The 57671-nt window shown below is 53.0% G+C and carries 48 protein-coding genes and 6 tRNA genes (1 of these 54 running past the window's edge); 42 read left to right on the forward strand and 12 right to left on the reverse strand.

Features of this window, described 5'->3' with window-relative positions; genetic code table 11:
- The first annotated feature begins 43 nt into the window (after positions 1–43).
- From R9X49_RS18415 to yjfF, 6 genes are all read left to right on the forward strand, one after another.
- Positions 44–120, forward strand: a tRNA-Asp gene (locus R9X49_RS18415).
- 54 nt (positions 121–174) lie between these two features.
- Positions 175–250 (forward strand) — tRNA-Trp (locus R9X49_RS18420).
- 441 nt (positions 251–691) lie between these two features.
- On the forward strand, positions 692–1648 hold the full coding sequence (gene ytfQ, locus R9X49_RS18425; RefSeq protein ID WP_319849793.1) for a galactofuranose ABC transporter, galactofuranose-binding protein YtfQ: 957 nt from the start codon (positions 692–694) through the stop codon (positions 1646–1648).
- Between the two features lie 191 nt (positions 1649–1839).
- A complete protein-coding gene (gene ytfR / locus R9X49_RS18430) occupies positions 1840–3360 on the forward strand; it encodes a galactofuranose ABC transporter, ATP-binding protein YtfR (protein ID WP_319849794.1) in 1521 nt (506 codons plus the stop codon).
- Positions 3347–4357, forward strand: coding sequence for a galactofuranose ABC transporter, ATP-binding protein YtfT (ytfT, locus tag R9X49_RS18435; protein WP_319849795.1), 1011 nt, complete (start codon positions 3347–3349; stop codon positions 4355–4357). The genes ytfR and ytfT overlap by 14 nt, the downstream gene beginning before the upstream one ends.
- Positions 4357–5319: a galactofuranose ABC transporter, permease protein YjfF gene (gene yjfF, locus R9X49_RS18440; protein WP_319849796.1), complete on the forward strand. Its 963-nt coding sequence runs from the start codon at positions 4357–4359 to the stop codon at positions 5317–5319. The genes ytfT and yjfF overlap by 1 nt, the downstream gene beginning before the upstream one ends.
- Positions 5320–5339: 20 nt before the next feature.
- Here yjfF and hdfR read toward each other — a convergent pair whose 3' ends face one another.
- A complete protein-coding gene (gene hdfR / locus R9X49_RS18445; protein WP_319849797.1) occupies positions 5340–6167 on the reverse strand; it encodes an HTH-type transcriptional regulator HdfR in 828 nt (275 codons plus the stop codon).
- Between the two features lie 120 nt (positions 6168–6287).
- On the opposite strand from hdfR, the gene R9X49_RS18450 reads away from it, so the two are divergent.
- Positions 6288–6626 (forward strand): DUF413 domain-containing protein, encoded by a 339-nt coding sequence (locus R9X49_RS18450; RefSeq protein ID WP_014701822.1) that lies wholly within the window; start codon positions 6288–6290, stop codon positions 6624–6626.
- A gap of 57 nt (positions 6627–6683) precedes the next feature.
- Here R9X49_RS18450 and R9X49_RS18455 read toward each other — a convergent pair whose 3' ends face one another.
- Positions 6684–8210, reverse strand: coding sequence for a YifB family Mg chelatase-like AAA ATPase (locus R9X49_RS18455; protein ID WP_319849798.1), 1527 nt, complete (start codon positions 8208–8210; stop codon positions 6684–6686).
- Positions 8211–8617: 407 nt separating this feature from the next.
- Here R9X49_RS18455 and ilvL point away from each other — a divergent pair, with 407 nt between their 5' ends.
- The 7 genes from ilvL (at position 8618) to R9X49_RS18490 (ending at position 16092) form a co-directional block, all read left to right on the forward strand.
- Entirely contained in the window at positions 8618–8716 is a 99-nt protein-coding gene (ilvL, locus tag R9X49_RS18460; protein WP_071531109.1) for an ilv operon leader peptide, read from the forward strand.
- A 140-nt stretch (positions 8717–8856) separates the two neighbouring features.
- Positions 8857–10503: an acetolactate synthase 2 catalytic subunit gene (gene ilvG / locus R9X49_RS18465; protein ID WP_319849799.1), complete on the forward strand. Its 1647-nt coding sequence runs from the start codon at positions 8857–8859 to the stop codon at positions 10501–10503.
- Positions 10504–10560: 57 nt separating this feature from the next.
- A complete protein-coding gene (ilvM, locus tag R9X49_RS18470) occupies positions 10561–10821 on the forward strand; it encodes an acetolactate synthase 2 small subunit (RefSeq protein ID WP_005969103.1) in 261 nt (86 codons plus the stop codon).
- A 25-nt stretch (positions 10822–10846) separates the two neighbouring features.
- On the forward strand, positions 10847–11773 hold the full coding sequence (locus R9X49_RS18475) for a branched-chain amino acid transaminase (RefSeq protein WP_225086140.1): 927 nt from the start codon (positions 10847–10849) through the stop codon (positions 11771–11773).
- A gap of 69 nt (positions 11774–11842) precedes the next feature.
- Positions 11843–13693 carry a dihydroxy-acid dehydratase gene (gene ilvD / locus R9X49_RS18480; protein ID WP_319849800.1) on the forward strand — a complete coding sequence of 617 codons (1851 nt, stop codon included), beginning with the start codon at positions 11843–11845 and terminating at the stop codon, positions 13691–13693.
- Between the two features lie 5 nt (positions 13694–13698).
- A complete protein-coding gene (ilvA, locus tag R9X49_RS18485) occupies positions 13699–15243 on the forward strand; it encodes a threonine ammonia-lyase, biosynthetic (protein ID WP_319849801.1) in 1545 nt (514 codons plus the stop codon).
- Positions 15244–15348: 105 nt separating this feature from the next.
- Positions 15349–16092, forward strand: coding sequence for a DUF2461 domain-containing protein (locus R9X49_RS18490; protein WP_319849802.1), 744 nt, complete (start codon positions 15349–15351; stop codon positions 16090–16092).
- Between the two features lie 18 nt (positions 16093–16110).
- Here R9X49_RS18490 and R9X49_RS18495 read toward each other — a convergent pair whose 3' ends face one another.
- A complete protein-coding gene (locus R9X49_RS18495; protein ID WP_319849803.1) occupies positions 16111–16911 on the reverse strand; it encodes a lysozyme inhibitor LprI family protein in 801 nt (266 codons plus the stop codon).
- Positions 16908–17798, reverse strand: a complete 891-nt coding sequence (ilvY, locus tag R9X49_RS18500) for an HTH-type transcriptional activator IlvY (RefSeq protein ID WP_319849804.1) — start codon at positions 17796–17798, stop codon at positions 16908–16910. Before ilvY ends, R9X49_RS18495 begins: the two co-directional genes overlap by 4 nt.
- A 203-nt stretch (positions 17799–18001) precedes the next feature.
- On the opposite strand from ilvY, the gene ilvC reads away from it, so the two are divergent.
- On the forward strand, positions 18002–19480 hold the full coding sequence (ilvC, locus tag R9X49_RS18505) for a ketol-acid reductoisomerase (protein WP_010283900.1): 1479 nt from the start codon (positions 18002–18004) through the stop codon (positions 19478–19480).
- Between the two features lie 88 nt (positions 19481–19568).
- On the opposite strand, the gene R9X49_RS18510 is transcribed toward ilvC, so the two are convergent.
- Entirely contained in the window at positions 19569–20216 is a 648-nt protein-coding gene (locus R9X49_RS18510; protein WP_319849805.1) for an NADPH-dependent F420 reductase, read from the reverse strand.
- 101 nt (positions 20217–20317) lie between these two features.
- On the opposite strand from R9X49_RS18510, the gene R9X49_RS18515 reads away from it, so the two are divergent.
- Positions 20318–21205, forward strand: a complete 888-nt coding sequence (locus R9X49_RS18515; RefSeq protein ID WP_319849806.1) for a LysR family transcriptional regulator — start codon at positions 20318–20320, stop codon at positions 21203–21205.
- Positions 21206–21433: 228 nt separating this feature from the next.
- On the opposite strand, the gene putP is transcribed toward R9X49_RS18515, so the two are convergent.
- On the reverse strand, positions 21434–22921 hold the full coding sequence (putP, locus tag R9X49_RS18520; protein ID WP_319849807.1) for a sodium/proline symporter PutP: 1488 nt from the start codon (positions 22919–22921) through the stop codon (positions 21434–21436).
- 196 nt (positions 22922–23117) lie between these two features.
- Here putP and putA point away from each other — a divergent pair, with 196 nt between their 5' ends.
- Positions 23118–27086 (forward strand): trifunctional transcriptional regulator/proline dehydrogenase/L-glutamate gamma-semialdehyde dehydrogenase, encoded by a 3969-nt coding sequence (putA, locus tag R9X49_RS18525; protein ID WP_319849808.1) that lies wholly within the window; start codon positions 23118–23120, stop codon positions 27084–27086.
- A 66-nt stretch (positions 27087–27152) separates the two neighbouring features.
- Here putA and ppiC read toward each other — a convergent pair whose 3' ends face one another.
- On the reverse strand, positions 27153–27434 hold the full coding sequence (ppiC, locus tag R9X49_RS18530) for a peptidylprolyl isomerase PpiC (RefSeq protein ID WP_015842110.1): 282 nt from the start codon (positions 27432–27434) through the stop codon (positions 27153–27155).
- 160 nt (positions 27435–27594) lie between these two features.
- On the opposite strand from ppiC, the gene rep reads away from it, so the two are divergent.
- On the forward strand, positions 27595–29622 hold the full coding sequence (gene rep / locus R9X49_RS18535; protein WP_319849809.1) for a DNA helicase Rep: 2028 nt from the start codon (positions 27595–27597) through the stop codon (positions 29620–29622).
- 11 nt (positions 29623–29633) lie between these two features.
- On the opposite strand, the gene ppx is transcribed toward rep, so the two are convergent.
- Both ppx and rhlB read right to left on the reverse strand, forming a co-directional pair.
- Complete coding sequence (ppx, locus tag R9X49_RS18540) at positions 29634–31130, reverse strand: exopolyphosphatase (protein ID WP_319849810.1); 1497 nt, start codon at positions 31128–31130, stop codon at positions 29634–29636.
- Between the two features lie 6 nt (positions 31131–31136).
- Positions 31137–32429: an ATP-dependent RNA helicase RhlB gene (gene rhlB / locus R9X49_RS18545; RefSeq protein ID WP_319849811.1), complete on the reverse strand. Its 1293-nt coding sequence runs from the start codon at positions 32427–32429 to the stop codon at positions 31137–31139.
- Positions 32430–32547: 118 nt separating this feature from the next.
- On the opposite strand from rhlB, the gene trxA reads away from it, so the two are divergent.
- The 18 genes from trxA to R9X49_RS18635 all read left to right on the forward strand — a co-directional run bounded on the left by trxA (position 32548) and on the right by R9X49_RS18635 (position 49405).
- On the forward strand, positions 32548–32874 hold the full coding sequence (trxA, locus tag R9X49_RS18550; RefSeq protein WP_010283883.1) for a thioredoxin TrxA: 327 nt from the start codon (positions 32548–32550) through the stop codon (positions 32872–32874).
- A gap of 494 nt (positions 32875–33368) precedes the next feature.
- Entirely contained in the window at positions 33369–34628 is a 1260-nt protein-coding gene (rho, locus tag R9X49_RS18555; RefSeq protein ID WP_096617845.1) for a transcription termination factor Rho, read from the forward strand.
- Between the two features lie 334 nt (positions 34629–34962).
- Positions 34963–36060 (forward strand): UDP-N-acetylglucosamine--undecaprenyl-phosphate N-acetylglucosaminephosphotransferase, encoded by a 1098-nt coding sequence (gene wecA / locus R9X49_RS18560; protein WP_319849812.1) that lies wholly within the window; start codon positions 34963–34965, stop codon positions 36058–36060.
- A gap of 21 nt (positions 36061–36081) precedes the next feature.
- Positions 36082–37128, forward strand: a complete 1047-nt coding sequence (gene wzzE, locus R9X49_RS18565; RefSeq protein WP_319849813.1) for an ECA polysaccharide chain length modulation protein — start codon at positions 36082–36084, stop codon at positions 37126–37128.
- 67 nt (positions 37129–37195) lie between these two features.
- Complete coding sequence (gene wecB, locus R9X49_RS18570; RefSeq protein ID WP_319849814.1) at positions 37196–38326, forward strand: non-hydrolyzing UDP-N-acetylglucosamine 2-epimerase; 1131 nt, start codon at positions 37196–37198, stop codon at positions 38324–38326.
- Positions 38327–38371: 45 nt separating this feature from the next.
- Entirely contained in the window at positions 38372–39634 is a 1263-nt protein-coding gene (gene wecC, locus R9X49_RS18575) for a UDP-N-acetyl-D-mannosamine dehydrogenase (protein WP_319849815.1), read from the forward strand.
- Entirely contained in the window at positions 39625–40698 is a 1074-nt protein-coding gene (gene rffG, locus R9X49_RS18580; protein ID WP_319849816.1) for a dTDP-glucose 4,6-dehydratase, read from the forward strand. The genes wecC and rffG overlap by 10 nt, the downstream gene beginning before the upstream one ends.
- A 42-nt stretch (positions 40699–40740) precedes the next feature.
- Positions 40741–41472, forward strand: coding sequence for a dTDP-4-amino-4,6-dideoxy-D-galactose acyltransferase (gene wecD / locus R9X49_RS18585; protein WP_319849817.1), 732 nt, complete (start codon positions 40741–40743; stop codon positions 41470–41472).
- Between the two features lie 4 nt (positions 41473–41476).
- Positions 41477–42607 (forward strand): dTDP-4-amino-4,6-dideoxygalactose transaminase, encoded by a 1131-nt coding sequence (rffA, locus tag R9X49_RS18590; protein WP_182100864.1) that lies wholly within the window; start codon positions 41477–41479, stop codon positions 42605–42607.
- A gap of 1 nt (position 42608) precedes the next feature.
- Positions 42609–43859, forward strand: coding sequence for a lipid III flippase WzxE (wzxE, locus tag R9X49_RS18595; protein ID WP_319849818.1), 1251 nt, complete (start codon positions 42609–42611; stop codon positions 43857–43859).
- Entirely contained in the window at positions 43856–44941 is a 1086-nt protein-coding gene (locus tag R9X49_RS18600) for a TDP-N-acetylfucosamine:lipid II N-acetylfucosaminyltransferase (RefSeq protein WP_319849819.1), read from the forward strand. The genes wzxE and R9X49_RS18600 overlap by 4 nt, the downstream gene beginning before the upstream one ends.
- Positions 44938–46326 carry an ECA oligosaccharide polymerase gene (gene wzyE, locus R9X49_RS18605; RefSeq protein ID WP_319849820.1) on the forward strand — a complete coding sequence of 463 codons (1389 nt, stop codon included), beginning with the start codon at positions 44938–44940 and terminating at the stop codon, positions 46324–46326. Before R9X49_RS18600 ends, wzyE begins: the two co-directional genes overlap by 4 nt.
- Complete coding sequence (gene wecG / locus R9X49_RS18610; RefSeq protein WP_319849821.1) at positions 46323–47072, forward strand: lipopolysaccharide N-acetylmannosaminouronosyltransferase; 750 nt, start codon at positions 46323–46325, stop codon at positions 47070–47072. Before wzyE ends, wecG begins: the two co-directional genes overlap by 4 nt.
- A gap of 286 nt (positions 47073–47358) precedes the next feature.
- Entirely contained in the window at positions 47359–48750 is a 1392-nt protein-coding gene (gene thrP / locus R9X49_RS18615; RefSeq protein ID WP_319849822.1) for a bifunctional threonine/serine APC transporter ThrP, read from the forward strand.
- 139 nt (positions 48751–48889) lie between these two features.
- Positions 48890–48966 (forward strand) — tRNA-Arg (locus R9X49_RS18620).
- Positions 48967–49081: 115 nt separating this feature from the next.
- Positions 49082–49157, forward strand: a tRNA-His gene (locus R9X49_RS18625).
- 42 nt (positions 49158–49199) lie between these two features.
- Positions 49200–49286, forward strand: a tRNA-Leu gene (locus tag R9X49_RS18630).
- Between the two features lie 42 nt (positions 49287–49328).
- Positions 49329–49405, forward strand: a tRNA-Pro gene (locus tag R9X49_RS18635).
- Between the two features lie 121 nt (positions 49406–49526).
- Here R9X49_RS18635 and R9X49_RS18640 read toward each other — a convergent pair.
- Positions 49527–50834 carry a histidine-type phosphatase gene (locus R9X49_RS18640; RefSeq protein ID WP_319849823.1) on the reverse strand — a complete coding sequence of 436 codons (1308 nt, stop codon included), beginning with the start codon at positions 50832–50834 and terminating at the stop codon, positions 49527–49529.
- Positions 50835–51081: 247 nt separating this feature from the next.
- Between R9X49_RS18640 and purB the strand changes: the two genes are divergently transcribed.
- The 6 genes from purB to R9X49_RS18670 all read left to right on the forward strand — a co-directional run bounded on the left by purB (position 51082) and on the right by R9X49_RS18670 (position 56600).
- Positions 51082–52446, forward strand: a complete 1365-nt coding sequence (gene purB, locus R9X49_RS18645) for an adenylosuccinate lyase (protein ID WP_319849824.1) — start codon at positions 51082–51084, stop codon at positions 52444–52446.
- Between the two features lie 9 nt (positions 52447–52455).
- The gene (locus tag R9X49_RS18650; protein ID WP_319849825.1) at positions 52456–52998 is read left to right on the forward strand and encodes a GNAT family N-acetyltransferase; all 543 of its coding nucleotides are present in this window, start codon (positions 52456–52458) and stop codon (positions 52996–52998) included.
- Positions 52995–53786: an amino acid ABC transporter substrate-binding protein gene (locus tag R9X49_RS18655; RefSeq protein ID WP_319849827.1), complete on the forward strand. Its 792-nt coding sequence runs from the start codon at positions 52995–52997 to the stop codon at positions 53784–53786. Before R9X49_RS18650 ends, R9X49_RS18655 begins: the two co-directional genes overlap by 4 nt.
- 137 nt (positions 53787–53923) lie before the next feature.
- Positions 53924–54595, forward strand: a complete 672-nt coding sequence (locus R9X49_RS18660; RefSeq protein ID WP_043882002.1) for an amino acid ABC transporter permease — start codon at positions 53924–53926, stop codon at positions 54593–54595.
- 9 nt (positions 54596–54604) lie between these two features.
- On the forward strand, positions 54605–55366 hold the full coding sequence (locus R9X49_RS18665) for an amino acid ABC transporter ATP-binding protein (protein ID WP_319849828.1): 762 nt from the start codon (positions 54605–54607) through the stop codon (positions 55364–55366).
- Between the two features lie 76 nt (positions 55367–55442).
- Positions 55443–56600, forward strand: coding sequence for a M20 peptidase aminoacylase family protein (locus tag R9X49_RS18670; RefSeq protein ID WP_319849829.1), 1158 nt, complete (start codon positions 55443–55445; stop codon positions 56598–56600).
- 60 nt (positions 56601–56660) lie between these two features.
- Here the strand turns inward: R9X49_RS18670 and R9X49_RS18675 are convergent, their stop codons facing one another.
- Entirely contained in the window at positions 56661–57461 is an 801-nt protein-coding gene (locus tag R9X49_RS18675; RefSeq protein ID WP_319849830.1) for an amino acid ABC transporter ATP-binding protein, read from the reverse strand.
- Between the two features lie 42 nt (positions 57462–57503).
- On the reverse strand, positions 57504–57671 hold the final stretch of the coding sequence (locus R9X49_RS18680) for an amino acid ABC transporter permease (RefSeq protein WP_319849831.1). It continues 942 nt past the right edge of the window; 168 of the gene's 1110 nt are visible here — the last part of the coding sequence; the start codon falls outside the window, past its right edge — the gene reads right to left on this strand; it ends in the stop codon at positions 57504–57506.

The following is a 57671-nucleotide window of genomic DNA, read 5'->3' on the forward strand; positions in this document are numbered from 1 at the left end:
AGCAGTAAACCGGAGCAATCTGGTGGTTGTAAAGAAACTCGGTGGAGCGGTAGTTCAGTTGGTTAGAATACCTGCCTGTCACGCAGGGGGTCGCGGGTTCGAGCCCCGTCCGTTCCGCCACTTATTAAAAATTATGCCTGCTAATTTTAGCAGGCATAATGTTAAGCGTAATTTAGGGGCGTAGCTCAGTTGGTAGAGCACCGGTCTCCAAAACCGGGTGTCGCGAGTTCGAGTCTCTCCGCCCCTGCCAAATAAAACCCTTCACGTTATCGTGAAGGGTTTTTTTTGATCTGTACTTTATGCTCGATCCTGTCTCGTATCCCTCTTTCCAACTTCTCCGTAATTTCTCCCCTCTAGATATTTATTTAATCTAACGTGTTGTTATTTAATGAATAAAGCATCTCTGGGGTGTTGTTGATAGCTCGTGTCGATTTAGCTGTAAATATGCACAAAATCACCGTAATACCAGGTTGTGAACTTGCTCATCTACCTTGTTCGATATTTGAACTAAAACTATCTACAACCTGAGTGAAGGATAAATCGTTTTCCATAGCGATCCTTCAGGTTGCATTCACTTGTTAGTGATATCTGCCAACATCACATCGGTAGCGCTATAGCAGAAATTCGTAGCGCTATGCTGTACCTGAAATCTGACTAAGTAGCTGTAAGACTACACAGAAGGAGTTTAAGTATGTACAGACATTTACTGGTAGCGGTTGCTGTAAGCACGGCGTTATGTGGTGCCGTACAGGCAAAACCCTTAACTGTTGGGTTTTCCCAAATTGGTTCAGAATCAGGATGGCGCTCTGCAGAAACCAAAGTGTCAAAGCAGGAAGCCGAGAAGCGTGGGATAACGTTAAAAATAGCTGATGCTCAGCAGAAGCAGGAGAACCAGATTAAGGCTGTGCGGTCATTCATCGCTCAGGGTGTCGATGCCATATTTATTGCGCCGGTCGTCGCGACAGGATGGGCACCAGTCTTACAAGAAGCTAAGGAAGCAAAAATTCCAGTATTCCTGCTTGATAGAACGATTGAGGTTAGCGATCCATCGTTGTACACCGCTGCCATTGCTTCTGATAGCGTCTATGAAGGAAAGGTGGCAGGGGAGTGGCTCGTGAAAGAGGCTGCTGGCAAACCTTGTAATGTTGTTGAACTACAGGGAACGGTTGGGGCTAGCGTCGCGATAAATCGCAAGAAAGGATTTGCTGAAGGCATAGCTTCAGATCCGCAGATAAAAATTATTCGCTCACAGTCAGGAGACTTTACTCGTAGCAAGGGTAAAGAGGTCATGGAAAGCTTCATTAAAGCCGAGCAGAATGGAAAAAATATCTGTGCGGTTTATGCACATAATGATGACATGGCTATAGGCGCTATTCAGGCAATTAAAGAAGCAGGTTTGAAACCTGGTTCACAGATAAAAGTTGTCTCCATTGATGGTGTCCCTGATATTTTCAAAGCCATGATGAATGGCGAAGCTAATGCTACCGTTGAATTAACACCTAATATGGCAGGGCCTGCTTTTGATGCCTTATTAGCGATGAAGAAGGATGGCAAACAGCCTGAAAAATTCATTCAAACCGAATCACGTTTATTACTGCCTGATACAGCAAAACAGGAATATGAAACCAAGAAAGATCTCGGTTATTGATATTTATATTATAGATTCATCGTTGATATAAACTTTGCCAAATACCTGGCAGAAATATGAATATGGAAAAGTGGGTTTGCTATGTTTTCTGCACCGTTAAACTACGGAACAGTGAATATTGCCAGCCTACTTATCCATAATATTGCTCAGGTATGACGTAGCCTTGTTTAGTTGTCGCATAGGTGATGCTGATGGAAACGACACGGTTGTTAGATATTCGGGGCATGAGCGTTGAGTTTCCGGGGGTAAAAGCATTAGATCAGGTGGACTTCACGCTTAATCGTGGCGAAATAGTGGCGCTATTAGGGGAGAATGGTGCAGGAAAATCAACTTTAATTAAGGCGTTGACCGGCGTTTACCATCGCTCAACGGGTGAAATCATCCTTGATGGCATGGCGATTAATCCTGTTAATACTGCGCACGCTCAGTCACTGGGTATCGGAACCGTATATCAAGAGGTCAATTTATTACCGAATCTGTCCGTTGCCGCAAATTTATTCATTGGTCGGGAGCCCACACGTTGGGGCATCGTTGATCAACATAAAATCCTGCGCCAGGCCGAAGCGATCTTATTGAATTATGGGTTGGCGATTGATGTTAGCCATCCGCTTGGCAATTACTCAATAGCAGTGCAGCAAATTGTCGCGATTGCCAGAGCCATCGATCTCTCTGCTAAAGTTTTAATTCTTGATGAACCCACTGCAAGCCTTGATGCAAAAGAAGTTGAGATGCTGCTGGATATATTGCGGAAATTGCGCGATCGCGGAATTGGCATGATATTCGTCACGCATTTTCTGGATCAGGTTTATCGCATTAGCGACCGAATTACCGTTTTGCGTAATGGGCGATTAGTGGGGACATTGCCGGTCGAGGAATTACCGCGTATTGAATTAGTCCAAATGATGCTGGGGCACAGTTTTGATGAAACGTTACTGAAGCGGGGTGAACACAGTGACGTTGCAGGTGACCCCATTGTGCACTTTAAACACTATGGTCGACGTGGTTCGATTAATGACTTCGAGCTTTCCGTTCGTCCAGGAGAAATTGTTGGCCTTGCTGGTCTACTGGGTTCCGGCCGCACAGAAACCGCGCAGCTGATATTTGGTATTAACGTGCCTGATGCCGGAGAAGCCAGGGTTGATGGCAAACCAGTCAGCATTCGCACGCCGCGTGCAGCAGGAAAGCTGGGTTTTGGCTATTGCCCTGAGGATCGCAAGACTGACGGTATTGTCGGTGCGGCAACGGTACGAGAGAACATCATTCTGGCGCTTCAGGCGCAGCGGGGTTGGCTGAAACCCATTTCCTTACGTGAGCAAACTCGTATCGCTGAAAAGTTTATCAGCCTGCTAGGGATTCGTACGCCCAGTCCAGAGCAGGAAATTCAATATCTATCGGGTGGGAACCAACAAAAAGTCCTGCTATCGCGCTGGTTGGCAACAGAGCCGCGCTTCTTGATTCTGGATGAGCCAACGCGAGGAATCGATGTCGGTGCACACGCTGAAATCATTCGCCTAATCGAAAAACTGTGTGAACAGGGAATGGCGTTACTCGTGATCTCTTCTGAACTGGAAGAACTGACTGGCTATGCCGATCGTATCATTGTGCTACGTGACAGACAGCACGTTGCACATCTCGAACATCACGAGATCTCGGTTGCCGCAGTGATGCAGGCAATCGCGGTACAAACGGGGGCGGCTGATGACAGACAATAACATCAAACCTGCCAAAAAAGTGCGCCTAACGTTCACCAAGGGCGTGCCGCAGCTTCTGGCGCTGGTCGCTATTCTGTTGATTGACAGCATGGTCGCGCCAAATTTCTTCTCCCTCCACATTCAGGATGGGCGCTTGTTCGGTAGCCTTATCGACATCCTTAACCGCGGGGCACCCGTTGCGTTGCTGGCATTAGGCATGACGTTGGTGATTGCTACCGGCGGTATCGACTTATCGGTTGGCGCCGTCATGGCGATTGCAGGAGCGACGGCCGCAACGCTGACTGCGGCTGGTCATCCACTCCCTTCTGTGCTGCTGACTGCGTTATTGGTTGGCGCACTGTGTGGGCTGTGGAACGGTTTTCTGGTTGCGGTGCTACAGATTCAGCCGATTGTTGCGACGTTAATGCTAATGGTTGCCGGGCGGGGCATTGCTCAACTGATTACCGAAGGTCAGATTATTACCTTTGATAACGCCGGGTTAGCTAAGTTGGGTAACGGGAGCCTGTTCTATCTGCCTATGCCGGTGATTATTGCCTGCGCGGTGTTGTTGGCGCTGTGGGTTCTGACGCGTAAAACGGCGCTTGGGCTATTTATCGAATCAGTCGGTATTAATTTGCGATCGGCTCGCAACGCTGGCGTGAGTACGAAGCTGGTATTAATCGCGGCTTATGTCATATGCGGCGTGTGTGCCGCCGTAGCGGGCGTTATTGTAACGGCGGATATCCGTGGTGCGGATGCGAATAACGCGGGGCTCTGGTTGGAATTAGACGCGATTCTGGCCGTCGTGATTGGTGGTGGTTCGCTACTCGGCGGTCGTTTTAATTTGCTGCTCTCTGTTGTTGGCGCATTGATTATTCAGAGTATGAATACCGGCATCCTGCTTTCGGGCTATCGACCGGAATTCAATCTGGTTCTGAAGGCACTCGTCGTTCTGCTGGTTTTGGTTATGCAATCTCCGCGTATTTCGCTGCATCACCTGTTCAGGAGGAAAACATAATGTTGAAACGCCACTTCCCCCTGTTGATGACGATTTTGGTATTTATTGCGGGTTATTTGTTCTGCCTGAGCCAGTTTCCCGGCTTTGCTTCGACGCGCGTTTTCTTTGATTTACTGACGGATAATGCGTTTCTGGGGATCGTGGCGGTTGGGATGACGTTTGTCATTCTATCTGGCGGGATCGATCTCTCCGTGGGGTCAGTCATTGCGTTTACCGGTGTGTTATTGGCCAAATTGATCGGTACATATGGCATCGATCCTTTCTTTGCATTCGCAATCGCGCTGGTGATGGGAGCCATGTTTGGCGGGTTGATGGGATGGATTATCGATACGCTCAAATTGCCCGCATTTATTATCACGCTGGCGGGGATGTTCTTTGTTCGAGGAATGAGCTTCATCGTCTCACAGGAGTCGATACCCATCGATCATCCGGTCTATAGCCAACTGGCGGGTTTAGCATGGCGCATGCCTGATGGAGGACGCTTTACCTTTCTGGCGCTGATTATGCTGATTGTCGTGTTGCTGGGGATTGTGATGGCGCATCGTACCCGTTTTGGCAACCGTGTTTATGCAATTGGCGGCAGCAGCTATTCTGCGGAGCTGATGGGGGTGCCCGTCAAGCGCACGACGATTCAGATATACATGCTTTCCAGTACGTTAGCAGTGCTGTCAGGCATTGTTTTTTCGCTCTATACCTCGGCGGGCTATGCTTTGGCGGCAAGCGGCGTGGAATTGGACGCCATCGCGGCCGTTGTCATTGGCGGTACGCTCCTGACTGGCGGTGTTGGAACCGTATTGGGAACGCTATTTGGCGTACTGATTCAGGGCCTGATTCAAACGTATATCACATTTGATGGCACCTTGAGCTCATGGTGGACAAAAATCGTCATCGGTTTCCTGCTGTTTGCTTTCATTGGGTTACAGAAAGCGTTAAGCACCTTCTGGTTAGCCAGACGTGCTTAAGAGCCTATGAACTGGATGGATCATGCATTCATTAAAATAGGTGTTTTCAGCAACTGACGAATCATCGTCTGCTGATCGCTGTTTTGTAACCAAACGGCATAAAATGGGCGCACGACGGGCTGACTGTCGCCGACTATCCGCAGATTGGAATAGGTTTGTAGCCAATGGCTAGGTAAGAACGCGCAACCGCCAGTTGTTTCAAGCAGTTGGCGGGTCAAATGGGCCGATGTTGTTGTCAAAACAGGAAGCTGATCGCTGGCTAAGAGGCGATGTTCCTGCTGATGGAAGTCGGCGCCCCACTCCAATTTTATATAGGGCAATTCCTGTCCGGGTGGATGCGCTTCTGCCGCGAACAGCGAAAGGGAGAAATTGCCCAGCAGTTGGCTCGCCAACTCCTCCATTTTGGGTTGTTCGGTGGTAATGAACAGATCCAATTGACGCTCATGGAGCTGTTTTACCAGCGAATGACGTAAGGCAATGCGTGCTTCTAGCTGCAGCAACGGGCGCTGTTGGTACAGCGATTGTAGCCAGGGCGTCAGATAGGCTTCCCACAGCGAAGCGGTAGCCCCCACTGAAAGCAGGCTGTGCTGTTGCGAGCGTGCGACCTCTTTTTTGGCGATCTGCCAGGTACCGATAAGGCTTTCCGCATAGGGCAGAAGCCGTTCTCCTGCGGGGGTCAGGCGTATATTGTTCCGATGGCGTGTGAACAGGTTGGCACCAAGCTGTGTCTCTAGCTGACGAATCCGAAAACTCACCGCTGACTGCGTCAGATACAGGGATTCGGCAGCACGGCCAAAGTGTCTTGTCCTGCTGACTTCCAGAAAGGTTTTTAGTAATTCGGTATCCACGCCCATCTCCAAAAAAATTTTGTCGTAATGATTTAAATGTTTTGTTTTACACAATGTCAAGCCTATCTAATACTCCGCGCCATAAACAACACGACCATAGAAGAATTAGGAGCGTGTAAGATGGCAGAAAGCTTCTCTACCACTCATCGTTTTTTTGATAACAAGTTCTACCCGCGTGGTTTTTCCCGACATGGCGACTTTACGATTAAAGAAGCACAACTGTTGGAGCGCCACGGTTACGCGTTTAACGAGCTGGATTTGGGCAAACGTGAACCAGTGACTGAGGAAGAAACATCGTTTGTTGCCATGTGTCGCGGCGAACGTAAAGCGGAAACGGAACTGGAAAAAATCTGGTCCAAGTATCTGGAACGTGTCCGTCGCCCTAAACGCTTCCATACCCTATCTGGCGGTAAGCCGCAGATGGATGCGGTGGAAGAATACACGGAAAGCGATGATTAATTAAGAATGGGGCGTTAGCCCCATTTTCTTTTGTAGCGAGCGTATCCAACGCGTTCGCTATTCAAGGCTTTTGTGGAGCCGAATGAGCAGTCGATCCATACTGCGATAGCTCAGCGCTTCGGCAAGATGTTTTCTCTCGATGTTGTCCCGATCGCTGAGGTCAGCGATTGTGCGTGCGACTTTCAATATCCGGTGCCAGGCGCGTACGGATAAGCCAAGTTTGTTCATCACCTCTTCCAGATAAGCCGCATCAGGTGCCTCTAACGCACAGTGTTTTTCTATTTCGCGTGAGGTGAGCAGCGCGTTGATTTTATTTGCCCGCCTTAGCTGTATCTGCCGTGCGATCAGCACGCGCTCGCGAATCGTCGCGCTGCTTTCCCCCTGATAATGTTGCTGAGATAAAACCCCTGGTGGTAGCAAAGGAACTTCGATAGAAAGGTCAAAGCGATCCAAAAAGGGACCGGAAAGTTTGCTGAGGTAGCGCAGTATTTGTTGTGCGGGTAATCGGTTATGAATGCCCTGATAGTGGCCTGACGGGCTGGGGTTCATTGCGGCGACGAGTTGTACGCGTGCCGGGTAGCACACTTTGGCGCGCGTGCGGGAAATGATAATTTCACCGGACTCCAGAGGCTCTCGTAGGGAATCCAGAACGCGTCGCTCAAACTCCGGTAATTCATCCAGAAACAGCACGCCGTTGTGGGCGAGTGAAATTTCCCCCGGTTTAGGCAACGACCCTCCGCCCACGAGTGCAGCCATGGAAGAACTATGGTGAGGTGCTCTGAATGGTCTGGCTCGCCAGCGCGTCATGGTGGCATCGATGTTAATGAGGCTATTGATGGCGGCGCTTTCCAACGCCTCTTCGTCGCTCAATGGCGGCATCAAATTGCCTAATCGGCTTGCCAGCATGGTTTTCCCTGTTCCCGGCGGCCCCAGCAATAGCAGATTGTGGCCGCCAGCCGCTGCGATTTCCAACGCACGTTTAGCCTGCTCCTGACCGATGATATCCTTCAGGTCGAGTGCATCTTCTTCTGATTGCGGAGCCGGTATGATGTCGGAGCAACTGAGCAATTCCTCTTCTCCGCTAAGAAAAGCACACACTTCCAACAAATGCCCGGCCATGAGCGCTTCACCCTGCGGTATCAGCGTCATCTCCCGTTTATTGTCATCCGGCAGGATAAGCTGGCGGCCTGACTTGATGGCCTCTAGGGCGGCGGGAATCGCGCCATTGACGCCACGTAGCGTGCCAGACAGGCCGAGTTCGCCAAGAAACTCGTAGCGGCTTAGCTTTTCCCCATCGATTTGTTCTGATGCCGCCAGAATCGCCAGAGCAATCGGCAGGTCGTAGCGCCCCCCTTCTTTCGGCAGATCTGCAGGGGCGAGATTGACCGTGATGCGCTTGGCTGGAAAGGTAAACCCACAATTGATGAGTGCGCTGCGCACGCGATCGCGCGCTTCTTTGACGGTAGTTTCTGGCAAACCAACCAGCGTCAGAGCCGGTAGCCCGCTGCTGATATGAACTTCGATGTAAACGTCCGGCGCTTGTACGCCAATCATTGCCCGAGTATAGGTAACTGCCAATGACATGCTATTTCCCCTTTGCTGATGGTTTGCATCATGTCTGCTAGGGGAGAAGAAGTAGAGTCCGCCGTCACCAGCCTGCGCGACGGCGTCATAAAATAATGCTCTGTTTCAGCAATGAAGAAAATTTGTGCGTAACGTATCGCACTTATGCCGGGTGAACCGGCCGCTTTACGTTATCCGATGATCGATAACGTTCGTATTCCTTTGCCATGTTTCTCGCGCAATGCTCATTTTTACACCAAAGAGCGAAAATAATTTGGTGCGTGTCTACCTTATGATTCCGTTGTATTTTTTCCCGCATCATAGGTAATTCTTACCAGGAACGATGAAAAAAAATTGTTGTCACGCCATGTCTGACTGTGATAACTCTGTAGGCATTCGTTCGACAGAAGATTAATGAACAACCTATTATGAAAGCCCTATCCCTAGTGATTAGCCTAGTCGTGATTAGCGTGGTGGTGATTATTATCCCACCGTGCGGGGCTGCACTTGGACGAAGAATGGCTTAGAAATCAAGGCCTAATTCAAGAAAACCCCCGCACCGAAAGGTCGGGGGTTTTTTGTTGGGCGTAATCTATAACGGAAAGGAACAGAAAATGAACATCAGCATAAAATTCTGTTATTCCCATAAGATGTCGGGGAAATAACTATGAATGGAGCACAGTGGGTGGTACAAGCGTTGCGAGCACAGGGAGTGGACACCGTTTTTGGGTATCCAGGTGGCGCGATAATGCCCGTCTATGATGCACTTTATGACGGCGGCGTTAAACACCTGCTGTGTCGCCACGAGCAAGGCGCGGTGATGGCGGCGATTGGCTATGCCCGCTCCACGGGTAATGTGGGCGTTTGCATTGCGACGTCTGGCCCAGGTGCAACGAACCTGATCACCGGTTTGGCCGATGCGCTGCTGGATTCTGTGCCTGTAGTGGCGATCACCGGACAGGTCGGGTCGGCGCTGATTGGTACCGATGCTTTTCAGGAAATCGACGTGTTGGGGCTGTCGCTGGCCTGTACGAAACACAGTTTTCTGGTTGAGTCTCTCGAATCACTGCCAGAAGTAATGGCAGAAGCGTTTGCGATTGCCAACAGCGGCCGTCCCGGTCCTGTTCTGGTCGATATTCCTAAAGATATTCAATTGGCCATGGGAGATTTCACGCCGAACTTTGCGCCTGTTGCTAACGATGTTGATTTCCCCGAGCAAGATATCACGCAGGCATATGCCCTGTTGGCGAAAGCACAAAAACCGGTGCTGTATGTTGGCGGCGGGGTCGGTATGGCGAATGCGGTTCCGGCATTGCGTGAATTCCTGAGCATGACGGATATCCCTTCGGTTTCGACGCTGAAAGGCTTGGGTGTCGTGGATGCCAATCATCCCTATTACCTCGGTATGATTGGTATGCACGGCACGAAGGCGGCGAACCTGATTGTGCAGGAGTGCGATCTGTTAATCGCGGTCGGAGCGCGTTTTGATGACCGCGTGACCGGCAAGCTGAATGCCTTCGCGCCTCATGCCAGCGTTATTCACATGGATATTGACCCAGCGGAGCTGAGCAAATTGCGCCATGCCAATGTGGCGTTGCAAGGCGATCTGAAGTCGATATTACCGGCGCTGCAACAGCCGCTGAACGTCAGCGCGTGGCGCCAGCAGGCGACCATGATGAAAGCGGAATACCCGTGGCGTTATGACCATCCTGGTCAGGCCATTTATGCGCCTGCACTGCTGAAAACGATCTCTGAACGAATGGATGCGGACACGGTGGTGACGACCGATGTGGGCCAGCACCAGATGTGGGCTGCCCAGCATATGACGTTCAGCCGTCCTGAGAATTTCATCACTTCCAGCGGTCTCGGCACAATGGGCTTCGGCGTGCCAGCGGCGGTAGGTGCGCAGGTTGCGCGCCCGGACGACATGGTTATCTGCATCTCCGGCGACGGTTCTTTCATGATGAACGTTCAGGAGTTGGGCACGATAAAACGAAAACGGCTGCCGTTGAAAATCGTGCTGCTGGATAACCAACGGTTGGGTATGGTACGTCAGTGGCAGCAGTTATTCTTTGATGAACGCTATAGTGAAACCGACCTCTCCGATAACCCTGATTTCCTGACGCTGGCAAGCGCGTTTGATATCCCCGGCCAGCGCATCACCCGTAAAGATCAAATTGATGTCGCGCTGGATGCCCTGTTTAACAGCGAAGGACCCTATTTGCTGCACGTCTCGATCGATGAATACGAAAACGTCTGGCCACTGGTTCCGCCGGGTGCGGGTAACGAAACGATGCTCGATAAAACCGAATAGGCTCGACAACACCCAATAATGGCCGACTTACACAGAATAAGTGCTGGAGACAACAGAATGACACATCATCAACTTTCGATTCAGGCACGCTTTCGTCCCGAGGTTCTGGAGCGTGTATTGCGTGTTACCCGCCATCGCGGTTTCAAAGTTTGCGCGATGAATATGGTGCAAACCACCAATACCGATCACATTAATATTGAACTGACCGTTGCCAGCCATCGTTCGGTAGATTTATTGTCAACGCAATTGAGTAAGCTGTTAGATATTGCCTGCGTTGACATTCAACCGATGACGACATCACAGCAGATCAGCGCCTAACGCATAAAGAGTAAGGAAAAAAAGAATGACAAAAAAAGCGGATTACATTTGGTTCAATGGCGAGATGGTTCCATGGGCTGAAGCAAAAGTACACGTGATGTCGCACGCCTTGCATTATGGCACTTCCGTGTTTGAAGGCGTTCGTTGCTACAATTCACATAAGGGTCCGGTAGTTTTTCGTCACCGTGAGCACATGCAGCGCCTGCGTGATTCGGCAAAAATTTACCGTATGCCGGTCGAGCAAAGCGTGGATGAACTGATGGAAGCTTGCCGTGAAACGCTGCGTAAAAATAACCTGACCAGCGCGTATATCCGTCCGCTGGTGTTTATTGGCGATGTGGGGATGGGCGTGAACCCACCAGACGGTTATAAAACCGACGTGATCATCGCGGCGTTCCCGTGGGGCGCGTATCTGGGTGAAGAAGCGCTGGAAGCGGGTATTGATGCCATGGTGTCGTCCTGGAATCGCGCCGCAGCGAATACGATTCCGACTGCGGCTAAAGCGGGCGGTAACTATCTGTCCTCCCTGCTGGTGGGCAGTGAAGCACGTCGCCACGGCTATCAGGAAGGGATCGCGCTGGATGTCCACGGCTATGTTTCTGAAGGCGCAGGCGAGAACCTGTTTGAAGTGAAGGATGGCGTTATCTTCACGCCGCCGTTTACTTCTTCGGCGCTGCCGGGCATTACGCGTGATGCCATCATCAAGCTGGCGAAGGACGCGGGATATGAAGTGCGCGAGCAGGTGCTGTCCCGCGAATCACTGTATCTGGCGGACGAAGTGTTCATGTCCGGCACGGCGGCGGAAATTACCCCAGTGCGTAGCGTAGACGGTATTCAGGTCGGGATTGGCAAACGCGGCCCGGTCACCAAAGCCCTGCAACAGGCGTTCTTTGGCCTCTTCACGGGTGAAACCGAAGATAAATGGGGCTGGTTGGATCCGGTAAATCAGTAATCAATCAAGATAATCAGGCGGTGATACGTTCCGTCATCGCCCAATTCGTAATTTTTGGAGTAATAGAGCATGCCTAAGTACCGTTCAGCCACCACCACGCACGGCCGTAATATGGCCGGTGCCCGAGCCCTGTGGCGCGCCACAGGGATGACCGACAATGATTTTGGCAAACCCATTATCGCCGTGGTCAACTCCTTCACTCAATTCGTGCCCGGCCATGTGCACTTGCGCGATCTGGGTAAACTGGTTGCCGAGCAAATCGAAGCTTCTGGTGGTGTCGCGAAAGAATTCAACACTATCGCTGTAGACGACGGCATCGCGATGGGCCACGGCGGTATGCTCTATTCTCTGCCTTCCCGTGAACTGATTGCCGACTCGGTAGAATACATGGTGAATGCCCACTGCGCGGATGCGATGGTGTGTATCTCCAACTGTGACAAAATCACCCCGGGAATGCTGATGGCGTCACTGCGTCTGAATATCCCGGTGATTTTTGTTTCCGGTGGCCCGATGGAAGCGGGGAAAACCAAATTATCCGATCAGATCATCAAGCTGGATCTGGTGGATGCGATGATTCAGGGCGCGGACCCGAAAGTGTCTGATGAACAGAGCGAGCAGGTGGAGCGTTCTGCCTGTCCGACCTGTGGCTCCTGTTCCGGTATGTTTACCGCTAACTCCATGAACTGCCTGACCGAAGCGCTGGGCCTGTCTCAGCCAGGCAACGGTTCGCTGTTGGCGACGCACGCCGACCGTAAGCAGTTGTTCCTGAATGCGGGCAAACGCATTGTCGGTCTGGCGAAGCGTTACTACGAGCAGGATGATGAGAGCGTGCTGCCGCGCAACATCGCCAATAAGGCTGCATTTGAAAACGCCATGATTCTGGATATCGCGATGGGCGGTTCCACTAATACCGTTCTGCATCTGTTAGCTGCGGCGCAGGAAGGTGAAGTGGACTTCACCATGACCGATATCGACAGACTGTCACGTCAGGTTCCGCACCTGTGTAAGGTGGCGCCGAGTACGCAGAAATACCACATGGAAGACGTACACCGCGCGGGCGGCGTGATCGGTATTCTGGGCGAGCTGGACAGAGCGGGTCTGCTGAACCGTGAAGTGAACAACGTGCTGGGCAAAACGCTGCCGGAAACGCTGGAAGCCTACGACGTCATGCTGACGCAGGATGACAGTGTGAAAAGCATGTATTCCGCCGGTCCAGCAGGGATCCGCACCACGCAGGCGTTCTCGCAGGATTGCCGCTGGGACTCACTGGATACCGATCGTCAGGAAGGCTGTATTCGTTCCCGCGAATTTGCCTACAGTCAGGACGGCGGTCTGGCCGTGCTGTACGGCAATCTGGCAGAGAATGGCTGTATCGTGAAAACCGCAGGCGTGGATGAGGGTAGCCTGGTCTTCCGCGGTCCGGCGAAAGTGTATGAAAGTCAGGATGATGCGGTAGCCGCTATTCTGGGCGGTAAAGTCGTGGCGGGCGATGTGGTTGTGATTCGTTACGAAGGGCCGAAAGGCGGGCCGGGCATGCAGGAAATGCTGTATCCGACCACCTACCTGAAATCGATGGGGCTGGGTAAAAGCTGTGCGCTGATCACCGACGGCCGTTTCTCCGGTGGTACTTCGGGTCTGTCTATCGGCCATGCGTCTCCTGAAGCGGCCAGCGGCGGCACCATTGCTCTGGTACAGGACGGTGATACCATCGCGATTGATATTCCGAACCGCAGCATTGCGCTGGTTCTGGATGACAAAGAGTTAGCGAGCCGCCGCGACGCGGAAGAGGCGAGAGGCGAACAGGCCTGGACGCCGCACAATCGTGAACGTCAGGTTTCTTTTGCGCTGCGCGCGTACGCCAGCCTGGCAACCAGCGCGGATAAAGGCGCTGTGCGGGATAAAAGCAAGCTGGGAGGCTAATGCTGATGGCTGTGTCACAACCTCTTCCTGCCGCGCCGGGAGGCGCGGAGTACCTGCGGGCGATCTTACGCTCTCCAGTGTATGAAGTCACACAGGTCACACCGCTGGAGAAGATGGAAAAGATCTCTTCGCGGCTGGGTAATGTCATTCTGGTAAAACGTGAAGACAGACACGCGGTGCACAGCTTCAAGCTGCGTGGCGCGTACGCGATGATGGCCGGTCTGAGCGATGAGCAAAAATCACACGGTGTGGTAACGGCATCAGCCGGTAACCATGCGCAAGGCGTGGCGCTCTCCTCCACCAAGCTGGGGATTAAATCGCTGATTGTGATGCCCGTGGCGACGGCTGATATCAAGGTAGATGCCGTGCGCGGTTTTGGCGGCGAAGTGCTGCTACACGGTGCCAACTTTGATGAGGCCAAGGCGAAAGCCATTGAACTGTCACAGCAGCAACATATGACCTTTCTGCCGCCGTTCGATCACCCTGCGGTGATTGCGGGACAGGGCACGCTGGCGATGGAATTGCTACAGCAGGATGCGCATCTGGATCGCGTGTTTGTGCCGGTCGGCGGTGGTGGTTTGGCGGCAGGTGTTGCCGTGCTGATCAAACAGCTGATGCCGCAGATTCAGGTGATCGGCGTGGAAGCGGAAGATTCTGCTTGTCTGCGTGCGGCGCTGGATGCCGGACAGCCGGTCGATCTGCCGCGTGTCGGGCTGTTTGCCGAAGGTGTCGCGGTGAAGCGCATCGGGGATGAAACGTTCCGCCTGTGTCGGGAATATCTGGATGACGTGATTACCGTCGACAGTGATGCTATCTGTGCGGCAGTGAAAGATCTGTTCGAAGATGTTCGTGCGATTGCTGAACCGTCTGGCGCGCTCGCGCTGGCGGGGATGAAAAAATACATCCAGCAGCATCAGATTCAGGGGGAGCGTCTGGCGCATATTCTGTCCGGTGCGAACGTGAATTTCCACGGATTACGTTATGTTTCCGAGCGTTGCGAACTGGGCGAACAGCGCGAAGCCTTGCTGGCGGTGACAATCCCCGAGAAACAGGGCAGCTTCCTGAAGTTTTGCCAACTGCTGGGCGGCCGTTCCGTTACCGAGTTCAACTATCGCTATGCGGATGCCAAAGACGCCTGCATTTTTGTCGGCGTGCGCCTGACGCGTGGCTATGCGGAGCGGCAGGAGATTATCGCCGAGCTTTCTGCAGACGGTTATGAAGTGGTGGACTTATCCGATGATGAAATGGCGAAGCTGCACGTTCGCTATATGGTCGGCGGACGCCCTTCCAAACCGCTCCAGGAACGGCTTTATAGCTTCGAGTTCCCAGAGTCGCCGGGGGCATTACTGAAATTCCTGCATACGCTGGGCACGTACTGGAATATTTCGCTGTTCCATTACCGCAGCCATGGCACGGATTTCGGCCGCGTGCTGGCCGCGTTCGAGCTGGAGGCAGGCGATCGGGAATTTGAGCAGCACCTACAGGCGTTGGGCTATGAATGCCACGACGAAACCAATAATCCGGCGTTCCGCTTCTTTTTAGCGGGTTAAGTTAGCGGTTAAACGTTGAGTGTTCCCTTCACGCCGCCGATGGTGTTTCGCCGTCGGCGGCGTTATCTTTATGCCATCTGACAGCAACAGGGATGGCATTTCTTTATGGCAACGCAGTTCACGGGTTTTTCTCAAGCGGGTTTAACGTTTCTTCAGCAGGTTCGTCAGTACAACGATAAAGCGTGGTTTGATGAGCATCGTGTCGTTTACGATGAGCAACTGGTTGCGCCGTTCCGTACGCTGGTGGATGAGCTCAGTCTGACCATGTTGCAGATTGACGACCATTTTGAAACGCGTCCCGCTATCGGTAAGACTCTCTCCCGTATTCACCGCGACACGCGCTTTTCTCACGATAAATCACGCTACCGCAGCCATATGTGGCTCACTTTCAAGCGGACACGCAAAGACTGGACGGATGCACCGGTGTATTTCTTTGAAATCACACCGGATACCTGGCGCTACGGGCTGGGGTATTACAGCGCAACGCGCAATACGATGGATCTATTCCGTCAGACGCTGCGTGGTAATCCGTCACAGTTTCTTGAAGTGGCGAGCTGTCTGGGAAATACCTTCGCACTGGAAGGGGACAGCTACAAACGCCCGCTGATTAAAGATCAGGAACCAGAATTAGCTGACTGGTATAACCGCAAATCGTTTGCCGCGATATCTACCCGACAGGATATGGAAGCGCTGTTTTCTGGCGATCTGGTGACGGTGTTAGCTCGCGGATTTACCCAGCTTGAGCCGCTCTATCATTACCTGATGAATGTCGAAACTATGAAAAAAGCCGCGCAGGAAACAGAGTCCGATACGCGGGCCTTTTCGGCGGATAAGTGGTTCGAACGCTAGCGCCAGAGATAGCCAGCGCTACGGCGTTTTCTGCTGCTCCGACTGGGTTTTATCGCGTTCCAGCAGCGTGTTAAACAGGTAACCTTCTTCCTGATTGCTGCCGAAGGTGGCGATTTGCAGATGATCATCGTCAATGCAGGTGAGCAGTATTTTCACCTGCTGGCCGAAGCTGCTTTCACCTTTGCCAATGGCTTGCGTATCGCTCATTTGACGGGCGGTGAAGTCAGCATCATCCAGCTTGTTGCCGTAACGGAATGCAATGGATGCGCCGCCTTCAATCTTGCCACGCTGATTGGTCATGGTCAGGCTAACAGCATGATAGGGCGCTTTCTGGTCATACATTTCCCGAAAATATTCCCCCAGCTCTCGGTATTCCTCGGCGGAAAGTCCTGACATCACATACTCATAGCTGAATGAACCGTGGAAGCAGGACGCGCTTTTCACGGGCGTAATCGGGGACGGCAACGCGTGCTGTGCGATGTCATTCAGGTAGCGTAGACGATTGAGCTGTTGCTGATAACGCTGGCGCAGGCAGTCTTCGTCTTTGCACTGGTCACGGGTGGTCAGCCAGTTGCGCTGAAACTGGTTGAGCGTTTTTTCCCACGGTGCGCTGTTGGTGTATGCGGTCAGGAACGCGCGGGAGGTCTTCCAGGCCTGTGCGAGTTCTTCATCCAGTTGTCCAAGCAGCGGGCTGGCGCAAATCAGCTTTTCCTGCACCGAGGCGGCGTTGTCACAGGGGAAACTGGCGGCCTGGGCGCTGTGGCTGAGGGAGACCAGCGTCACCCCGGCGGCGATGATGGCAGTGAAGGCTATCTTCATGGCGTGTCCTGTAATATGTCCCAAAAGGCGGCAATCAGCGGTTCGCTAAGCCGTTTTTTCTGTACGCAAACGCCCAGTTCAAGCGGTTCCATCACCTGTTCGACCAAGACGGAAACGCGGTTGCGTACCGGTTCCGGGCTGTTCTCCAGCACGACGTTGGGAATCAGCGCGATACCACAGCCTAGCGCGACCATCGATACCATCGCTTCATGCCCGGAGATGGTGGCGTAAATCTGCGGATTGGCGATGTGATTGCGGCGGAACCATTGATCGATGCGCTTACGCACCGGGCCGTGTTCCGGCAGGATGAAGGGAATCTGCGACCAGTCCGGGTTCGCCTGACGCACCAACGATTGCACAGGGCAAGGGAGCGCTGGGATGATCAACGCCAGAGGCAGTTTATCGAGCGGTATGAAATCCACGCTGACAGGCAGGGCCTCCGGGCGTCCTGCAATCCCCAAGTCCCCATCATTCGACTGAATTTTCTCAACGGCATCGGCGGCATCGCCGGTCGTCAGTTTAATTTCCACCAGCGGGTGCAGCGCCCGGAAGCGATCCAGAATCGGCGGCAGGTGGCTGTAGGCGGCGGTGACAGAACAGAAAATCCGCAGTTCTCCGCTTAATGACGGCCCGTGCGGGTCTATCGTGTGGCGTAGCTGCTGGTATTGCAGCAGCGTTTGCTGAGCAAACAGCTTCAGGTGCTCTCCGGCATCGGTGAGCTGCACGGTGCGGTTATCGCGCAGAAACAGCGTCTGCCCTAAATCCTCTTCCATCCGCTGTATTTGCCGTGACAGCGTGGATGGGCTGATATGCATCGCTTTGGCGGTACGGCCAAAGTGGCGACTTTCCGCCAGATGCAGGAATAATTTGAGATCACGTAAATCCATGCGACGCAGGCCCCGTTTTTTATCTTTCAGCCGTTTTATATCTTGCAACCGCTTTTGATCTTGCAAATAGTGCAATATGACGTTGCTAATATATCAATTTAAGCAACGCAATTCCTGTCATATGATGGGGTCATAGTGAATTCCCATCTGGCGGGAATCCTTTTTCGAATAATAGACAAACAAAACCGTATACGGAGCACGACATGGCTAACTATTTCAACACATTAAACCTGCGTCAGCAGCTGGATCAATTGGGCAAGTGCCGCTTTATGGGGCGTGATGAATTTGCCGATGAGGCGAGCTACCTGAAAGGGAAAAAAGTGGTGATCGTCGGCTGTGGTGCTCAGGGTCTGAACCAGGGTCTGAACATGCGCGATTCTGGTCTGGATATCGCTTATGCCCTGCGTGCTGAAGCGATTGCAGAAAAACGTGCATCATGGCGCAAAGCGACCGAAAACGGCTTCACCGTCGGCACCTATGAAGATCTGATCCCGCAGGCTGATCTGGTGGTTAACCTGACGCCGGACAAACAGCACTCCGCTGTTGTTCAGGCGGTACAGCCTTTGATGAAGCAGGGCGCTGCGCTGGGCTACTCCCACGGCTTCAACATCGTTGAAGTGGGCGAGCAAATCCGTAAAGACATCACCGTTGTGATGGTGGCGCCGAAGTGTCCGGGTACGGAAGTACGTGAAGAATACAAACGTGGTTTTGGCGTACCGACACTGATCGCGGTTCACCCGGAAAACGATCCGAAAGGCGAAGGCATGGCAATCGCCAAGGCCTGGGCTGCGGCAACCGGTGGTCACCGTGCGGGCGTTCTGCAATCCTCTTTCGTTGCGGAAGTGAAATCTGACCTGATGGGTGAGCAGACCATTCTGTGCGGTATGTTGCAGGCGGGTTCTCTGCTGAGCTTCGACAAACTGGTTGCTGAAGGCACCGATCCGGCTTACGCAGAAAAACTGATTCAGTTCGGCTGGGAAACCATCACCGAAGCGCTGAAGCAGGGCGGGATTACGCTGATGATGGATCGCCTGTCCAACCCGGCAAAACTGCGTGCTTATGCGCTGTCTGAGCAGCTGAAAGGCATCATGGCACCGCTGTTCCAGAAACACATGGATGACATCATCTCCGGTGAATTCTCCAGCGGCATGATGGCTGACTGGGCGAACGATGACGTGAAACTGCTGACCTGGCGTGAAGAGACCGGTAAAACGGCATTCGAAAACGCACCGCAGTTCGACGGTAAAATCGCTGAGCAGGAATACTTTGATAACGGCGTGCTGATGGTTGCGATGGTGAAAGCGGGCGTTGAACTGGCGTTTGAAACCATGGTGAGCTCCGGCATCATCGAAGAATCTGCTTACTACGAATCACTGCATGAGTTGCCGCTGATCGCCAACACCATCGCACGTAAGCGTCTGTATGAAATGAACGTGGTTATCTCCGATACCGCAGAATACGGTAACTACCTGTTTGCTAACGCCGCTGTTCCGTTGCTGAAAGATGCGTTCATGGCATCCCTGCAGCCGGGCGATCTGGGCAAAGCGGTAGCGGGTACCGAAGTGGACAATGCGCAACTGCGTGATGTTAACGAAGCTATCCGTAACCACCCAATCGAAACCGTAGGCCACACGCTGCGCGGTTACATGAAAGACATGAAGCGTATCGCCGTTGCGGGCTAATGCCCTTGTGAAGATGAGCTAACGTTCATGCCGCACATACAAAATATGTGCGGCATATTTTTTTACCTTCCCTTTATACCCGCCATACTCACGATGTGCCGAAGCGTGGCTGACGAGAGGCACGAGCCAGTTCCGTGGTTAATACCGCTTTTGTCATCCGCACACAGTAAGACGGCATACCTCTTTCAAAACGCCACCCCTCAGACAGCGCACCAGCGTCTACCACATCAAATCCAAACGCATCATAAAGCTCAGCCACAAGCGTTTTTCCTTGAATGTCATTACCCGCGAGCGGTAGCGCGCGTCGATCGGGGTGACCTGCGGGTAAACCGTCGCTTTCCAGGTGTGTCATGGTGATCGCGTTAAAGGCTTTGATGATTTTTACACCGGGTAATGTGTCGGTCAGAAGCTCACTGGTCGTTGTCTGCTGTGTATCAAGAACCGCCACTTTCCCGTCTCGCTCCGGGTAATAGTTGACGGCATCAACGGCTAGTTTGCCTTCTAACGCCTGAGTAGGAAGGTGATCGATAGCGTAGAGTGGAACCGCGATGACGACAATATCGCCAAACGCGGCGGCTTGCGTTGGCGTTCCAATATCGCAACCGATCATAGGCCGTAGGCTGAAAAGTGTTTGAGGAGCGCGTGAATTGCTAAGCATGACTTGATGTCCGGTTTGGATCGCCAATTTAGCGATTGCCCGTCCGACAAAGCCTGCCCCAATGATGCCAATTTTCATCTTTTTCACCTTTATGGTTTTGAGAAGAAAAGGCTAATCCTCTACTTATTGAAGATAAAGTGTGTTATCAGAGAGGAATACACAACAAAAATGAGGGAATCATGGATCGGTTTACCAGCATGAACATTTTTGTCAAAACGGTGGAGCTGGGATCTTTTGCCGCTGCGGCTGATGCACTGACCCTCTCGCCACAGATGGTCGCAAAGTATGTGGCGTGGCTTGAGACTCGCCTGGGCTCCCGGTTGCTAAACCGTACTACCCGTCGTCAGAGCCTGACCGATATCGGCCAGCGCTATTATGAACGCTGCAAAGTGGTTCTTGCTGAATTGCAGGCCGCTGATGATATTGCGCGGGAAATGCAGACGACGCCTTCGGGGATTATTCACATTAACGCGCCTGTTACCTGGGGATCGCATCTGCTTGCGCCATTTATCACTCATTATCTTGAATGCTATCCAGATACGCAGATTGCATTAACGTTAAACGATCGTCTGGTTGACCCCATTGAGGAAGGGTTTGAAGTGATTATCCGTATCGGAGAGTTGGCCGATAGTTCGATGGTCGCCTGGCCGCTTCAGCCTTACTCACTTATTGCCTGTGCATCGCCAGACTACGTCGCACGTGCGGGCCTGCCTGATACACCATCAAGCCTCGTAAACCATACTTGCCTGATTTATGGAGTGAAATCCGTCCTGACGCCTTGCCAATGGGTGTTCCAAAAGGAGGGGAAAACAGAAGACGTCAGGCCGAAAGGGAGATTGTACGCCAATGACTGGAATGCGTTGCTGCATGCCGCGATAGAAGGGTATGGTGTGACACTCGGGCCAGAAGCTGTATTGCGCAAGGAAATCCAAAAAGGGCGTTTGGTTCAGGTATTGCCTGATTACTGCGGGCCTGTACGCCCTGTACACGTCATGGTGCCTTCCGCCAGACGATCAACGGTTAAAGTGAAAACGTTTGTTGACGCAATCAGAACGAATTTTGGGTAGCGACTCATCGTGATAAAGGCAATGGATCGCTCATTGCCGCAGAATGTGGAGTAAAAAGGCCACCGTATAAGATGAATACGGGTCACTTAAGACCGTTATTAGGGGAAACACAGGGGGAGGTTCCCGTAGGAGGCCTCACCCCTGTGGTCGCCCCGTGTATCTCGATGCTTAAACGATCGGCATTAACCGTATAAGATGGCCATTTATGATACCCGTATGCGTTTTGGACTATTGCACCGAGCGATACTTCGCTTCCGCCTGATTGAAGCGGTCGGTAATCGCTTTTGATGGCGCTTTACCCAGCAGGCTGACGATAAAAATGGTCAGGCTGTTGAAGATGAAACCCGGGATGATTTCATACAGGCCCAGCCAGGCGTAGTGTTCCCAGATCAGCACGGTTGCTGCACCCACGATCATGCCGAACAGGGCGCCGTTGCGCGTCATGCGCGGCCACAGCAGGGAAATCAGAATCACTGGTCCGAATGCGGCCCCGAACCCAGCCCAGGCATAGCTTACCAGACCCAGCACGCGGTTTTCAGGATTAAGCGCCAGCACGATAGCGATAATGGCCACTAACAGCACCATGGCGCGACCTACCCACACCAGCTCTTTTTGGCTGGCATTTTTGCGCAGGAAGGGTTTGTATAAGTCTTCGGTGATAGCGCTGGAACACACCAGCAGCTGACAGCTCAGCGTACTCATCACGGCGGCCAGAATCGCAGACAGCAGCACGCCGGCAATCCACGGATTGAACAGTAACATCGACAGCTCGATAAAGACGCGTTCGCTGTTTTGCGCCACGTTACCTGCCTGATCCGGGTTATTTTGGAAGTAGGCGATACCGAAGAAGCCTACCGTCACGGCACCGGCCAGACAAAGAATCATCCAGGTCATACTGATGCGGCGTGCGCTGTGGATCGTGTGGTGTGAATCGGCGGCCATAAAACGCGCCAGAATGTGCGGCTGACCGAAATAGCCCAGCCCCCAGCCCATCAGCGAGAGGATAGCGACAAAATTCAGCCCTCTGAACATATCCAGATTGGCCGGGTTTTTCGCTTCAATCACCATCAGTGAGCTATCAATTCCTCCGAGAGACAGGATGACGATCACCGGGGTCAGGATCAGGGCGAAAATCATCAGGCTGGCCTGAACGGTGTCTGTCCAGCTCACGGCCAGAAAGCCGCCGATGAAGGTATAGGCAATGGTGGCTGCTGCTCCGGCCCACAACGCGGTGCCGTAACTCATACCGAAGGTACTTTCAAACAGGCGCGCTCCAGCGACCACGCCGGATGCACAATAGATCGTGAAGAAAATCAGGATCACTAACGCGGAAATGACACGCAGTAATTTGCTGTTATCTTCAAAGCGGTGGGTGAAATAGTCAGGCAGGGTGAGCGCGTTGTGGTTGACCTCAGTGTGTACGCGCAGGCGTCCGGCAACCCATTTCCAGTTCAGGTACGCGCCTAGCGTCAGGCCGATCGCGATCCAGCTTTTAGAAATCCCGGCAATGAAAATAGCGCCCGGTAACCCCATGAGCAGCCAGCCGCTCATATCGGAAGCGCCAGCCGACAGTGCGGTCACCACGCTTCCCATCCGGCGTCCACCCAGAATGTAATCGCCAAAGTTATTCGTCGCGCGATAGGCAAACAGGCCGATGAGAACCATCCCGAAAATATACACCAGAAACGTCACCAACATAGGTGTGCTTATTGTCATTCAACTCTCCACATTCTTTTTCGTGCCGCTGTCGCGGCGACGCTGTGTTTTATTGTCATCACTCAGGCCGGAACGAGGTCTGAAGGTGATAAGGGGCTGCAACCGCTCCATTTGTTAACAAGGTTGCACAAAGTTGCAACATGGTCGATATTGACGTTTTCCCGATGTGCATCTTCTAATGACAGGAGTGGACGCTATGGGCTCTACCACGATGGGTGTAAAACTCGATGAGGAAACGCGCGAACGCATCAAGGCTGCAGCACAGCGTATTGATCGCACACCGCACTGGCTGATCAAACAGGCTATTTTCCATTACCTCGAACGCCTCGAAAGCGGCCTCGACACTCCTGAAACACCGCAATGGGCGAACGTCAGCCACACTGAAGCGGAAGAGATTATGCCGCAATCTCGGGAAGAAGAAACCCACCAACCCTTTCTTGATTTCGCTGAGCATGTTCTTCCCCAGTCCGTTATCCGCGCCGCCATTACTTCTGTTTACCGCCGTCCCGAAAGTGAACTGGTTCCCATTTTGCTTGAACAGGCAAGACTTACCGACGAAATGTCAGAATTAACGCAGAAACTGGCTTATCGGCTGGCGGAGCAATTACGCAGCCAGAAAGCCGGAAGCGGTCGTGCGGGAATTGTGCAAGGGCTGCTACAGGAATTCTCACTTTCTTCTCAGGAAGGGGTGGCGTTGATGTGTTTAGCTGAAGCGCTGCTGCGTATTCCTGATAAATCCACGCGCGATGCGCTGATCCGCGACAAGATCAGCCGAGGGAACTGGCAGGCGCATCTTGGTCATAGCCCGTCGCTTTTTGTGAATGCCGCAACCTGGGGGCTGCTGTTTACCGGAAAGCTGGTGGCGACACATAACGAGGCGCACCTGTCGAATTCGCTGAACCGAATGATCGGGAAAAGCGGCGAACCGCTGATCCGCAAAGGCGTTGATATGGCTATGCGGCTGATGGGAGAGCAGTTTGTTACTGGCGAAACCATCGGTGAAGCGCTGGCGAATGCCCGTGAGCGAGAGGAAAAAGGTTTCCGCTACTCTTACGATATGTTAGGTGAAGCGGCGCTGACGGAGCATGATGCTGCCGCGTATCTGGCGGCCTATCAGCAGGCGATTCATGCTATCGGCAAAGCCTCGAACGGGCGCGGGATTTACGAAGGGCCGGGCATCTCCATCAAGCTATCGGCGCTGCATCCTCGCTATAGCCGGGCGCAGTATGACCGTGTAATGGAAGAACTCTACCCGCGTTTGCTGACGCTGACGCTGCTGGCGCGTCAGTACGACATCGGGATCAATATTGACGCGGAGGAAGCCGATCGACTGGAGATCTCACTCGATCTGCTGGAAAAACTCTGTATGGAGCCGCAACTGGCGGGATGGAACGGCATTGGGTTTGTCATTCAGGCTTACCAGAAACGCTGCCCGTATGTGATCGACGCGCTGATTGAGCTGGCACAGCGCAGCCGTCGGCGGCTGATGATTCGTCTGGTAAAAGGCGCGTACTGGGATAGCGAAATCAAGCGGGCACAGGTTGACGGGCTGGAAGGCTACCCGGTCTACACGCGTAAGGTCTATACCGATGTGTCGTATCTGGCGTGCGCTCGCAAGCTGCTGGCCGTACCGAATCTGATTTACCCGCAGTTCGCCACGCACAATGCGCAGACGTTAAGCACGATCTACCACATGGCGGGCAACAATTACTATCCCGGTCAGTATGAATTTCAGTGCCTGCATGGCATGGGTGAACCGCTCTATGATCAGGTGGTGGGGACGGTTGCGGACGGTAAACTGAACCGCCCATGCCGTATTTATGCCCCAGTCGGAACCCATGAAACGCTGCTGGCTTATCTGGTGCGGCGACTGCTGGAAAACGGCGCGAATACCTCGTTTGTTAACCGCATTGCGGATACCTCAATGGCGCTGGAAACGCTGATTGCCGATCCGATTAGCGGCGTAGAGGCGCTGGCAAAAGTGGAATGGATCATGGGGGCTCCGCATCCCCGCATTCCCCTGCCGCGCCAGCTGTATGGTCAGGCGCGGCAAAATTCGAGCGGGCTGGATCTCTCGAATGAGCACCGGCTGGCCTCGCTGTCCAGCGCGCTGTTGAGCCACGCGACGCAACCGTGGTATGCCGCACCGATGATTGAGGGAGAAAGCGACGCAAACGAAGAAAAGTCCGTGGTGAATCCTGCGGATATGCACGATGTCGTGGGCTACGTTCTCGATGCCTCGGTGGCGGATGTTGAGCAGGCGGTAGACGCGGCGGTACATGCCGGTCCCATCTGGTTTGCGACGCCGCCCGCAGAACGGGCTGCGATATTGAATCAGGCCGCCTCGCTGATGGAACGCCAGTTGCAAAGCCTTCTGGGGCTGCTGGTACGGGAAGCCGGGAAATCTTTCAGTAACGCGATTGCAGAGGTGCGGGAAGCGGTGGATTTCTTGCGCTATTACGCGGGGCAGGTTCGGGATTCCTTCACCAATGATACCCATCGTCCACTGGGGCCGGTGGTTTGCATCAGCCCGTGGAATTTCCCGCTGGCGATCTTCACTGGTCAAATTTCTGCCGCACTGGCGGCAGGAAACAGCGTGCTGGCGAAACCGGCTGAACAGACGCCGCTGATTGCGGCACAGGCGGTGCGTATTTTACATGAGGCGGGCATTCCTCAGGGCGTGCTGCAACTGCTGCCCGGACAGGGAGAAACGATTGGCGCAGCGTTGGTCAACGATGAGCGGGTACGCGGTGTGGTGTTTACCGGGTCGACGGCCGTTGCCAAAACCCTGCAACGCAGCATTGCTGGCAGGCTCGATCCACAGGGACGTGTGACGCCGCTGATTGCCGAAACGGGTGGTCTGAATGCGATGATTGTCGATTCCTCTGCGCTGACGGAACAGGTGGTGAATGATGTGATTGCCTCCGCGTTCGACAGCGCCGGACAGCGTTGCTCCGCGCTGCGTCTTTTGTGTCTGCAAGAGGACATTGCGGATCGCACGCTGGATATGCTGCGTGGCGCGATGGCGGAGTGTCGAATGGGGAACCCTGAACGCTTATCGACCGACATCGGCCCGCTGATTGATGCGGAAGCGAAAGAGAACGTAGAGCGGCATATTCAGACGATGCGGGCGAAAGGCCATACTGTATTTCAGGCAGCGCATCCGCAGGATGAGGAAACATGGCTGCACGGGACGTTTGTGAAACCGACTTTGATCGAGCTGGGCAAGATAGACGAGCTGAAAAAAGAAGTTTTTGGTCCAGTTTTACACGTTGTTCGCTATCAAAGCCAGCAGTTGGATACCACGATTGAGCAAATCAACGCGACGGGATACGGCCTGACGTTGGGCGTGCATACCCGCATTGATGAAACCATCCAGCGTGTGACGGGCAAGGCGAGGGTGGGCAACCACTATGTGAACCGCAATATGGTCGGCGCTGTTGTCGGGGTTCAGCCGTTTGGCGGTGAAGGCTTATCGGGAACCGGGCCAAAGGCAGGCGGGCCGCTTTATCTGTATCGCTTGCTGGCACATCGGCCAGATGAGGCGCTCGCGAAAGGGTTCGCGCAGCGGGATCGTGAGCAGGTTCCCGATGTTTCTGCCCGAGCGTCGCTGCTGGCGGGGCTACAGGCGCTGGAGGCGTGGGCGATTGCTGGTGAACGCCACGGGTTGGCTACGCTGTGCCAGCGTTACAGAGAATATAGCATCAGCGGGATAACGCGGCTGCTGCCGGGCCCGACAGGGGAAAGCAATACCTATACGCTGTTGCCGCGTGAACGGGTTTTATGTCTGGCAGAGACTGAGGAAGACCGCTTGATTCAGACGGCGGCGGTGCTGGCAACGGGCGGGCAACTGCTGTGGCCGGAAGGTGAGCGGGAGAAAACGCTCTATGAGCATTTACCCGCCGAGGTGCAACTGCATATTCAGTTTACCCCCGACTGGCAGCGGCACGACGTATCTTTTCATGGCGTCATTTATCACGGGGATGCCGATCGGCTACGGCAGCTGAGTAAAACGCTTGCAGAGCGCGATGGCCCGATTATTCTGCCGCTGGGCTATGCGCAGGGTGATACTCACGTTCAGCTTGAGCGTCTGCTGACCGAACGTTCTCTGAGTATTAATACTGCGGCAGCGGGCGGTAATGCCAGCCTGATGACGATAGGTTAAGAAAAAAAGCGCGCCAAACCAGAAGGTTGGCGCGCTTTTTCTATTTGTGTGCGTCGGCGTAATGACTTAGTTGCGGTACAGCACCTTGATCACATGGTAACCAAACTGGGTTTTCACCGGACCAAACGGTTTCAGCAATTCGCAGGAAAACACGGCCTTATCGAATGCCGGCACCATGTCGCCTTTACGAAATTCACCTAAATCACCGCCGTTGCGTTTTGACGGACAGGTCGAGTGTTTTTGCGCCAGTTTCTGGAAGTCTGCGCCTTTTTCCAGTTGAGCAAGAATGTCGTTAGCCTGCTGTTCGGTGTCCACCAGGATGTGCAGAGCTGCTGCGGTATTTGCCATGTCGTTACCTTTTTTGCAAAAGAGATTCCTGCGCGCAATGTAACATTTGCAACGCAAGATGTGGACTGCGACGTGCTTTCCTTAATAACAAATCCCTGGTCAAGATCGATACGGCTTTCTGCTACAATCGCCTTCCGTTTTATGAGTGAGCAAGATCGTTATGCGCTTAAACCCCAGCCAACAACACGCCGTCGAATTCGTCACCGGACCTTGTCTGGTACTGGCGGGCGCAGGTTCAGGCAAGACCCGCGTGATCACCAACAAGATTGCGCACCTTATCCGCCAGTGTGGCTATCAGGCTCGGCATATTGCTGCCGTGACGTTTACCAACAAAGCGGCACGGGAGATGAAGGAGCGCGTGGCGCAAACGCTGGGGCGCAAAGAAACGCGCGGGTTGATGATTGCGACCTTCCATACGCTGGGGCTGGAGATCATCAAACGTGAATACGCCGCATTGGGGATGAAATCCAATTTCTCCCTGTTCGACGATCAAGATCAGATGGCGCTGCTGAAAGAGCTGACGGAGCAGTGGCTGGAAAATGATAAGGTTTTGCTGCAACAGCTGATCTCGACGATCTCAAACTGGAAAAACGATCTGATCGATCCTGCTGGTGCGGCAGCGACGGCGCGTTCCGAACGCGACAAGCTATTTGTGCACTGCTACTCGCTCTATCATGAACATTTGCGCGCCTGTAACGTGCTGGACTTCGACGATCTGATTTTGCTGCCCACGCTGCTGCTGAAGCAAAACGCTGAGGTACGCGAACGTTGGCAGAACCGTTTGCGCTACCTGCTGGTGGATGAATATCAGGACACCAACACCAGCCAGTATGAGCTGGTTAAACTGCTGGTCGGCACCCGCGCGCGTTTCACCGTCGTAGGAGATGACGATCAGTCTATTTACTCCTGGCGTGGGGCGCGCCCACAGAATCTGGTGCTGCTACAGCAGGATTTCCCCACGCTTGATGTGATCAAGCTGGAACAAAACTACCGCTCATCCGGGCGTATTCTGAAAGCGGCCAATATTCTCATCGCCAATAACCCGCACGTTTTTGAAAAACGGCTTTTCTCGGAGCTGGGTTACGGCGATGAACTCAAAGTGATTACCGCCAACAACGAAGATCACGAGGCAGAGCGGGTCGTTGGTGAGCTGATTGCCCATCACTTTATTAAAAAGACCCAGTATGGTGACTATGCCATTTTGTATCGTGGTAACCATCAGTCGCGCCTGTTTGAAAAGATGCTGATGCAGAACCGTATTCCGTATCGCATTTCTGGCGGCACGTCCTTTTTCTCTCGTCCTGAAATCAAAGATTTGCTGGCTTATCTGCGCGTTCTGACCAACCCGGATGATGACAGCGCGTTCTTACGCATTGTGAACACGCCCAAACGTGAGATCGGCCCGGCGACGATGAAGAAGCTGGGTGAGTGGGCGGGACAACGCAATAAAGGCCTGTTCAGCGCGAGCTTTGATCTGGGGTTGAGCCAGTCGCTGACCGGACGTGGGCTGGAATCCCTGCAACGGTTTACCCAGTGGCTGGCGGAAATCGCCCGTCTGGCAGAACGTGAACCGGTAGCCGCCGTGCGCGACCTGATTCATGGGTTGGACTACGAAAGCTGGCTATATGAAACCTCGCCCAGCCCAAAAGCCGCGGAAATGCGGATGAAGAACGTCAATCAGCTATTTAGCTGGATGACGGAAATGCTGGAGGGCTCCGAATTGGATGAGCCCATGACGCTGACGCAGGTGGTGACGCGCTTCACGCTGCGGGACATGATGGAACGTGGAGAAAGTGAAGAAGAGCTGGATCAGGTACAACTGATGACGCTGCATGCGTCCAAAGGCTTGGAATTCCCGTACGTCTTTCTAGTTGGGATGGAAGAAGGTCTGTTGCCGCACCAAAGCAGCATTGATGAAGACAATGTTGATGAAGAACGTCGTTTGGCGTACGTGGGGATTACGCGCGCACAGCGTGAACTCATCTTCACGCTGTGCAAAGAGCGCCGCCAGTATGGTGAATTGGTTCGCCCTGAGCCGAGCCGCTTCCTGCTGGAATTGCCGCAGGATGATGTTGTGTGGGAAACAGAAAGGAAAGTGGTCAGCGCACAAGAGCGTATGCAGAAAGGTCAGGCGAACGTTGCTAACATCCGAGCGATGTTGGCGAAAGCAAAAGGGGAAGGGGAGTAAGCTTTCCCCCGTTAAGCTGGGGTTTCTTCCAGCATCAGCGGCCAGTGTACGTAGCTCTGCCAGCGGCTTTCCTGTTCCAGCATTTCTGCCCGTAATGGATGCTGTGCCAGCCAGCCCGCAGGCAGAATCAAACGCAGCGTTTCGCCTTCTACGCGTAATCGTACGGCTGGCAGCGTGTCATCGCGGCGGCGGCTGGCAAAAATAATCGCCAGGCGCAACAGACGGCACAGGCGCTGTGCCTGATTGACCGGCAGCGCGTTCTGCTGACTCAGCGGCATTAAATCGACAGGGTTAATCTGGTTTTGCAGGAGTGTGGCTAACAGTTTCTTCTGGGCGGGCGTAAAGCCGGGGAGATCGCTATGGCGAATCAAATAGGCTGCATGCTGGGGCGACTGGCGAAAATCGATGCTCAAGCCGATTTCGTGTACCAGACAGGCGCTGCGCAGTAACTCGCGACATCGGTTATCTAACTGCCAGTCACGGGCAACCTGTTGCAGAAAGTTGTCCGCCAGCGTACTGACGCGTTTAGCCTGTTCGGCATCCAGCAGGTAGCGGCGTTGCAGCGTCGCCAATGTACGGTGACGGATGTCCTGATCGACAGGCAAATGCAACATGCCATAGACCAGCCCTTCACGCAGCGCGCCACCAGCCAGCGTCATCGTTTTGATGTCGAGCTCCTGGAAGATTGCCAGCAGGATGGCTAATCCGCTGGGAAAAACCAGCGCGCGTTCCAGCGTCAGGCCTTCAATTTCCAACTCTTCCAGCTTATCGCACTGAATCGCATGCTCTTTAAGCTGCCTGAGCTTCGGCAGGGTAATGTATTCATCCATTCCCTGCGCAACCATGATTTCTTGCAGTGCTTGTACTGTGCCGGAGGCGCCGACGCAGATTTGCCAACCCTGCTCGCGCAGAGAGGCGGCAACGGGGCGTAGCATTTCACGCGCTGCTTGTTCCGCGCGTTCAAAATTACCGGCTTCCAGATTGCGGTCGCTGAAATAGCGATCCAGCCACGTGACGCATCCCATCGGGAGGCTGATCAACTGGGTCGTTTTTGCGCCAACTCCCGTAGCCAGCTCGGTGCTGCCACCGCCGATATCCACGACCAGACGCGCATCCGGGCCGCCCGTCGTATGTGCTACGCCTTGATAAATCAGGCGTGCTTCTTCTTCACCGCTGATAACCTGAATCGGCAAGCCCAGAATTTCCTGGGCCTGTTGCAGAAACTCGTCAGCATTCGTTGCCAGCCGCAGGGTGGCGGTCGCGACGACGCGCACCTGATCCTGCGGGATGTCCTGCAACCGTTCGGAGAACAGCTGTAGACACTGCCAGCCGCGCTGCATCGCGTCCTGCGAGAGCCGATTCTGTTTATCCAGCCCTGCCGCAAGGCGGACTTTACGCTTTATTTTCGCCAGCGTCTGAATGCTGCCTGCGGTTTCCCGGGTGACCAGCATATGGAAGCTGTTCGAGCCGAGATCGATGGCAGCGTAAAGTGAAGAAGAGCTCAGCATCGACGGTTAATCCGCTCGTTTACGGTTATTACGAGGCGCTCCACTGCGGCGCGGCGCATTGCTATGTCGGCGCGGGCCATTATTGGAACGCGGTGGGCGCGCTAAACGCTTCGGCGCGGGTAAATCATTCATCAGCGCGTCGCTGTTGTATTTGCTGACCGGAATGTTGTGACCGATATAGGTCTCGATAGCCGGGAGGTTCAGTGCATACTCTTCACAGGCCAGGCTGATAGAATTTCCGCTTTGTCCCGCACGGCCAGTACGGCCAATACGGTGAACGTAGTCTTCGCAGTCATCCGGCAGGTCGTAGTTAAAAACGTGGGTCACGGAAGGAATATGCAAACCGCGCGCTGCAACGTCCGTTGCCACCAGAATATCCAGATTGCCCTGGGTAAATTCTTCCAGAATACGCAGACGTTTTTTCTGTGCGACGTCGCCCGTCAGCAGCCCAACGCGATGACCGTCGGCAGCCAGATGGCCCCAGATGTCTTCGCAGCGATGCTTGGTATTTGCGAAAATAATGCAGCGGTCCGGCCACTCTTCTTCCAGCAGTGTCTGGAGCAGGCGCATTTTTTCTTCGTTAGACGGATAAAACAGTTCTTCTTTAATGCGATGGCCGGTTTTCTGCTCCGGTTCAACTTCCACGTACTCTGCGTTATTCATCTGTTCAAACGCGAGTTCACGCACCCGATAGGAGAGCGTAGCGGAAAAGAGCATGTTCAGACGCTGTGCCGCTGGCGGCATGCGGCGGAACAGCCAGCGAATATCTTTGATGAAGCCGAGATCGTACATACGATCCGCTTCGTCCAGCACGACGACCTGAATCGCGCCCAGGTTGATATGGTTCTGTTTGGCGTAATCGATCAGGCGACCGGTGGTACCGATCAGAATATCAACGCCGTTTTCCAGCACCTTAAGCTGCTTGTCGTAACCGTCTCCACCGTAGGCTAAACCCAGTTTTAACCCGGTAAGGTGAGACAGCGCTTCTGCGTCAGAGTGAATCTGGACAGCCAGTTCACGGGTTGGTGCCATAATTAAGGCACGTGGTTGATTGGTTTGACGCTCTGCGTTTGCAGGGTGTGAAAGCAAATAATGGAAAGTAGACGCGAGAAAAGCCAGCGTCTTGCCGGTACCGGTTTGCGCCTGACCTGCAACATCACGCCCTGACAGAGCCAATGGCAGAGCTAACGCCTGAATAGGCGTACAGTTATGAAACCCTTTGCTTTCAAGAGCTTCAATAACCTGCGGGTGCAGGGCGAAGTCGGAAAACTTCTGTTCAGTTAAGTGTGTTTTGCTCATAGTGTGGTAGAATATCAGCTAACTATTGCTTTACGAAAGCGTATCCGGTGAAATAAAGTCAAGCCGTTGTTGGTTAATGCTACACCAACACGGTAGAAATAATCCTGCGGAGTAAAATATGAGCGATAAAATAATTCACCTGACTGATGACAGCTTCGGCACGAAAGTACTGCAAGCTGAGGGCGCTATCTTGGTTGATTTCTGGGCTGAGTGGTGTGGTCCTTGCAAAATGATCGCTCCTATCCTGGATGAAATCGCCGAAGAGTTTGAAGGTAAACTGACGGTTACCAAACTGAACATTGATGAAAACCCGGCTACTGCGCCGAAATATGGTATCCGTGGTATCCCCACTCTGCTGTTGTTTAAAAACGGCGAAGTCGCTGCGACAAAAGTCGGCGCATTGTCCAAAGGGCAACTGAAAGAGTTCCTGACGGCGAATCTGTAATTAGCTTTATACCCCCCAAAAGGGTATTGCCGGCGGGCGCAATCGGGCAATATGCAATTCTCATATTGACTGCTTGCCGCTCGTCGGGAAGCGTGCTAGATTCTTCATTACTGCATATCGTACTTGCCTATGTTTAAGCCCTTAGGCTTAAGCCTGAAAGTTAGAGTCTAAAGCATTATTCTGTGTCGAAATCGAAAAATCGTTGTTTTACAAAGTAATTTTCTACAACACGATTGTTTTACAACACGTTTGTGATCCGATTTGGGCAGTCTACTAGTTTTATAATACTTGGTTTTATGTGTCTTCGATCTCCTGCCGTTGATTTATGCGGATATCGTTTATGCGGATGTTGTTTTGCGCGGATGTAATGCGCTTCAGGTGTGAAACCAGACAGGAATCCGGTGGTTGAAGGCTGTTATAGAGGCACGGATGACCCTGCCATACCATTCACGTTAATAGTTCGAGATTTACCCCGAGTTAAAGAACCCACCACTATGAATCTTACCGAATTAAAGAATACGCCAGTTTCTGAGTTAATTGCTCTTGGCGAAAATATGGGGCTGGAAAACCAGGCCCGCATGCGTAAACAGGATATTATCTTCGCTATTCTGAAACAGCATGCCAAAAGCGGCGAGGATATTTTCGGCGATGGTGTGCTGGAGATATTGCAGGATGGCTTCGGCTTTCTTCGCTCCGCAGACAGCTCCTACCTCGCAGGCCCCGATGATATCTACGTTTCTCCCAGCCAAATCCGCCGTTTTAACCTCCGCACTGGTGACACCATTTCTGGCAAGATTCGTCCGCCGAAAGAAGGTGAACGCTACTTTGCGCTGCTGAAAGTTAACGAAGTCAACTACGACAAACCTGAAAACGCCCGCAACAAGATCCTGTTCGAAAACCTCACGCCACTGCATGCAAACTCTCGTCTGCGTATGGAACGCGGTAACGGGTCGACAGAAGATCTGACGGCGCGGGTGCTGGATCTGGCTGCGCCGATTGGCCGTGGTCAACGTGGTCTGATTGTTGCACCGCCTAAAGCAGGTAAAACCATGCTGCTGCAGAACATTGCGCAGAGTATTGCCTACAACCATCCTGACTGCGTGCTGATGGTACTGCTGATTGACGAACGTCCGGAAGAAGTTACCGAGATGCAGCGTCTGGTGAAAGGCGAAGTGGTTGCGTCAACGTTTGATGAGCCAGCTTCCCGTCACGTTCAGGTTGCCGAAATGGTGATCGAAAAAGCGAAGCGTCTGGTTGAGCATAAGAAAGACGTTATCATCCTGCTGGACTCCATTACCCGTCTGGCGCGTGCCTATAACACCGTTGTTCCGGCTTCGGGCAAAGTGTTGACCGGTGGTGTGGATGCTAACGCCCTGCATCGTCCGAAGCGTTTCTTCGGTGCGGCGCGTAACGTTGAGGAAGGCGGTAGCCTGACTATCATCGCCACTGCGCTGGTGGATACCGGTTCCAAGATGGACGAAGTGATTTACGAAGAGTTTAAAGGTACAGGTAATATGGAACTGCACCTGGCGCGTAAAATCGCAGAAAAACGCGTCTTCCCGGCGATTGATTACAACCGCTCCGGTACGCGTAAAGAAGAATTGCTTACCACCTCTGAAGAATTGCAGAAGATGTGGATTCTACGCAAGATCATTCACCCAATGGGCGAGATCGACGCGATGGAATTCCTGATCAACAAGTTGGCGATGACGAAAACCAACGATGAATTCTTCGATATGATGAAACGTTCATAAATCCGGGCGTTCATCTATATATACCCTAAATAATTCGAGTTGCAGGAAGGCGGCAAGCGCACGAATCCCCAGGAGCTTACATCAGTAAGTGACTGGGGTGAGTAAGGGAAGCCAACGCACATGTGGCTTGAAGTATGACGGGTACATTACGGATAACTCGGGGAACGCCACGCTGGGTCGTGGCGTTTTTTTATCCCTTAATTGATCGGATGTGAGGAGGCTTTCTGCTGGAAGTCTCGGTTATCACTCAATTTGTACTGGCGATCAATGTGGGCGATAGGATATAAGGCGTAAACCGAGTCTATACTGAACAGCTACAGCGCGGCTGTTAACGGTGAACTTACTCACTATGAGTACCGAATTACTATTTATTTTCTTGTTTTCTCTGGGCTTTCTTTTTTTTGCTCGCAGCATCGCGGGTAAAATAGGGCTTGTCGATCGTCCCAACTACCGTAAACGTCATCGGGGTCTTGTGCCTTTGGTTGGCGGCATCTCTGTGTATGCGGGTATCTGCTTTAGCTACTTTATTACCGACCAATATATCCCGAACTTCCGTCTTTACCTGCTATGTGCGGGCGTGCTGGTGTTTGTCGGCATGCTGGACGATCGTTTTGATATCAGTGTGAAAATCCGTGCCGTTGTGCAGGCGTTTGTCGCGGTGGTGATGATGGCCTTTGCCGGCTTGACGCTACACAACCTGGGACACATTTTCGGCCCATGGCAGATGGCGCTGGGGCCGTTTGGCTATCTGGTCACGCTGTTTGCCGTTTGGGCGGCGATTAATGCGTTCAATATGGTGGACGGGATCGATGGGTTGCTCGGCGGCTTGTCCAGTGTCTCGTTTGGGGCGATGGGGATCTTGCTGTATCTGAGCGGCCAGACGAATCTGGCCCTGTGGTGTTTTGCCATGATCGCGGCGACGCTTCCTTATATTCTGCTTAATCTCGGTATCTTTGGGCGACGCTACAAGGTCTTCATGGGCGATGCGGGTAGCACGATGATTGGCTTCACGGCCATCTGGATCCTGATTCAAACGACACAAGGCCCACAGCATCCGATTAATCCGGTAACGGCATTGTGGATCATCGCTATCCCACTGATTGATATGATCGCCATTATGTATCGGCGCTTACGCAAAGGGATGAGCCCATTCTCACCTGACCGGCAGCACATTCATCATTTAATGATGCGCGCGGGTTTTTCTTCCCGTCAGGCTTTTGTGCTGATTACGCTTGCTGCTGCCTTGTTGGCTGCGGTTGGTGTGTTGGGAGAATATTTCTTTTTTATACCCGAATGGTTGATGTTGGCATTATTCTTGCTTGCATTTCTACTGTATGGCTACTGCCTGAAACGAGCATGGCGGGTCGCCCGTTTTATCAAGCGAATCAAACGCCGTATGCGGCATTCCGATGAGCAAAAGCAGTCATCCTGACCAAATAATTTTGGGGAAGTAATGAAATCAGAGAACTTGTCTACCGGGAATGCGTTGATTGATAACGAACTGGATATCCGTGGTTTATTTCGCTTGCTGTGGCAGGGGAAGGTGTGGCCGATAGCGATCGGCCTGCTTTTTGCCGTTGTGGCATTAGGCTATTCCTATCTTGTTAAACAGGAGTGGAGCGCGACAGCGATTACCGACAAGCCGACGGTCAATATGCTGGGAGGGTATTATTCGCAGCAGCAGTTCTTGCGTAACCTCGACGCCCGATCTTTTTCTACCCCTCAGCCAGAGCAACCGTCTATTTCGGCTGATGCTTATGATGAATTCATCATGCAATTAGCGGCTTATGATACCCGCCGCGATTTCTGGTTGCAGACCGACTATTACAAGCAGCGTCTGGAAGGCGATGAGAAAGCGGATGCCGCTCTGCTAGATGAAATGGTCAACAACATTCAGTTTACGCCGCGCGACGATGGGAAAAAAACCAATGATTCCGTGAAGCTGGTAGCGGAAACCTCTGCGGATTCCAACACGTTGCTTCGTCAGTATGTGGCTTTTGCCAGCCAGCGAGCAGCCAACCACCTGAATGAAGAGATCAAGGGTGCCTGGGCTGCCAGAACTATTTTTATGAAGTCGCAGATCAAGCGTCAGGAAGCGGTAGCGAAAGCGATTTACGATCGCGAAGTCCGCAGCGTTGAACTGGCGCTGAAAATCGCGCAGCAGCAAGGCATTAGCCGTAGCCAGACGGATACGCCGGCAGACGAAATCCCCGCATCGGAAATGTTCCTGCTCGGCAGGCCGATGCTCCAAGCCCGACTGGAAACGTTGCAGACCAGCGGCCCGCACTACGAACTGGATTATGATCAAAATCGCGCGATGCTGGCGACGCTGAACGTTGGCCCAACGCTTGAGGCTGGTTTCCAGACGTATCGTTATTTGCGTACGCCGGAAGAGCCGGTGAAGCGCGACAGCCCACGCCGGGCATTCCTGATGGTGATGTGGGGTGCGATTGGCGCGCTCGTTGGCGCAGGCGTTGCCTTGGCTCGCCGTCCGCGCTAACCAGCTTGCTGATTCGCGTTTGATGCTCTGCGAGCGTCTGCGTCTAACCTGATTAAAGAGATTCAATGTGAAAGTATTGACTGTTTTCGGCACCCGGCCGGAAGCCATTAAAATGGCGCCGCTGGTTCATGCTCTGGCTCAGGATGGAGCCTTTGAATCGAGAATTTGCGTAACAGCCCAGCATCGGGAGATGCTGGATCAGGTGCTGCGTTTGTTCGATATTACGCCGGACTACGATCTGGATATTATGCGACCGGGGCAGGGGCTTAGTGAGATATCCTGCCGGATTTTATCGGGACTTGAACCCGTCATGACGGAGTTTAAGCCGGATCTGGTATTGGTACACGGCGACACCACTACGACGCTTGCAACCAGCCTGGCGGCCTTTTATCAGCGCATTCCCGTCGGCCACGTAGAAGCGGGATTGCGTACTGGCAATCTGTATTCGCCCTGGCCGGAAGAGGCTAACCGCAAACTAACCGGGCATTTGGCAATGTACCACTTTGCCCCGACAGAAAATTCCCGCCAGAATTTACTGCGCGAGCACCTGTCTGACCGGCATATTTTTGTGACCGGTAATACGGTGATCGATGCGCTGTTCTGGGTGCGCGATCGCATTCTCGGGGACGCCGCATTACGCAGCAGCCTCGATGAAAAATATGCTTTTTTAGACGACAACAAGAAGCTGATTCTGGTTACCGGACACCGTCGCGAGAGTTTTGGCGGTGGCTTTGAGCGCATTTGCAGCGCGCTGGCGGATATCGCTCGTCGCCACCCTGAAGTACAAATTGTGTATCCGGTTCACCTGAATCCTAACGTTAGTGAACCCGTTAATCGAATCCTGAGCGGCATTGATAATGTGATGCTGATTGCACCGCAGGACTATCTGCCTTTCGTGTATTTGATGAATCGTTCTTACATGATTTTGACCGACTCTGGCGGCATTCAGGAAGAAGCGCCGTCGTTAGGTAAGCCCGTATTGGTGATGCGTGATACGACAGAGCGGCCGGAGGCGGTTGAAGCGGGCACGGTCAAGCTGGTGGGAACAGAAGTGACCAGCATTGTCGATGCGGTATCTATGCTGCTGACGGATGAAGAGGCGTATCAGGCAATGAGCCGCGCCCACAACCCCTATGGCGATGGACAAGCCTGTCAACGCATCGTTGATGCTTTAAAAAATCGCCAGGAGCGATTTTAAACGTCGCTATGCGACGACCCGACATAAAAATTATCAGGTGACACTATGAGCTTTACTACCATTTCCGTAATCGGTTTAGGCTACATCGGTTTACCCACCGCGGCGGCCTTTGCATCGCGTCAGAAAAAAGTGATCGGTATTGATGTGAACAAACTGGCGGTCGAAACCATTAATCGCGGCGAAATCCATATTGTCGAGCCCGATCTGGATTCACTGGTCAAGGTGGCCGTGGAAAATGGCTATCTCCAGGCCATGACAAAGCCTGTGCCAGCCGATGCCTTCCTGATCGCCGTTCCTACCCCTTTCAAAGGCGATCACGAACCCGATTTGGCCTACGTTCAGGCTGCGGCAGCGTCTATTGCGCCTGTTCTGAAGAAAGGCGATTTGGTGATTCTGGAATCGACATCCCCCGTAGGTGCAACCGAGCAAATGGCCGAGTGGCTAGCCGATGCACGCACGGACTTGACGTTTCCGCAGCAGGTTGGGGAAACGGCGGATATCAATATTGCCTATTGCCCTGAACGTGTCCTGCCCGGTCAGGTTGTGGTTGAGCTGGTTAAAAACGATCGTGTTATTGGCGGCATGACCCCGGTGTGCTCTGCGCGCGCCAGTGAGTTGTACAAAATCTTCCTCGAAGGTGAGTGTGTGGTTACTAACTCCCGCACCGCCGAAATGTGCAAGCTGACGGAAAATAGCTTCCGCGATGTCAACATTGCTTTCGCCAACGAGCTCTCGCTGATTTGTGCCGAACAAAACATTAACGTATGGGAACTTATCCGATTGGCAAACCGCCATCCCCGCGTCAATATCCTGCAACCCGGCCCTGGCGTCGGCGGGCACTGTATTGCGGTCGATCCCTGGTTTATCGTGGCGCAGAACCCGCAGCAGGCTCGGTTGATTCATACCGCCAGATTGGTAAACGATGGCAAACCGCTCTGGGTTGTGGATCGCGTCAAAGCGGCCGTGGCGGATTATCTGGCACAAACGGATAAGCGCGCCTGCGAGGTCACGGTGGCCTGCTTTGGGCTGGCGTTCAAGCCCGACATTGACGATCTGCGTGAAAGCCCCGCGGTAGGGATTACGTCCATGATTGCCCAGTGGAATACCGGCGTGACGTTAGCCGTCGAACCCAATGTCAAGCACCTGCCGTCCGTGTTGGCTGGGCAGGTGAAACTGGTCGATACCAGCAGTGCACTAAAAGAAGCGGATGTGCTGGTCATGTTGGTCGACCACCGTCAGTTTAAAGCGATTAACCCAGAAGATGTGAAACAACAGTGGGTTATTGATACCAAAGGAGTATGGCGTTGAAACGTATTTTAATTACCGGCGGTGCAGGGTTTATTGGTTCAGCGTTGGTCAGATACATTCTGACGGAGACGCAGGACAGCGTCGTCATTGTCGATAAACTGACTTATGCAGGTAACTTGTCTTCTCTGGCTCCTGTTGCGGATAGCGAGCGTTTTGCGTTCGAGCAGGTTGATATCTGCGATCGTGCTGAGCTGGACCGCGTCTTTAAGGCCTACCAGCCCGCGCTGGTGATGCATTTGGCGGCAGAAAGCCATGTCGATCGCTCTATCGACGGCCCTGCGGCGTTTATCGAAACCAATATTGTCGGCACCTACACCATGCTGGAAGCGGCACGCCACTACTGGCAGAGCCTGGCTGATGCGGACAAGCACGCGTTCCGTTTTCACCATATCTCCACCGATGAAGTGTTTGGCGATCTGCACGGAACAGACGATTTGTTCACAGAAACGACGTCCTATGCGCCGAGCAGCCCTTATTCCGCATCGAAGGCATCCAGCGACCACCTTGTTCGCGCCTGGCTACGTACCTACGGGTTCCCGACGATTATCACCAACTGCTCGAATAACTACGGCCCTTACCATTTTCCAGAGAAGCTGATTCCGCTGGTGATCCTGAATGCGGTCGCGGGTAAACCGTTGCCGGTTTACGGTGACGGCGCGCAAATCCGCGACTGGCTGTTTGTCGAAGACCACGCTCGTGCACTGTACAAAGTGGTGACGGAAGGTGAAATCGGCGAAACGTATAACATCGGCGGTCACAACGAGCGCAAAAATATTGAAGTCGTGCAGACCATTTGCGCGCTGCTGGAAGAGCTGGCACCGAATAAGCCCGCTGGCGTGGAACATTACCGCGATCTCATCACCTACGTGAAAGATCGCCCTGGCCACGATATGCGCTACGCGATCGATGCCGGGAAAATTGAACGTGAACTGGGCTGGCGTCCGGAAGAAACGTTTGAGACGGGTATGAGAAAAACCGTCAACTGGTATCTGAATAACGAAAAATGGTGGCGCAGCGTGCAGGATGGTTCTTATGCCGGCGAACGTTTAGGGCTGAACGATTAAACCTGTGCCCAGTGGCGGAAAAGGAAAAGAAGGAGCGAAACAATGACCCATCCGGTATCAGTAGGACAGGGAGAGATTCGCGCCACGGTTGAACCGCTGGGCTGGGAGAGTGAATTCTTCCAGATTGACAGCGGTAAGCTGAATTTTTCGCCTTCTGCGCCCGCGTTGACGCCTGATGCGCTGAGCGCATTTACGCTGACGCAGGCCAAAATTGCGGCGGACAATCTGGTGTTGGCGGATACGCTTGCCGATCTTGGTTTTCGATTGGTGGAAGGCGAAGTCGATCTCAGTTTGTCGCTGGAACGGCCCACCGTGGTTACGTCGCTACCGCGCTGGCGTGAAGCCGCGCCCGACGATATCCCGGCACTGAGGGACGCGGCATCACGTGTGTTTGCACTGAGCCGTTTTCGTTCTCCGTGGTACCAGCCGGAGGATAGCGGGCGTTTCTATGCGCAGTGGATTGAAAATGCCGTGCGCGGTACGTTCGACCACTGCTGTTTACTGGCGGAAGATGCCGCTGGCAATCCACAGGGATGGGTCACGCTACGCAGAGTGGATGACGCGGATGCACGTATCGGACTACTGGGCGTTTGGCCGGGCGTTACGGTACGGGGCATCGGTTCACAGCTGATGGCGCTGGCGGAAACGTGGTGCCGACAACAAGGATTGATTCGTCTTCGGGTCGCGACGCAGGTTGGCAACGTGGCGGCGCTTCGTCTTTATCTTCGCCGTGGTGCCACGATTGAGAGCACGGCGTATTGGTTATACAGGTGATCACATGATTCCATTTAACGCGCCACCGGTTGTCGGTACGGAACTGGATTATATGCAGGCTGCCATGAGCAGCGGTAAGTTGTGCGGCGATGGTGGGTTTACTCGCCGTTGTCAGCAGTGGTTGGAACATTATTCCGGCAGTAAAAAAGTCCTGCTCACGCCTTCCTGCACTGCTTCGCTGGAGATGGCCGCTATTCTGCTGGACGTTAAGCCCGGTGATGAAGTGATTATGCCGAGCTATACCTTCGTTTCCACCGCTAACGCCTTTGTGCTGCGCGGTGCGAAAATCGTGTTTGTCGATATCCGCCCGGATACCATGAACATTGACGAGACGAAAATCGAAGCGGCCATTACGGAAAAGACGCGCATTATCGTGCCAGTCCACTACGCGGGCGTGGCCTGCGAGATGGACGCGATTATGGCACTGGCGAAGAAATACGATTTATATGTCGTGGAAGATGCTGCGCAGGGCGTGATGTCCAGCTACAAAGGCCGCGTTCTGGGCTCTATCGGCCACATCGGCTGCTTCAGCTTTCACGAAACCAAGAACTACACCTCGGGTGGCGAAGGCGGAGCCACGTTGATTAATGACGCCAGACTGGTGGAGCGTGCTGAAATCATCCGTGAAAAAGGTACCAACCGCAGCCAGTTCTTCCGCGGACAGGTGGATAAATACACGTGGCGTGATATCGGTTCAAGCTACCTGATGGCGGATATTCAGGCTGCCTATCTCTGGGCGCAGCTGGAAGCGGCACGGCCGATCAACGAGCGTCGCCTGAAACTGTGGCAGAACTACTATGCGGCATTCAAATCATTGGCCGACGCCGGGCGTATTACGCTGCCAACCGTGCCTGCCAATGGCATTCACAACGCGCACATGTTTTATATCAAACTGCGCGATCAGGACGACCGCAGTGCGTTTATCAATTACATGAAAGAAGCCGAAATCATGACGGTCTTTCATTATATCCCGCTGCACAGTTGCCCGGCTGGCCTGAACTTTGGTCATTTCTCCGGTGAAGATCGCTACACCACGCAGGAAAGCGAACGGCTGGTGCGTTTACCGCTGTTCTATAACCTGTCGGACGTCAATCAGCGGACGGTCATCAATACCATTCTGAGCTTCTTCTCCTGATATGTCGTTGGCGAAAGCATCGATATGGACGGCTGGCTCCACGCTGATAAAAATCGGCGCGGGGCTGGTTGTCGTCAAGCTGCTGGCGGTCACGTTTGGCCCTAGCGGTGTGGGAATGGCAGGGAATTTTCGCCAGCTTATTACGGTGCTGGGTGTGTTAGCCGGCGCAGGGATCTTCAACGGCGTCACCAAATACGTGGCGGAGTATCAGCAACAGCCGGAACGGCTGAGGCCGCTGCTCGGTACGTCTGTCACGCTGGTGCTGGGGTTTTCCACGCTGCTGGCGATACTCTTTCTGACTGCTGCAACGCCTATTGCCAATCTGCTGTTTGGGCATGACGACTATCGCGATGTGGTGCGTGCGTTGGCATTTATCCAAATGGGTATCGCCTACGCCAACCTGTTTCTGGCGATCCTCAAAGGCTATCGGGATGCGATAGGCAACGCGCTGGCTGTGATCGGCGGTAGCCTGATTGGGTTGGCAGCCTTTTGGCTCTGTCTGCAACTGGGTGGCTACGTTGGCGCTCTGGCAGGGCTGGCACTGGTGCCCGCGCTGCTGGTGATTCCAGCGGGCATCATGCTACTGCGACGTACGCCGCTGTCGCTGATTTCGCTAAAACCGGCGTGGGAGCGCGCCATTGCGGGTCAGTTGGGCAAGTTCACGCTGATGGCATTGATGACTGCGGTGACGCTGCCCGTCGCGTATATCATGATGCGTAATCTGCTGGCAGCACATTACAGCTGGGATGAGGTGGGTATTTGGCAGGGCGTCAGCAGTATTTCCGATGCTTACCTGCAATTCATTACCGCCTCCTTTACCGTTTATCTGTTGCCGACACTTTCGCGCCTGACGGATAAAGCCGCGTTATCGCAGGAAATTGTGCGCTCGCTGAAGTTTGTACTACCCGTCGTGGCGGGCGTCAGCTTTTGCGTGTGGCTGCTGCGAGATTTTGCCATCTGGCTGCTGTTCTCTAGCCAGTTTACGGCAATGAGAGATCTCTTCGTTTGGCAATTGGTAGGCGATGTAATGAAAGTGGGCGCTTACGTCTTTGGCTATCTGGTCATTGCGAAAGCGGCGCTGCGCTTTTATCTGCTCACGGAAGTTAGCCAGTTCCTCCTGCTGACCGGGTTTTCCCATTGGCTGATTCCACTGTATGGCGCACAAGGTGCGGCGCAGGCCTATATGGCAACCTACCTGGTCTATTTTTTGCTTTGTTGTTGCGTATTCATTATTTACCGTAGGCGAGCATGACGACACTGATTCATGTATTGGGATCTGACATCCCGCATCATAACCAGACCGTTTTACGTTTTTTTAACGACGTACTGGCGACGGAACTCCCCGAACAGCAGATTCGGCACTTCATCGTGGCGTCCCGCGATGGCATTTCATCGGCTGACTTTCCCGCGCTGCGTATTGAAACCTGCGTGGATAAGAAAACGCTGGCTGAGGCCGTCATTGCCAGAGCCAAAGCGAACCGTAAGATGCGCTTTTTCCTGCACGGGCAGTTTAACCCCACGCTGTGGCTGGCGTTGCTGAGCGGGAAAATCAAATCCAAACAGGTTTACTGGCACGTGTGGGGTGCTGATCTGTATGAAGAAGCGAGCAGCCTGAAATATCGCTTGTTTTATCTGCTGCGGCGTATGGCGCAAAAGCGTGTTGGGCACGTGTTTGCCACGCGTGGCGATCTGGCGTGGTATCAGCAGCGTTCACCTCGCGTGCCGACGTCATTACTGTACTTCCCGACGCGAATGAATCCAGCGCTAACGGGCATGCAGGTGGATAAACCGCTGGCAGGGCCGATGACGATTTTGGTTGGCAATTCTGGCGATCGCACGAATCGCCATCAGGAAGCGCTGCGGGCGATTCACAAGCAGTTCGGAAAAAATGTGCGGGTAATTGTGCCAATGGGCTACCCTGCGAATAACGAATCCTACATCGCGCAGGTGGAAAAAGACGGTTTGGCGCTGTTTGGCGTGAAAAATTTCCAACTGCTGAAAGATCAACTGGCGTTTGATGATTATCTCAACATGCTGCGCACCTGCGATTTGGGCTATTTTATTTTCGATCGCCAGCAGGGCATCGGGACGTTATGCCTGCTGATTCAGTTTGGCGTGCCGTTCGTGATTAGTCGGCAAAATCCGTTCTGGCAGGATCTGACGGAACAGGAACTGCCCGTGCTGTTTTACGGTGACGAGCTGGATGAAGCGCTGGTGCGTGAAGCGCAGCGCCAGTTGGCATCGGTAGATAAGCACCAGATCGCGTTCTTTAATCCCAATTATCTGCAAGGCTGGCGAGAGGCGCTGGCGTTGGCGACGGGAGAACCAACATGACGCTGGGGCAATTTGGTGGGCTGTTTGTCGTCTACCTGATTTCAGTCATCTTTATCCTGAGCCTGACCTGGATGGAGTTTCGGCGGGTACGTTTTAACTTTAATGTGCTGTTTTCCCTGCTCTATTTATTGACGTTCTATTTCGGTTTTCCGTTTACCTGTGTACTGGTGTTCCGGTTCGGTGTTGACGTCGTTCCCGTGCAGTTTTTGCTTCAGGCGATGCTGTCTGCGACGGCGTTCTATGCGATCTATTACGTCAGCTATAAGACGCGACTGCGCCAGAAATCCTCCGCGCCGCGTGCGCCACTCCTGACGGTGAATCGGGTTGAAGCCAATCTGACCTGGCTGTTGCTGGCGCTGATCGCGGTCGCTACCGTCGGTATTTTCTTTCTCAACAATGGCTTCTTGCTGTTTAAGCTGCGGTCTTACAGCCAGATATTCTCCAGCGATGTGTCCGGCGTGGCGTTGAAACGCTTCTTCTACTTCTTCATTCCGGCGATGCTGGTTGTGTATTTCCTGCGTCAGACTCAGCGTGCGTGGCTGATGTTCCTTATTGGCACGGTTGCATTTGGGATGCTGACCTACGTGATTGTCGGCGGAACGCGTGCGAATCTGATCATCGCCTTCGCCCTGTTTCTGTTTATTGGCATTGTGCGCGGCTGGATTACGCTGTGGATGCTGGTTGCGGCTGGCGCGTTCGGGATTGTCGGGATGTTCTGGCTGGCGCTGAAGCGCTATGGGCTGGATGTCAGCGGCGATTACGCCTTCTATACCTTCCTCTATTTAACCCGCGACACCTTCTCGCCCTGGGAAAATCTGGCGTTGCTGTGGCAGAACTACGACAAGATTGAATTTCAGGGGCTGGCGCCGATTGCCCGTGATTTCTATGTTTTCATTCCCTCCTGGCTATGGCCGGACCGTCCGAATCTGGTGCTAAACAGTGCGAACTATTTCACCTGGGAAGTGTTGAATAACCACTCCGGGCTGGCGATATCTCCCACGCTGCTAGGGTCGCTGGTGGTGATGGGCGGGGTGCTGTTTATCCCGCTCGGCGCAATTGCAGTCGGGTTGGTTATCAAGTGGTTCGACTGGGTGTACGAGTTAGGGAAGAACGACAGCAATCGCTATAAGGCCGCTATTTTGCAGGCGTTCTGCTTCGGCGCGGTGTTCAATATTATTGTTCTGACGCGTGAAGGCGTCGATTCTTTTGTTTCACGTGTGGTGTTTTTCTGTCTGGTATTTGGTCTGTGTCTGCTGGTTGCCAAGCTGCTTTACTGGCTGCTGGAAAGCGCCGGACTCATCCGGCAGCGTTTGATGCGTATGCGAGCCACGCCGCTCGCGCCGACACCCAACACCGTGGATCCTGTGATAAAGGAGCAGGTATGACAGCGTTAAAAACCACAGAGACCATTCCTCTGTATACCATTCGTGGTTTGCCCATTCACGGCTTTCGCAATATGGCGCAGTTTGTTGATTACCTGTTTACGGGCGAGCGGGTTGAAACGGGCACGCTCGTCGCGATTAACGCGGAGAAAGTGCTAACAGCAGAGAAAGATGTGGCGCTGCGTACGTTGCTCGATCGCGCAGAATATAAGTATGCGGACGGCATTAGCATTGTGCGCTCCATTCGTCGCAAGTACCCGCAGGCTGATGTCACGCGGATTGCAGGTGCTGATTTGTGGGAAGCGCTAATGGAACGGGCAGGCAAAGAAGGAACGCCGGTTTTTCTGGTGGGCGGCAAACCTGATGTGCTGGCACAAACGGAAGCGAAGCTGCGGGCGCAGTGGAACGTCAATATTGTCGGCAGTCAGGATGGCTATTTTGCGCCAGAGCAGCGCGATGCGTTGTTTGAGCGTATTCGCGCCAGCGGTGCGCAGATTGTTACCGTCGCCATGGGATCGCCACGACAGGAAATTCTGATGCGCGATTGTCGTCACCACTATCCCGACGCCTTGTATATGGGCGTGGGGGGAACGTATGACGTCTTTACCGGGCATGTGAAGCGCGCTCCGCTGGTGTGGCAAAACTTAGGGTTGGAATGGCTGTATCGCTTACTGTCCCAGCCGAGCCGTATTTTTCGGCAATTTAAGCTACTGAAATACGTTGCCTACCATTACAGCGGTCGCCTGTAGCCTCATTGAATTGGCGCGTTGAACGCGCCAACCTTTCTCTGCGATATATCGCCCTGTTTTTTTATTCCTATTCGATTTTGATTGTCTATTTGCCAGCCAATCGGGAATACAGAATTCTATCTTTGGCCTATTCGTCATCCCTGATGTGTTATTCAAACTCACATTACGGTATTTTCATGGCCGCCGATTTGAGGCGAGGGATCATTCTTTCTACTCGATTGCATTTCTGAATAAGAACAATAACCGGCAGCAGCCGGGATAAGCACAACATAAAGACAGAGGATATATGGCAGAAGATGTAAAGCAGGAAAAACTCCATCGGGGGTTAGAAGCCCGACACATTGAGCTGATTGCGCTGGGTGGCACGATCGGCGTCGGGCTGTTTATGGGCGCGGCCAGCGCACTGAAGTGGGCAGGGCCATCAGTATTGCTGGCTTATATTGTCGCTGGGATCTTCGTTTTCTTCATCATGCGCTCAATGGGCGAAATGCTGTTTCTGGAGCCAGTCGCGGGATCGTTTGCCGTCTACGCGCATAAATACATGCATCCCTTTTTCGGTTATCTCACCGCATGGGGCTATTGGTTTATGTGGATGGCGGTTGGGATTTCGGAAATTACCGCCATTGGCGTATATGTTCAGTATTGGTTCCCCGATTTGCCACAGTGGATACCGGCTATTGCCGCGGTTGCGCTGGTTGCGGGAGCAAACCTTGCGGCAGTCAGACTGTATGGCGAAATCGAATTCTGGTTCGCAATGATAAAAATCACCACCATCGTTGTGATGATCGTTGTCGGCGTTGGCATTATTTTCTTCGGCTTTGGTAATCACGGTCAGGCGACCGGATTCAGTAATCTGACCGAACACGGCGGTTTTCTGGCGGGAGGCTGGAAAGGCCTGCTGTTCGCACTCTGTCTGGTGGTGGCGTCTTATCAGGGTGTTGAGCTGGTAGGGATTACGGCGGGCGAGGCGAAAAATCCGCAGGTGACGCTGAAGCGAGCAATTAACAACATTCTGTGGCGCATCCTGATTTTCTATGTGGGCGCGATCTTCGTTATCGTCACGATTTTCCCCTGGAATGAAATCGGCACGTCCGGCAGCCCGTTTGTGCTGACCTTTGCGAAAATTGGCATTACGGCGGCGGCAGGTATCATCAACTTTGTAGTACTGACGGCTGCGCTGTCCGGCTGTAACAGCGGCATGTATAGCTGTGGGCGTATGCTGTATTCGTTGGCTAACAATCGCCAGCTTCCCGCCTGGTTAGGTAAAGTGACGGCCAGCGGCGTACCGGCTGCGGGTGTCATGATTTCGATTCTGTGCCTGATGGCCGGGTCGGTGCTGAATTACATTATCCCTAACCCGGAAAAAGTGTTTGTTTATGTTTATAGCGCGAGTGTACTACCGGGCATGGTGCCGTGGTTTGTGGTGTTGATTAGCCAACTGCGTTTTCGTGAACAGCATCGTGCCGCGCTGGCCGCACATCCGTTTAAATCGATATTGTTCCCGTGGGTAAACTACCTGACGATGGCATTTTTGCTGTGTGTGCTGGTGGGAATGTACATCAATATCGATACGCGGATGTCTTTATTGGTCGGTGTCGCGTTTTTAGCCGTGGTCAGCCTGTGTTATTTCTCACTGGGACTGGGTAAAAAAACGTCGTTGGCAGGGGGGGAATCGTAGTGTTTTGGGGCGGGAAGGGCGTAACTGTATGTTATTTAGCTTGGAATGAACAAATCATAATCAAACGCATCATTTCGATAAAAAAGCACTAGACAGCCAGTCGCTAAGCCCGTAATATCCCGCCCCGCAACGGCGCTAAGCGCCCGTAGCTCAGCTGGATAGAGCGCTGCCCTCCGGAGGCAGAGGTCTCAGGTTCGAATCCTGTCGGGCGCACCATTATATTTTTATGAAGTATGTTGTGTGCAAGAGCTGCGGTGGTACACTTTTTTTCGTAAAGAAAGTATCCCGTAAAAAGGAAGTACCGCGTAATAAGATGTAAAGTGTGGTGATGGTGGCTATAGCTCAGTTGGTAGAGCCCTGGATTGTGATTCCAGTTGTCGTGGGTTCGAGTCCCATTAGCCACCCCAGATTTTGCAGCTAGAGTAGTTGATTGACAGTTTGTGAGTTATGCGAAGGTGGCGGAATTGGTAGACGCGCTAGCTTCAGGTGTTAGTGTTCTTACGGACGTGAGGGTTCAAGTCCCTCTCTTCGCACCACACAAACAAGAACATCAGTGATGTTCAAAAAAGCAGTACATTCGGCGAGTAGCGCAGCTTGGTAGCGCAACTGGTTTGGGACCAGTGGGTCGGAGGTTCGAATCCTCTCTCGCCGACCAATTACAAAGAAAAGCACATCTTTCGATGTGCTTTTTTTTCGTCTGCAATTTGTCTTCTTGCGAAAATCTTGTCGGATTCGTTAACCCGACAAGACGTTGTTGTTCCCTGCGGGATAGCGCGTTACAGCGCGTAGTGCACGGGTGCCAGCGCGCTGCTATCGATACTTTTTCGCATTGATTTCAGAGCGGTATCGAAAGGACACAGCGTGCCTTTTTCCGTCTGCTGGCAGCCCTGAGAGGTCAATTCTTCTTTCAGTAGCGGTTGCTGGCCGCTCAGTGGCGTCAGAGAACGGATCTGATCCAGCGATTGTGTCTGGAAATAGATACGCAAAAAACGTTGCTGAGTGGTGGTATCGCGCCAGCGTTCGAATACCAGACTGCCCGCGGGCGGGATGTTATCGGCAGTATCGCCGGGTAGCTGCCAGTGAAACTGCAATAGCGTGCGCAGATAGGCGATGTTGGTGTCGTGAGCAACATACAGCAAGTAAGGAACGGCCGGTGGCTCCCCTTGTGCGGTGTCTTGCTCTTCCTGCGTCCCCTGTGCCAGAGCCTGCGCGATTTGCTGCATGAATAGCGAACCGCCGCGCTGTGCAATATAGGGAACGTCATTGGTGAAATCGTATTTAGCCGTCATCGGGGCCATGAGCGGAGTGAGATCCTGCGCGTTGCGGACGTGACCAAACGCGACCTGCGCCTGTGGCAGATTTTCGCTGTACTCCAGCAGGAAAACCTCGCTCATATTCGCCAGCGTACTTAGGCCGCTGATAGAAATCGAACCGTCTTTATCCTGTTTTATCGCCCACGGTTTATCAAACACCGGGCACGGCTTATCCGCTTTACATACGATCTGCTTCAATTGCTCGATACTGGGCTGAAGACGCTGGTAGGCGGTATTTACATCACCTCCCATCGTTTTCAACACTTCGGCCTTTGCCCGTTCGGGGTCAAGCGTGCCAATCCCCATTTTATCCCCGTGGAACAGTGGATCCTGTTTTTCATCCTCAACGGCATGCGTCGCAACGCCACAGCCGGGAAACATGCCATTCATGTAGGCTTGTGCGGTTGCGCGGGTGCGCTGTAACGGGCTGGCGAGCACATAAATCTGCTGCTCCGTCGGACAGCCTGAAGCGAACAGATGCTGTTGACGATAATATTCGCCCTCATAGTGGCCTTTTAGCACGGTAGCGGCATAGCCGTGTCCGGTTAACTCACCGTCTCGCGTGACCCACTGCGGCCACTCTCGTGCCGTGCCGGACTCCAGCGCCGTCGTGTTGGATTCTGTTGGAGGACGTACGCCATGACGGCTGACTTCAACCACCTTTTCTAGCTGGTAGCGATCCTGAGCCTGAGCCAGGGTAGAGAATGCAGAAATAATGATCATGGTAATCAATAAGGTACGGGGCATACGCAATGTCGTGTGGGAAAGCATGATGATCCTTCGTCAGCGGTCGTACGGATAAGGAGTTTCATTGTAGGAAGAGGAAAGTGACAAGCGGGCTTTTCTGCTTGAGAGAGTGTGTTAGCGAACATTTCTACATGCATAGTTTGCAATCAAACTTTTTGATCTAAGATAGATCCCAAAGGTATAAAGCGCATAATTTCCGCATGTTATATTTTTAAAAATTAAAAAGACGACATAAATCCCGCCTGATAAATCCAACACTAACGAGTTAATTATGGCATCACATCTTATTGATTTTCTTCTTATAGGGAATAATTTTGGCACGCCTGAAATGCGCGGCGTCTGGTCCGAGCATAATCGCCTGACTAAACAGGTCGAAGTCGAAGTTGCCCTGGCGCTTGCCGAGGGTGAACTGGGTGTCATTCCGCTGGATGCGGCAAAAACCATTGCAGAAAACGCTGACGCAAGCGCGCTTAACGTTGAAGAGATTGCAAAAGATGCGGCACGTATGAAGCACTCTCTGATGCCGACGATTGCCGCGATTCAGAAACAGTGCGGCGCGGCGGGTGAGTTTATTCACTACGGCGTGACCACGCAGGACATCGTTGATACGGCAACTGTGTTACAGCTGAAACAATCTTTTGATATTGTTGTAAGAGATACACAACTGCTGGCCGTTGAGCTGAAACGTCTGGCGAAGAAACACCAATATACGCTGATGGCCGGCCGTACCCACGGTATGCAGGCGCTGCCCACCACGTTTGGCTTCAAACTGGCTGTCTGGTTGGATGAATTTATCCGCCACCTCGAACGCCTGAGTGAAATCAAGGAACGTGTTCTCGTCGGCAACATCAACGGTGCCATCTGCACCTATGCTTCTTTTGGCGAACAAGGGCCGGAAATCGAGCGTCTGACGCTGGATAAACTGGGGCTGAATACGCCGAATATCGGCTGGCAGTCTGCCCGCGATCGCTTCTCAGAATACGCCTCTGTCGCGGTGCTGATCAGCGGTACGCTGGGTAAAATCGGCAACGAGCTGTATAACCTGATGCGCACCGAGATTAACGAAATCGAAGAGCCGTTCTCCGAAGGGAAAATCGGTTCTACCACGATGCCGCATAAACGTAACCCTGCCGCACTGGAAGGGCTGGCGAGCCTGACTGCTCCATTGTTCAAGAGCGCCGCGCTGATTCATGAATCCATGAAAGTTGAGCACGAGCGTGATGCGATGAGCTGGCGTGCGGAATGGATCGCGCTGCCAGAAATCAATATCTATCTGTCCGCTCAGCTTCAGAACGCGCTTGGCATCCTACGTGGGATGTCCGTCAACGAGAAGCAAATGCTGGCGAACCTCGATCTGCAAAATGGACTGCTGCTGTCTGAAAAAGTGATGTTTGAAATTGGTAAACGTCTCGGCAAGCAGACCGCTCACCATCTGGTTTACGAATGCTCTATGCAGGCATTCGAACAGAATCAATCGTTTAAATCGGTGCTGCTGACCCACCCGGTGCTTTCTGAGCAGGTGACCGCTGCCGATCTGGACGACTGGCTGAATCCGGCCAACTACGTTGGCAGTGCGCCGCAGAAAGTGGATGACGTGATTCGCTATGCGGATAACTCCGGCCTGCTGCCAGCATAAGGTGACACCATGAGTATCGTATTTCGTCAGGCTACGCTTGCGGACGATGAAACCTATCTGGCGCTGGCACTGGCAGCGTTTGAGCCGATTCGCCAACTGGGTATCAATTTTTCCGCCGCCCATGCGGACATCGACATGGTACGCACGCATATTGCCTCGCACGGCGTTTATGTGATGGAAAAAGGCGGCGAGATGGTGTCGTCATTTACCATCCGCTATCCGTGGGGGCCGGAGCCGGGCCCGTTCGGTTTACCCCACTTGGGCTGGTTTGCAACGCACCCTGGCTATAAAAAACAGGGGCTGGGTAAGCAAATGATGGGCTGGCTGGAAGAAGAAATTCTGATGAACCAGCTTAAAGCGCCTGCGGTGTCGCTTGGCACGGCGCAAAACCACCCGTGGCTGATTGAGATGTACAGAAATTATGGTTTCAAGGAAGTCGGGCAGACGAATCTGGGAAAAGGACACCTGACAATCTGGATGGAAAAAATCCTTGATAACCAATTGTATGACCAGTGGAAAGATAAAAACTCAAAAAGAGAGGCAGTAAAATGATGAAAAAAGTAACGTTGTCTGTTCTGGCGCTGACGACCGCCTTTCTTGTAGCCGGCTGTGATTCTGGGAAAAGCAGCGCCGAGCAGGAAAAAGTCCTGAAAGTGGGTTCAACAGGTCAAAGCTATCCAAGTGGCTTCAAGCAGGATAACAAGCTGGTTGGGTTTGACGTTGAAGTGACGGAAGCCATTGCGAAAGATCTGAACTACAAAGTTGAGTGGGTCACCGCCGATTTCAGCGGCCTGATGGGGCAATTGGAAGCGAAAAAACTGGATACCGTGGCGAATGTGGTGGCAATTACGCCTGCGCGTCAGGAAAAATACAATTTTGCCCAGCCTTACAGCTTCTACGGCAGCCAGATTGTGACGCACAAAGACAACACGGACATTAATACGTTGGCAGACCTGAAAGGGAAGACGGTTGCCGGGGTTCTGGGTTCTAACCACGTTAACAACCTGAAAAAAGCGTTTGCCGATGGCAGCGTGAATATCCGCACCTATGAAACGCGCGATGGCGCAATGAACGATGCGCTGTCTAAACGTGTTGAAGGCTATGTGAATTCACGTCCGATCCTGCTGGCGGAAATCAATAAGCGTAACCTGCCGTTCAAGCTGGTTGGTGAGCCGCTGGTGATTGAAGAAGTGAGCTTCCCGTTCCATAAGGACGAGAAAGGCGATGCGCTGCGTAAGCAGTTCGATGCTGAATTAACGAAAATGCGTGAAGATGGACGCCTGAAAGCGATCTCCGAAAAATATTTTGGCGAAGATATCACGGTGTCACCGGCTAAATAACCTCGTGTTGTCATCTCGGCGGCATCGTCATATCGCGTGATGATTCGTTATGCCGCCAGATGATTCGTTATATAGCCTAGTCATAATCCTGTTCCACCGGCGCAATATGGCCGGTGGAAGCATTAATGGTATTACTCATGAATATCGATCTTGCCTACCTGTTAAAGGTCTTTCCCCAGGTATTAATGTATTTGCCGACCACGCTGTTTCTTGCCGTGGTTTCGATGTTTTTTGCTATGGTTCTCGGCCTTATCCTGGCGTTAGTCCGTGAAAGCAAGATCGTCGTTGTGGTAAAAATCGTTGAACTGTATATCTCGCTGTTCCGCGGTATTCCGTCACTGGTTCAGCTGTTTATTATCTATTTCGGCCTGCCGCAGCTGTTCCCTGGATTATCCAATCTGGATGCCATGACGGCGGCGATTATCGGCTTTAGCCTGAAAACGTCCGCCTATATGGCAGAAATTTTCCGTGCGGGTCTGTCCTCGGTGGATTTCGGCCAGACGGAAGCGGGTTTATCGATTGGTATGAGCAAAGCGCAGGTCTATCGCCGCATCGTGTTGCCTCAGGCTATGTTGAATGCGCTGCCTGCGACGGGAAATACCTTTATTTCCCTGATTAAAGATACCTCGGTGGCCTTTGCGCTGGGTGTCTCCGAACTGTTCGCGGAAGGTAAGATGATTGCCGCCGAATCTCTGCGTTTCTTTGAGACCTTCCTGGTTGTGGGTCTGATTTACTGGTTGGTGATCATTGTTTATTCCTGGCTGCAAAAACAGCTGGAGAAGAAATTGAATCACTCGCTACAGCGATAAGGGGCTGACATGATCAGTGTAAAGAATCTTTCTAAACGCTTTGGCGATCAGGTGGTGTTGGACAACATTAGCCTGGATATCGCGAAAGGCGAAGTCGTGGCGATTATCGGCCCATCCGGGTCGGGTAAATCCACGCTGCTGCGCTGTCTGAACCTGCTGGAAACGCCAGAGTCGGGCACGATTGAAATTGGCGACCAAACGCTGGATACGCGTCGCTATTCTTCTAAAGAAGCCTATGCGCTGCGCCGTCAGACGGCGATGGTGTTCCAGAGCTATAACCTGTTTAAGAACAAGACGGCGCTGGAGAACGTGACGGAAACGCTGATTGTCGTGAAAAAAATGCCGAAGAAGCAGGCGGATGAAATCGGTCTGGCGCTGCTGGAGCAGGTCGGTCTGCTGCCGCAGGCGGCGCAGTATCCGGTGACATTATCTGGCGGGCAGCAGCAGCGCGTGAGTATTGCACGTGCGCTGGCGGTCGATCCGAAAGCCATCTTGTTTGATGAACCGACCTCGGCGTTGGACCCGGAAAGGGTACACGAAGTGCTTCAGGTTATTCAGAAGCTGGCGAAGAACGACACCACGATGGTGATCGTTACCCATGAAATGCAGTTTGCGAAAGAAGTGGCTGACCGCGTGATCTTCATGGCGGACGGCCACATCGTTGAAGAAGGCCCGGCGGAGCAGGTTATTAGCTTCTCGGACAACCCGCAGACCCAGCGTTTTCTGCGTCAGTTGACCAAGCTGCCTGAGCCGCTTGAGTACGATATTTAACGCATCGTAGACACACCTGCACGCCTGAACAAGGCCGCCCTGTCAGGCAGGGCACGATAATGTGGAGCAAGTATTAATGAGAACAGCACCTCAGCACGAGCCTCTGGCTCAGTTTATTCAGGCGTTTCGCCACGATTTACACCGCAACCCTGAGCTGTCGAATCAGGAGTTCGAGACCACGAAGAAGATTCGTGCGGTATTGGAAAAAGAGGGGATTCGCGTCCTCGACCTGCCGCTGAAAACCGGTCTGGTTGCAGAAGTGGGCGGCCTTCAGGATGGCCCGCTGGTCGTGGTGCGTTCTGATATCGACGCCCTGCCGATTGAAGAAGAATCTGGCGTAGAATTCACGTCGCTCAATAAAGGGGTGATGCATGCCTGTGGTCATGATTTTCACTCTTCTGCTGCATTAGGCGCGGCGATTCTGCTGAAGAAAATCGAGCCGGAGCTGAAAGGCACGGTGCGTATTTTATTCCAGGCTGCCGAAGAAACCGGGCTGGGCGCGCCGGAAGTCATTGCGGTCGGTGCGTTGGACAATGCGGTAGCGATTTTCGGTATCCACAACGATCCGACGCTGCCCGTTGGCGTTATCGGCGGGAAAGATGGTGCGTTGACGGCGGGTGTTGACCGTTTTGAGATCAAAATTGCGGCGAAAGGTTGTCACGCTGCGAAGCCACATGAAGGCAACGATCCGATTATCATTCTGGGTCAGTTGATTTCTGCCGTACAGACCATCATCAGCCGTACGGTGTCTTCTGACAACAACGCGGTGGTGTCGATTACTCAGGTTCATAGCGGCAGCACCTGGAACGTTATCCCGGATACTGCCTACGTTGAAGGTACGGTTAGAACGTTTAATCAGGACGCGCGTGATTTGATTGAACAGCGTTTCCGTCAGATCGTGGCCGGTATTGCCAGCACCTTTGGCGCAGAAATCGAATTCCTGTGGCATGCAGGGCCGCCATCGGTGATCAACACGCCGGAGTGGGTTGAGTTTGCGCTGAATGTGGCAAGTGACGAAGGTTTTGAAGCACGCCGCGTGGAAGCCAGCCCGATTGGTGAAGATTTTGCGTTCTATCAGCAAAAACTGCCGGGTACGTTCATGATGGTCGGCTCCGGCGGACCGTATGCCCTGCACCACCCGAAATTCCGCGTTGACGATCGCGCGCTGTTCCCGACTGCACACTATCTGTATCAGATGGCGAAGCAGAGTCTGGAGCAGCTCTCTTCCCGCTAAGTTCCCCTGATTTTGTTAATGCATCCGCGTCGGTTTTCCGGCGCGGATATTTTTTGCCTATTAATGACTTAGGATCTGATCCAGAAACTGGCGCGTGCGCGGATGTGATGGCGTGTTGAAGAAGTCCTGCGGCGGGGCGGATTCAACGATGCTGCCGTCTGCCATCAGAATCACCTTGTCTGCGACCGTTTTAGCAAAGCCCATCTCATGGGTGACGACGATCATCGTCATACCCGATTCAGCCAAATCGAGCATCACATCCAGCACCTCTTTAATCATCTCTGGATCCAGTGCAGAAGTGGGTTCGTCAAACAGCATGATTTCTGGCTGCATACACAGCGCCCGAGCAATAGCCACACGCTGCTGCTGGCCGCCGGAGAGCTGTAACGGGAATTTATGCGCCTGATTGGCAATATGCACCTTTTCCAGATAGTGCATCGCTAAATCAATGGCTTCCTGCTTCTTACGCTGTTTGACCAACGTCGGGCCAATGGTCAGGTTATCCAGCACGCTCAGGTGGGGAAACAGGTTGAACTGCTGGAACAGCATACCGATGCCGGCGCGCACGCGGTTGATGTTCTTGATGTTGTCATTGACCTCAATACCCTTCACGCGGATGTGCCCGTCGTGGTGCTCTTCCAGTCGGTTAATGCAGCGGATAAGCGTGGATTTGCCGGAGCCGGAAGGGCCGCAAATCACTACACGCTCGCCTTTCTGCACGTTTAGCGTCACGTTATTCAGCGCCTGAAACGCACCGTACCATTTGCTGACGGCGTCGATCTCAATAATCACGTCGTTGTTTGTAAGGATACCGTTTGTAGCGGCATTATCTGTAACTAACGTTTCTGCGGCTAAGCTCATGATAAAAAAGCTCCTGTCTGTATTTTCATCAACGGCTATCGCTTAACCGTGATACGTTTCTGGGTTACGGCTGGCATCAATGCGTTTTTCCACCCACAGCGCGTAGCGTGAGAGCAAGAAGCCAAATAGCAGATAGATAGCCGAGATGAAAAGGTACGTTTCAATGTAATAGCGCCGCCATAGCGGGTCCTGCATCACTGAACTGGTGGC

Origin of the sequence: Pectobacterium carotovorum (assembly GCF_033898505.1) — a bacterium.
In the GTDB taxonomy this organism is placed as follows: Bacteria; Pseudomonadota; Gammaproteobacteria; order Enterobacterales; family Enterobacteriaceae; genus Pectobacterium; species Pectobacterium carotovorum_J.

Bases quoted from the DNA above. Each gene is read 5' to 3' on its own strand.
- R9X49_RS18655 (WP_319849827.1), top strand. From the start codon at position 52,995: ATGATGAAAAAAGTAACGTTGTCTGTTCTGGCGCTGACGACCGCCTTT.
- wecC (WP_319849815.1), top strand. From the start codon at position 38,372: ATGAGCTTTACTACCATTTCCGTAATCGGTTTAGGCTACATCGGTTTA.
- wzzE (WP_319849813.1), top strand. From the start codon at position 36,082: ATGAAATCAGAGAACTTGTCTACCGGGAATGCGTTGATTGATAACGAA.
- R9X49_RS18475 (WP_225086140.1), top strand. From the start codon at position 10,847: ATGACAAAAAAAGCGGATTACATTTGGTTCAATGGCGAGATGGTTCCA.
- trxA (WP_010283883.1), top strand. From the start codon at position 32,548: ATGAGCGATAAAATAATTCACCTGACTGATGACAGCTTCGGCACGAAA.
- rffG (WP_319849816.1), top strand. From the start codon at position 39,625: ATGGCGTTGAAACGTATTTTAATTACCGGCGGTGCAGGGTTTATTGGT.
- wecG (WP_319849821.1), top strand. From the start codon at position 46,323: ATGACAGCGTTAAAAACCACAGAGACCATTCCTCTGTATACCATTCGT.
- ilvD (WP_319849800.1), top strand. From the start codon at position 11,843: ATGCCTAAGTACCGTTCAGCCACCACCACGCACGGCCGTAATATGGCC.
- R9X49_RS18675 (WP_319849830.1), bottom strand. From the start codon at position 57,461: ATGAGCTTAGCCGCAGAAACGTTAGTTACAGATAATGCCGCTACAAAC.
- rep (WP_319849809.1), top strand. From the start codon at position 27,595: ATGCGCTTAAACCCCAGCCAACAACACGCCGTCGAATTCGTCACCGGA.
- R9X49_RS18660 (WP_043882002.1), top strand. From the start codon at position 53,924: ATGAATATCGATCTTGCCTACCTGTTAAAGGTCTTTCCCCAGGTATTA.
- rhlB (WP_319849811.1), bottom strand. From the start codon at position 32,429: ATGAGCAAAACACACTTAACTGAACAGAAGTTTTCCGACTTCGCCCTG.
- ilvY (WP_319849804.1), bottom strand. From the start codon at position 17,798: ATGGATTTACGTGATCTCAAATTATTCCTGCATCTGGCGGAAAGTCGC.
- ilvA (WP_319849801.1), top strand. From the start codon at position 13,699: ATGGCTGTGTCACAACCTCTTCCTGCCGCGCCGGGAGGCGCGGAGTAC.
- putP (WP_319849807.1), bottom strand. From the start codon at position 22,921: ATGACAATAAGCACACCTATGTTGGTGACGTTTCTGGTGTATATTTTC.
- ytfR (WP_319849794.1), top strand. From the start codon at position 1,840: ATGGAAACGACACGGTTGTTAGATATTCGGGGCATGAGCGTTGAGTTT.
- ilvL (WP_071531109.1), top strand. From the start codon at position 8,618: ATGAAAGCCCTATCCCTAGTGATTAGCCTAGTCGTGATTAGCGTGGTG.
- ilvM (WP_005969103.1), top strand. From the start codon at position 10,561: ATGACACATCATCAACTTTCGATTCAGGCACGCTTTCGTCCCGAGGTT.
- R9X49_RS18450 (WP_014701822.1), top strand. From the start codon at position 6,288: ATGGCAGAAAGCTTCTCTACCACTCATCGTTTTTTTGATAACAAGTTC.
- wzxE (WP_319849818.1), top strand. From the start codon at position 42,609: ATGTCGTTGGCGAAAGCATCGATATGGACGGCTGGCTCCACGCTGATA.
- wzyE (WP_319849820.1), top strand. From the start codon at position 44,938: ATGACGCTGGGGCAATTTGGTGGGCTGTTTGTCGTCTACCTGATTTCA.
- R9X49_RS18515 (WP_319849806.1), top strand. From the start codon at position 20,318: ATGGATCGGTTTACCAGCATGAACATTTTTGTCAAAACGGTGGAGCTG.
- rffA (WP_182100864.1), top strand. From the start codon at position 41,477: ATGATTCCATTTAACGCGCCACCGGTTGTCGGTACGGAACTGGATTAT.
- R9X49_RS18670 (WP_319849829.1), top strand. From the start codon at position 55,443: ATGAGAACAGCACCTCAGCACGAGCCTCTGGCTCAGTTTATTCAGGCG.
- R9X49_RS18455 (WP_319849798.1), bottom strand. From the start codon at position 8,210: ATGTCATTGGCAGTTACCTATACTCGGGCAATGATTGGCGTACAAGCG.
- ytfT (WP_319849795.1), top strand. From the start codon at position 3,347: ATGACAGACAATAACATCAAACCTGCCAAAAAAGTGCGCCTAACGTTC.
- ppiC (WP_015842110.1), bottom strand. From the start codon at position 27,434: ATGGCAAATACCGCAGCAGCTCTGCACATCCTGGTGGACACCGAACAG.
- R9X49_RS18490 (WP_319849802.1), top strand. From the start codon at position 15,349: ATGGCAACGCAGTTCACGGGTTTTTCTCAAGCGGGTTTAACGTTTCTT.
- purB (WP_319849824.1), top strand. From the start codon at position 51,082: ATGGCATCACATCTTATTGATTTTCTTCTTATAGGGAATAATTTTGGC.
- R9X49_RS18665 (WP_319849828.1), top strand. From the start codon at position 54,605: ATGATCAGTGTAAAGAATCTTTCTAAACGCTTTGGCGATCAGGTGGTG.
- putA (WP_319849808.1), top strand. From the start codon at position 23,118: ATGGGCTCTACCACGATGGGTGTAAAACTCGATGAGGAAACGCGCGAA.
- rho (WP_096617845.1), top strand. From the start codon at position 33,369: ATGAATCTTACCGAATTAAAGAATACGCCAGTTTCTGAGTTAATTGCT.
- ppx (WP_319849810.1), bottom strand. From the start codon at position 31,130: ATGCTGAGCTCTTCTTCACTTTACGCTGCCATCGATCTCGGCTCGAAC.
- ilvG (WP_319849799.1), top strand. From the start codon at position 8,857: ATGAATGGAGCACAGTGGGTGGTACAAGCGTTGCGAGCACAGGGAGTG.
- R9X49_RS18650 (WP_319849825.1), top strand. From the start codon at position 52,456: ATGAGTATCGTATTTCGTCAGGCTACGCTTGCGGACGATGAAACCTAT.
- R9X49_RS18600 (WP_319849819.1), top strand. From the start codon at position 43,856: ATGACGACACTGATTCATGTATTGGGATCTGACATCCCGCATCATAAC.
- wecD (WP_319849817.1), top strand. From the start codon at position 40,741: ATGACCCATCCGGTATCAGTAGGACAGGGAGAGATTCGCGCCACGGTT.
- ilvC (WP_010283900.1), top strand. From the start codon at position 18,002: ATGGCTAACTATTTCAACACATTAAACCTGCGTCAGCAGCTGGATCAA.
- thrP (WP_319849822.1), top strand. From the start codon at position 47,359: ATGGCAGAAGATGTAAAGCAGGAAAAACTCCATCGGGGGTTAGAAGCC.
- ytfQ (WP_319849793.1), top strand. From the start codon at position 692: ATGTACAGACATTTACTGGTAGCGGTTGCTGTAAGCACGGCGTTATGT.
- R9X49_RS18495 (WP_319849803.1), bottom strand. From the start codon at position 16,911: ATGAAGATAGCCTTCACTGCCATCATCGCCGCCGGGGTGACGCTGGTC.
- R9X49_RS18510 (WP_319849805.1), bottom strand. From the start codon at position 20,216: ATGAAAATTGGCATCATTGGGGCAGGCTTTGTCGGACGGGCAATCGCT.
- R9X49_RS18640 (WP_319849823.1), bottom strand. From the start codon at position 50,834: ATGCTTTCCCACACGACATTGCGTATGCCCCGTACCTTATTGATTACC.
- yjfF (WP_319849796.1), top strand. From the start codon at position 4,357: ATGTTGAAACGCCACTTCCCCCTGTTGATGACGATTTTGGTATTTATT.